This window comes from Paractinoplanes atraurantiacus, assembly GCF_900215205.1.
GTDB classification, from domain to species: Bacteria; Actinomycetota; Actinomycetes; order Mycobacteriales; family Micromonosporaceae; genus Actinoplanes; species Actinoplanes atraurantiacus.
On the sequence record NZ_OBDY01000022.1, the window covers coordinates 112,078 to 167,936 of the forward strand.

Here is a 55,859-nt window from a genome sequence, read left to right on the forward strand (position 1 = left end):
GTGCAGCGCGACATCGTCGACGCGGCGCTCGCCCGCCAGCGCCGCACGACCGAGACCCGCTCCCACGACAACCGCACGATCCGGGTCGACGCCGGCCGCCTCGACAAGCTCATCGACCTGGTCGGCGAGCTGGTGATCGCCCAGTCGAGCACGGGCATCTCCTCCTCGTCGGAGACCTCCGAGGCCCAGGCCGAAGTCATGCGCCTCGTCGACGAGGTCCGGCACAGCGCGCTGTCGCTGCGGATGGTGCCGATCGGCACGACCCTGCGCCGCTTCGAACGGGTGGTCCGCGACGTGTCGATGGAGCTGGGCAAGGAAGTCTCGCTGGTCATCACCGGCGCCGACACCGAGATGGACAAGGCGCTGGTCGAACGGATCAGCGACCCGCTGCTGCACCTGGTGCGCAACTCGCTCGACCACGGCGTGGAGCCGCCGGCCGAGCGCCGCAAATACGGCAAGAACCAGCAGGGGACGCTGCGGCTGAACGCCTACCACGACGCCGGGAACATCGTCATCGAGGTGGCCGACGACGGCCGGGGCCTCGACCGCGACCGCATCCTGGCCAAGGCGGTCGAACGGGGCCTGGTCGCGGCCGGCACCCCGCTGACCGATTCGGAGGTCTACAACCTCATCTTCGAGCCCGGCTTCTCGACGGCGGAGACCGTCTCCAACCTGTCCGGCCGGGGCGTCGGCATGGACGTGGTGAAGCGCAACGTGACATCGCTGCGCGGCACCATCGAGATGGACTCGACCAGGGGAATAGGCACGACCATCCGCATCCGTCTGCCGCTGACCCTGGCCATCATCGACGGCTTCCTGGTCGGCGTGGGCACGTCGTCGTTCATCGTCCCGCTCGACCGGGTCACCGAATGCGTGGAGCTGCCACCGGGCCCACCCGGCCGCGACGTCATGAACCTGCGCGGCGAGGTGCTGCCGTTCATCCGCCTCAAGGAGCTGTTCACCATCCCTGGCCCGCCGGCCCGCCGCCAGAACGTCGTCATCGTCGAACAGTCAGGGCAACGCACCGGCCTGGTCGTCGACAGCCTGCTGGGCGAGCTGCAAACGGTCATCAAGCCGCTGGGCATCCTGTTCAGCCGGGTGAGATGCATCAGCGGCTCCACCATCCTGGGCAACGGCGAGATAGCCCTGATCCTGGACGTGGGCCCGCTGATCGCCGACCACTCCGACCGCGAACAGACCCGCCAGGCGGCCTGACGCCGCCGGGCTCACCCAGCCGTTCTCGGCCTGATCACCGTGGCCGCAGCCGCAGCGTCGCCGGGTCGGGCCCGGTGACGCTGCCGACGATCGCCGGCCCGTACCGGTCGTACTTGTCGTGATAGGCCTGGTCGATGCCGTCCTGGGTCGCCGCTTCCTCGAAGACGACGTCGCGTTCCACCCCGCCGGCCCTGATCCGCCCGGCGCCCGCGGCCTTCGCCCGGCGAAACCAGCCGTTGTCCGAGCCGTAGGCGCTCCGGACGAAGATGTCGTCACCGGCCCGGACCACCCAGATCGTCACGTACGGACGCAGGCTCCCGTCGGCACGCACCGAGCTGACCTGCAGTTCCTCGGCCCCACCGATCCGGCGGAGCTCATCGTCGTTCCATGTCATGGCTACACCTTCACTGCCTCGTGTGCGGGAGCTGCCGTCTCCCTCTTTACTGCGATCATCAGGACGACGACCACCAGGGCGCCCGCGAGCAGGCGCTGCCGGTGGTGAGGGCGGGGCCGATCCTGCTGCCCGCCAAGGCGGTGAGGACGGCCAGCCCGAGCGCGCCGCCAAGCTGGTGGAACGTGTTCATGCCGGCCAGCGTGATCGCCACGCCGGCGATCAGCGCCGGGACCGGCTTGAAACGGTTGACCAGCGTCGCCACTCCGAAGTTGACGGCCGACATGGGCAGAAACGCCAGGCCTGCCTGCAAGGGGCTGAAACCGAGCACGCCCCGCAGATATTGCGACGTGTAGAAGAAAAACCCGATCATCGCGCCGAGGTAGAGCATCCGGACCAGATAGGCGCCGGTCCGCCGCCGGTCGGCGAACAACCGCAACGGCATGATCGGCTGCTCGGCGCGGGCCTCGTTCACCACCAGCACGGCCAGCAGGACGACACCCAGCGCCACCGCACCGAGCGACTTCTCGATGATGCCGAACACCAGCGCGGTCATCCCCAGCGTCGCCGACAGCGCCCCGACCAGGTCGAAACGCCCCCGGTGCCGCTCGGTCTCGCCGATGAACCGCCGGGCCGCGACGATCATGGCGATGCCGATCGGCACGTTGAGGAAGAACCCGGCCCGCCACGACACCAGATCGGCCAGCACCCCGCCGACGACCAGCCCGGCGCTGGCCCCGATGCCGGCGACGGCGCTGTACGCGGCCACGGCCTTGGCGCGCTCGCGGCCCTCGGCGAAGTTCGCGGTCAGCAGCGACAGCGACGACGCGGCCAGGATTGCCGCGCCAACCCCTTGGAGGGCCCGGGCCGCGATCAGCCACCAGTCGTGCGGCGCCAGCCCCACCAGCAGCGACGCGAACGAGAACAGCACCAGCCCGATCACGAACATCCGCCGACGCCCCACGATGTCCCCGGACCTGGCGCCGAGCAGGAGAAGGCCACCGAAGACCAGGGTGACGGCTCTTCCAGGTACCGCCAGAACCTCCCAGCGGCTCGCACGCCGACGTAGCGTCGGGGCATGGACCACCGGAGCGAGATCAAGGACTTCCTCACCACGCGCCGCGCCCGCATCACGCCCGAGCAGGCCGGGCTGCCCGCCTACGGGACCAGCCGGCGGGTGCCGGGGCTGCGGCGGGAGGAGGCGGCGATGCTCGCCGGGGTCAGCGTCGACTACTACACGCGGCTGGAGCGGGGAAACCTGTCCGGGGTGTCGGAGAGTGTGCTCGAGTCGCTCGCGCGGGCTTTCCGGCTGGACGACGCCGAACGGGATCATCTTTACGATCTCGCGCGGCAGGCCAACAAGAGCGCCCGGCCGGTCCGCCGCCGCACCACGCGGCAGCTTCGACCCGGGGTTCAGCAGCTTTTGGATGCCATGACCGGGTCTCCGGCGTACGTCCGTAACGGCCGCATGGACATCCTCGGCGCCAACCATCTGGCGCGGGCCGTGTTCGCGCCGGTCTTCGAGGGGCCGCCCAACCTGGCCCGTTTCATCTACCTCGACCCGGCCGCGCGGGAGTTCTACCGCGACTGGGAGCAGCTGGCCGAGGACGTGGTGGCCTTGCTGCGCGGCGAGGCCGGGCGAAACCCGTACGACAAAGGCCTGACGGATTTGATCGGCGAGTTGTCCACCCGCAGCGACCGGTTCCGCACGTGGTGGGCCGCCCACGACGTCCGCCAGCACCGCACCGGCGTCAAACGCCTGCACCACCCGCTGGTCGGCGACCTCGACCTGTCGTACGAGTCGATGCAGCTGACCGCCGACCAGGGTTTGCAGCTGAACGCCTACAGCGCCGAACCACACTCCGCCCATCAGGACGCCCTCAACCTGATCGCCAGCTGGGCCGCGACCGACGTGCGGACGTAGCCCGGACCATGCGGATCGACGGCACGCCGCTCTCACGCCGGGACGCGCCGTCGGCGGTGAAGCCGTGCTTGCGGTAGAAGGCCTGTGCCCGCGGATTGGGGTCGGCCACCCACAGGGCGGCGGGCGCGGCCGGGTCGATGACCGCGTCCAGCAGCGCGCGGCCGGCGCCGGTGCCGTGCTCGGCGACCAGCACGTAGAGCACGTACAACTGCTGGACCCAGGTCGCGTCCTCGTCGAGCGGCGGGCCCGCCATGGCGAGGCCGATCAGACGGTCGTCGCGTTCGGCGACGGCCACCCGGTTGGCGCGGAAGCGCTCCTCGGTCAGCGCGGCTGTCCAGAACCGTTCCCGGGTGGCCGGCAGGTCCGGGTCGTCGAGGACCGCGTCCGGCATGAGCCCGCGGTACGTCTCCTGCCAGGAGCGGACGTTGACGCGCGCCATCGGGGCCGCGTCACCGGGGCGGGCGGGGCGAACGGTCAGCATCGTGGGGTGGGCCTCCATGACAACGGCACCGACTATGTGCGTACCAACTATGGGTCCGGTCGGAGAGGGCTGGGTAGGTTCGGATTCATGACGACGGCTGGGGTGGTAGGGCTCGACCTTCGAGGGCGTACCGCGATGGTCACCGGTGGCGGCGGCGGGATCGGGCGGGCCTGCGCCCTGCGCCTGGCGGCCGCCGGGGCGTACGTCATAGTCGTCGATCTTGATGGTGTGGCCGCGGAAAAGGTGGCGGCCGAGATCGGCGGGGAGCCGGCGGCCGTCGATCTGAGTGTCGCGGACGCGGCCGACGGGCTCCGGGCGGACGTGGACGTGCTGGTCAACAACGCGGGCTTGCAGCATGTGGCGCCGCTGAGCGACTTCCCGCCGGAACGGTTCGCGTACCTGCAGACGGTCATGGTGGAGGCGCCGTTCCGCCTGGTGAGGCGGGTGCTGCCGCACATGTACGGCCGGGGGTGGGGCCGCGTCGTCAACATCTCGTCGGTGCACGGGTTGATCGCGTCGCCGTTCAAGGCCGGGTACGTGACGGCGAAGCACGCTTTGGAGGGCCTGTCGAAGACGGTGGCGCTGGAGGGCGCCGAGCATGGTGTCACGTCGAACTGTGTGAGCCCGGCCTTCGTCCGTACCCCCTTGGTCGACAAGCAGATCGCCGACCAGGCGAAACAGCACGGCATCTCGGAGGACGAGGTGATCGGCAAGGTGATGCTGGACCGCGCGGCGATCAAGCGCCTGGTCGAGCCGGACGAGGTGGCCGAGACGGTGGCCTTCCTCTGCACCCCCGCCGCCGACATGATCACGGGCGCGTCGATCCCGCTCGACGGCGGCTGGACCGCGCACTGAGCATGCTGGATTTCTTCGACCTGCTGGCCCGCGAGGCCACCGCCGCCGAGTTCGAGCAGCCCGTGCTGGCGGCGCGGGCGGCCGGCGCCTCCGCACCGGAGATCGCCGAGCTGGAGAAGGCCAAACTTCGGGCTCTTCACGTACGGGCGATGCTCGAGCGCCGCCGCCGTCGCGAGGAGGAGCTGTCGGCCCTGTACGACACGGCCAGCGACCTGGCCGGCTTGCGCGACGTGGACGCGGTGCTGCGAGCGATCGTGCACCGGGCCCGAACGTTGCTGAACGCCGACGTCTCGTACATGACACTGAACGACACCACCCGCGGCGACACGTACATGCGCATCACCGACGGCTCGGTGGCGGCCAGTTTCCAGAGCCTCCGCCTGGCGCCGGGCGCCGGCTTGGGCGGCCTGGTGGCGTTGAGGGGCACCCCGTACGTGACGGCGAACTACGCCACGGACGCCCGTTTCGAGCACACGACGGATATCGACAAGGGCGTGGGCGACGAGGGCCTGGTGGCCATCCTCGGTGTGCCCTTGAAGCTGGGCGCCGAGGTGATAGGCGTCCTCTTCGCCGCGAACAGAACCGAGCGCCCGTTCGCCCGCGAGGAGGTGGCCCTGCTGGTCTCGCTGGCCGCTCATGCCGCGGTCGCCATCGACGCGGCCCGCCTGCTGACGGAGACCCGCGCCGCCTTGGCCGACCTGTCCACCGCCAACGAGGCGGTGGAGCGGGCCGCGGCAGCGCACGACCGCCTGACAACGCTGGTCCTGAGAGGCGGCGGCGTAGAGGACGTGGCCCACGACTTGGTGGACGTCCTCGACGGCACCCTGCTGGTCTTCGACGCCACGGGCCGCCGCCTGGCCGCCGCGCCACCATCGTTGATCTCACCCGACCCGAAGATGGTGGCCGAGGCCGTGGCGGCTTCCCGCGCCGACGGCAGAAGCGTGCAGCGAGGTTCCCTGTACGTCGCGGCCGTGGTCGCGGGCACGGATGACCTGGGCGCCCTCGTCTTCGAGCCGGCGCGCCCGCTGTCCGAGGCCGACCAGCGCACCCTGGAACGGGCCGCCCAGATCACCGCTCTGCTCCTCCTGTTCCGCCGCACGGTCGCCGAGGCCGAGGCCCAGGTACGCGACGAACTGCTGGACGACCTCATCAGCCACCCTTCCCGGGACCCGGCAGCCCTGCGCTCCCGAGCCGCCCGCTTAGGCGTGGACCTGGACGCCCCCCACGTGGTCGTCGTAGCCGACGGCACTCAAATCACCTCCTGGTCCCGCACTTTCGCCGCTTCCCGCAGCGGCCTGGCCATGACCCGCGAGGGCCGAACAACCTTGCTCCTCCCCGGCACCGACCCAGGCCAAGCCGCCCGAACGGTCGCCAAGGAGGCCCACCGCGAACTAGGCCGCCCCGTCACCGCCGGCGCCGCCGGCCCAGTCACCACGCCCGCCGCCGACACCCCGCGCCCCACCGCTGGCACCGCGGGCCCCGCCACCACCGTCGGCGCCGCCGGACCGGACGCCGAGCCCCTCACCGTCGCGTCGGCTCACCGCGAGGCGGAGCGCTGCGCCCGCGCGCTTGTCGCGCTCGGCCGCACCGGCGTGGGCGCGAGCGCCGACGAGCTCGGCTACGTCGGCCTGCTGCTCGGCGGGGGCCCGCAGCCCGACGTTCCCGGCTTCGTGACGACCATGCTCGGCCCGGTGATCGCCTATGACGAGAGGCGCGGCACCGCCCTGGTGCAGACCCTCGACGCCTACTTCGCCGCCGGTGGCGGCCTCGCCCGCGCCGCCGAAGAGCTGCACGTCCACGTGAACACCGTCAGTCAACGGCTCGACCGCGTCACGCAGCTGCTCGGCGCCGGCTGGCAGGAGCCGGACCGCTCACTCGACCTGCGCCTGGCCCTGCGTCTGCACCGGCTGAGCATGTAGGGCAGCAACACAACAGGTCCAAAGTCTATGGTCCCGGCAGCCATGGGATCCCGACTGGTCCGCGGCATATCGTCACCTGACGATGTGGCCCCGATCACAGTCAGGAGTGGCCCTCATGCCGACGCTCACCGCCCCTCGAACACCCTTGGTGAAGGTGGTCTTCGCCAGTCTGGTCGGCACCGCCGTCGAGTGGTACGACTTCTTCCTGTACGGCTCCGCCGCCGCTCTCGTCTTCGGCACGCTGTTCTTCCCCACCTCGGATCCGGCCACCGCAACGCTGCTCGCGTTCGGCACATACGCGCTCGGCTTCGTCGCCCGCCCGCTCGGCGGCATCGTCTTCGGCCATTTCGGCGACCGGGTCGGCCGCAAGAAGATGCTCGTCGTCTCGCTGATGACGATGGGCCTGGCGACGATCGCGATCGGCTTGCTGCCGACGTACGCGACGATCGGCGTGGCCGCCCCGATCCTGCTGCTCGTATGTCGTCTCGCGCAGGGTTTCGCGGTCGGCGGTGAGTGGGGCGGCGCGGTGCTGATGGCCGCCGAGCACGGCGACGACAAGCGCCGCGGACTGTGGACGTCGTGGCCGCAGGCCGGTGTGGCCCTCGGCAATCTGCTGGCCACGGGCGTGCTCTGGATCCTCGCCGCGGTGCAGTCGGACGAGGCGTTCAACGCTTGGGGCTGGCGCATTCCGTTCCTCCTCAGTGCCGTGCTGGTGCTGGTCGGTCTCTGGGTGCGGTTGTCCGTCGAGGAGTCGCCGCTGTTCCAGTCGGCCCGCGAGCGCCTCACCGAACGGCACCAGCCGCTGCTCGAGGTGGTGCGCCGCTACCCACGCGAGGTCCTGGTCGCGATGGGCATGCGCCTGGCCGAGAACATCTCCTACTACCTGTTCACGGTCATCTCCATCACCTTCCTGACCACGTACGCCGGCGAGAAGTCCGACCGGGACATGATCCTGAGTGCTCTCCTCATCGGTTCGGTCGTGCAGTTCGTGGTGATCCCCCTGATCGGCGCGTTCTCCGACCGGATAGGCCGGCGCCCGCTCTATCTCGTGGGCGCGGTCGGCGTCGCGGTGTGGTCGTTCTTCTTCTTCGACCTGGTCGGCAGCCGCAACGAGGGCCTGATCACGCTCGCGGTGGTCGTCGGGCTGATCCTGCACGCCCTCATGTACGCCCCGCAGGCCGCCTTCTTCTCGGAGCTCTTCGGCACGTCGGTCCGCTACACGGGCGCCTCGGTCGGCTACCAGCTCGCCTCGATCTTCGCCGGCGCGCTGGCCCCGATCATCGCCGTACGCCTGCTCGGCAGCACGGACAACCCGAACACCACCGCCGTCGCCATCTACATGACGATCGCCTCCGTCCTCACTGTCATCTCCGTCCTGGTCACTCGCGAGACCGCCCGCTCCTCACTGAGCCACGACCGCGTCGCCGCCGCTCCGGCCGACTCCCCCAGCAGCGCCCCCGTCGCCAAGTAGGGATCGTCTTCAGGGCCGCGACCACCTCGCCGACACGGGTGGTCGCGGCCCGCGTCATTTGTCCACCACACCAGCCGCCGACCTCCCCTCTCGGTGATGAGAAGCGACCACCAGCCCCGACTCGTAGGCAGCGATGACCAACTGCGCGCGGTCACGCGCGTGCAGCTTGGCCAGCAGCCGGGTGATGTGCGTTTTCACCGTGGCCAGCCCCAGCCGAAGACGGTCCGCGATCTCGGCGTTCGACATGCCGCCCGCGATCAGCACCAGCACCTCACGCTCGCGATCGGTGACATGGTTCAGCCCGGCGACCGGATGGTCGGGCTCCGGACCGGAACCGCCGGCCGCGAACCGCGCGATCAGGCTGCGCGTGACGGCCGAGGTCGGCAGGGCATCCCCCGCCGCCACCGCGCGGATGGCGGCGATCAGGTCGTTCGGCGCCACATCCTTGAGCAGAAACCCGCTGGCCCCCGCCCGCAGCGCCGTGAACACGTACACATCGAAGTCGAACGTCGTCAGGATCAGCACCCGCGTCCGCGGTGTCCGCGGATCACCGCAGATCATCCGGGTGGCCTGAATGCCGTCGACCTCAGGCATCCGAATGTCCATCAGCACGACGTCGGGCTGCTCCTGCCGAGCCAGCTCCACCGCCTCGGCCCCGTTACCGGCCTCCCCCACCACCTCGAGCCCGGGCGTCAGCTCGACCAGGAGCCGAAAACTGGCCCGCAGAAGTTCCTGATCGTCCGCGATCAACACCCGGACGGGCGCTTCGGCCTCGGCCTTCACCGCGCACCCCCATAAGGAAGAGTCGCGACTACCTCGAAGCCACCGGCCTTACGCGGTCCTGCGGTGAAGCTGCCGCCATAGGCGGCGACCCGCTCACGCATGCCGGCGAGCCCCATGCCATCGCCGGCCGGTGCGAGCCGCCGGGTGCCGTCGTCGGCCACCTCTATCCGGAGCTCGCCATCGGACGCGGCAACATCCACATGACATTTCGCCGGAGCAGCATGCTTCACCACGTTGGTCAGGGACTCCTGCACGATCCGGTAGGCGGCGAGAACCACGCCCTCCGGCGCGTCCTCTCCCCCGCGCACGGCCAAGCTGACCACTACCCCGGCCCAAGCGGCGCGATCGGCCAGATGAGAGAGGTCGGCGAGCACCGGCGGCGCGGTGAACACCGGTTCGGTCCGCAGCTCGCCCACCGACCGGCGCAGCTCCTCGAGGGCCTGCTTGCTCGTCGCCTCGATCACCGCCAGCGCCGCCGGCAATTCCTCCGGGCGCTGCTGAGCCACGTGATTGGCGATCGCCGCCTTGACCGCGATGAGGCTCAAGCTGTGGCCGATGATGTCGTGCATCTCCCGCGCGATGCGCAGCCGCTCGTCGGAGACCGCCTGCTCGGTCGCGCGTGCGGCGGTCAGCGCCGCCTGACGGCGGCGCTCGCGCAGCGTCCAGCCGAGCGCCCAGCTCGCCGCGCAGATCAGCGCCGCGAACACGGTGCCGGCCAGGCCGGGCCCGTCGGCGGAGATGTCGGCCACCACAGTTCCGATCAGCACGACGGCACTCGCCGCCGACGCGGCCGCGAAGCTCCGGCGGCCCCCGACATACAGACCCAGGGCGAACAGCACGACGGCCATGGAGAACAGAGGACCGGTGGAGGCGAAGTCGGGCACGATGCCGAACGCCAGCGCGGCGCCCGCGGTCACGCCCACGACGAGCGTGCCGGCGACCGGCCATTGCCAGCTGATCAGCAGCGGCACGCTGAGCAGCGTCGCGGTCAGGAAGGTGAGCCAGGGCGGCTCGTGGTAACTGCCGTCCTCCGCGGCCGCATACAAGCAGATCAGCCAGGCGGCTGCCGCGAGAGCGACATCCATCAATCGGCGAAGAATCACGCGACCGACATTATCGACCGCGGACGCCGCGCGCGTCAGACCACGGGTTGACAGACTCCGGTCTGACGACACCGAAGCCCCGGTGCCCGATCGTCGTCCCATGACAGTCTTCCTGCGCGAGTTACGCAAGACTTATGAGGCCACGGCGGGGACCGTGACGGCCCTCGACGGCGTGACCGTCGGGTTCGAGCAGTCCACCTTCACCGCGATCATGGGCCCGTCCGGGTCGGGCAAGTCCACTCTGCTGCATTGCGCCGCCGGCCTGGAGCAGCCCACATCGGGCACGGTCACCGTCGACGGCACGGTGCTGGGCGAGCTCGGCGGCAACGAGCTCACCCGCTTCCGCCGCGACCGCATCGGCTTCGTCTTCCAAGACTTCAACCTCGTCTCCTCGCTGACCGCCGCGCAGAACGTCGCACTGCCGGCGCGGCTCGCGGGCCGCCGGGCCGACGCCGCCGCGGTGACGGCGGTGCTCGACGGGGTCGGCCTGGCCGACCGGGCGGCACACCGGCCCAGCGAGCTCTCCGGCGGGCAGCAGCAGCGGGTGGCCATCGCCCGGGCCCTGTTCGCCCAGCCCGCCGTCGTGTTCGCCGATGAGCCGACCGGCGCCCTCGACAAGGCGACCTCTCATCAGATCCTCACCTTGATGAGGCGCATGGTCGACGAGCACGGGCGGACGATCGTGCTGGTCACCCACGATCCGGTGGCCGCGGCGGTCGCCGATCGTGTCCTTCTTCTGGTCGACGGGCGGGTCACCGACGAGATGGCCGGCGCCGACGCGGCGGCCGTGGCCGACCGCATGACCGCCATGGAGCGGTCGTGGTGACCCGCCCCCCGGCCCGGCGAGACCAGTCACGCGGCTCCGCCGCCGGCCTGGGTGGTGATCGGAAGGGCACGTTCCTCGCCGTCCTGCTCGGCACGACGATCGTGACCACCTTCCTGCTTCTGCTCACGTCGGGGCAGCCGCGGGTCCCCGATCGCCTGGCCGATTTCGGCGTCGTGGTCACCAGCCCGGCGGCCGACAACCGGCCCGATGAGTTCGCGGAGCCGGTCCCCTGGTCCGCCGCGGCGGCGCAGTCCCTGGTGGAGCGGCTCCGCTCGGTGCCGGGCGTCGACGCTGTGGCCGTCGACCGCCGCTTCTATGCGCAGCCGATGCTCGACGGGCGGCCGGTCGCCGGCAGCACGGCCGGGCATGCATGGCTCGGCGAGAGCCCGCCGCCACCGGGTGAAGTGATCGTCGACCGCTCACTCGGCGTCTCGATCGGGGCTCCGCTCACGCTATTGACCGCCACCGGGCCGCAGACCTGGCGGGTGGGCGGGCACACCGACTGGCGCGGTGTCTACTTCTCCCCCGAGGAGGCGGCTCGGCTGAGTCCCGGCGTTCGGGCCATCGGGGTGTCCGGCGCGGCCTCGGTCGAAGCCGTGCGCGCTGCGGTCGGCTCCGCGGGCATCGTGTCGAGCGGCGACGCGCGGGGCATCGCCGAGCCGCGCTCCGACGCCCGCACCCGGTGGATCGGCATGCAGGTCCTCACCGCGACCACGGCGCTGGCCGGGTTCGCCTGCGTCTTTCTCATCGCGTCGACCTCGGCGTACGCGGTCGACCAGCGCCGCCGGGAGATCGGCCTGTTGCGCGCGGTGGGCGCGACCCCGCGCCAGATCCGTTCGATGCTGCACCGGTCGGCGCTGCTGCTGGGCGTCCGTGCCGCCCCCGCCGGCGTGCTGCTCGGTGGACTCGCCTCGATCGTTCTGGCCAGGTTCCTGGTCGGCGCCGGACTGGAGCCGCACGGGTACGGCGTGCGCTGGCAGCCCTGGGTGCTGGCGGTGGCTTTCGGCGCCGGCCCGCTGATCTCTCTGATGGGCGCGGTCATGCCCGCGCGGCGGGCGGCCCGGATCAGTCCGATCGAGGCCCTGCGGGTCGCCGCGGTGGAGCCACGGGCCATGAGCCACGGCCGTTGGATCACCGGCCTCACCACTGCCGCCGCGGCGGTGGGTGCGGGCGTCGCCGCCGCAAGCGCCGGCGACATGCAGGACGTGGGCACCTATGCCCTGTTCGGCGCCATGGCGCTGGTCGCGGCGGCGGCGCTGCTGGCGCCGGCGGTCGTTCCCGCGCTGATCCGCCTGCTGCTCGGGCCATGGACCGGCATCACGGCCGTACTAGCCCGGGAGAGTGCGCGCGTGGCGGTGCGACGGACCGCTTCCACGGCCGCTCCCGTTCTGTTCACTGTGGCGTTCGCCGTCTTCGTCACGGGCACCGCACAGACCTCGGCCGCCGCCTGGGAGACCCGCCGCGCGAACACCATTGCCACCGAATCCGTGCTCGTGCCGGACGGAACCCCCGGCCTGCCCGACAGTGCCGCGGCCGGCGCCCCGTTGGACACGACCGTCTACATCCGGCAGAGGGCAGTGCAGGTGAGCGGGGCCGATTCGGTCGCCGATGGCACCGCGCTGGTCTCCGCGGGGGCCGCCGAGCGCTACGGGCCTTCGGTGACGGTCACCTTCGCCGACGGCGAGCGTGAGACGCTGCGTGTGGCCGGAACAGCGCCGCCGGTCCCGCTCGCCGCCGACCTCGTCCTGGGCCGGGACATCGTGCGGAAGCATGACTCCTCGGCGCTGGCCCCCGGCGCCTATCCCGTGCCGCCGGGGCCTGTGCCGGCCGGCGCCAAGGCGGCGAGCCCGGGTGAGCTCGCCCGTCAGGCCGATGCCGAGGACGACCGGCTCGTCCGGGTGTTCACGATGCTGCTGCTCGCCGTCTCGGCCGGCGCCGGCGCGCTCGCGGTGGCCAACACCCTGCTCATGACGGCCCGTCGCCGCGGACCGGACCACCGGGTACTGCGGCTCGCCGGCGCCTCACGAGGCCAGGTGCTCGGTGCCGTGACGCTGGAAACGACCCTGGTCGTCGCCATCGGCTCCCTGCTCGGCGGGGCCGCCGGCCTGATCGCGATCGCCGGGTCCGCCCGTTCCCTCGGCGCTCAGATCGGCGACCACGTACCCATCTCGATCTCGTGGCCGGCGGTTGCCGCCTCCATAGTCTGCTGCCTGGCCCTTGCCCTCGCCGCGGCCCTGTGGAGACCCGCGTTCACCCCCACCCGAGACGGCTGAGGCCCTGCGGTGCCTCAGGGGTTGAGCCACAGCGAAACGGCCAGGCCCAGAGCGGCGAGTGCGATGGTCACGCGCAGCGGGCGCTCGGGCAGGCGGCGGACCAGGACCGGGCCGAGGCGGCTGCCGACCAGGCAGCCGGCGGCCAGCAGGGCGGCTGCGGTCCAGTGCACCGGCGCGATCAGCGCGTACAGGATGGCGGCGACGAGATTGGAGGCGCCCAGGACGATGCTTTTGACGGCGTTCGTCACGGGAAGCGGTTCGGCCACGGCCAGCGACATCGCGGCCAGCAGGAGAACGCCGGCGGCCGCGCCGAAATATCCGCCGTAGATGGCGATGAAGAAGATGCTGAAGCCCAGCGGCGGCCGGAAGCCGGGCTTCGCGTACCAAACCCGCAGCGGGTCGCGCAGCAGCAGCGTGACGCCGCCGAGGGCGACGAGGAAGGGGACGATGCGCTCGAAAGCCGAGGCGGGGGTGCTGAGGAGCAGCACAGCGCCGACCGCGCCGCCGACTGCGGCTACCGCGCACTGCCGGAGAAGTCGGCCGCCCTGGCCGCGCAACTCGTGCCGGGAGCCGGCAGCGGAGCCCGCCGCGCTCGACAGCAGGGCCACGGTGTTGGTCACGTTCGCCGCCACGGGCGGAATGCCGACGCCGAGCAGCACCGGATAGCTGACGAGCGACGCCAAGCCCGCCATCGACCCGGTCAACCCCGACCCGACACCCCCGGCCACCAACAACGCCGCATGATCAACATTCACGTGGAGCAACGCTAGCGCGCTGAGCGGTCACCAAGGAGGCCGCTTACCCGAGGGAGTTCGCGATGGTGAGAGCTAGGAGGACAGGTATGCAGAGCAGGGAGGACAAGAACACGGCGTCGCGGGCCAGCGTAGTGGCGGCGGTGAAGGACTGGGCGTACAGGAAGACGTTCTGGGCTGTGGGTAAGGCGGCCAGCACCGTGACGGCGTAGGTCTCTGATGGGGACAGGCGCAGCACCAAGGCCAGCACGTAGGCGAATAAGGGCATCAATGCGGTCTTGAGGGCTACGGCGGCGAGGGTGGGCGTGCGGTCCGGGCCGGGGGCCAGGACTCGGGCGCCTGACAGGGACAGGCCGAAGGCGATCAGGACTACCGGGACTGCGGCCTGGCCTATGGCGGCCATCGGGTCGGTGAGCACGGACGGTAGGGGCAGGTTGGTTACTGCTACTACGACGCCTAGGACTACCGCCACGCTGAGTGGGCTTCGTAGGGGTGCGGTCAGTGAGGTGCGCCAGGAGGTGTCGCCTGTGGTTGCCAGTTGGAGGAGGGTGAGGGCTATCGGGGTGATGATCAGTAGCTGGAGCATGATGATCGGGACCACCAGGGCGGCGTCGTGCAGGACGTAGGCCGCGATCGGGATGCCTATGTAGCCGGCGTTGGTGTAGCCGGCGGCTAGGGCGCCGACTATGCGGGTTCCCGGGTCGCGGTGGCGGGTGATCAGGGCGTGCGCGGCGAAGCAGAGGAAGGCCGCCAGCGCGGAGACCACCAAGGGTTCAGAGAACAAGGCGCGCGGGTTCGACGCTGAAGCGCTGGTGAAGAGCAGGCACGGGGACAAGACCGTGTAGGCCAGGCGGCCCGCTACGGGGACGGTCTCCGCGGGGAGCCTGCCCCACCGGCCGGCCAGCCAGCCGATGAGGACGATCACGGCGATGACCGCGAACCCCGAGAGCGCCGAGATCATCAGCCGACGGTAGCGGGCAGACGGCCAGCACGCAGACGGCCGCCGCGGAGACGGCAGGCGGGGAGACGGTCGGTGGGAAATTGCAAACACTGCAAACGCTTGCCGTTGGGATTGATGGGTTTCTATTCTCGGGGGCAGCAGTTAGGTAAGCGCTTTCCTGCATACGAATCCTGGTCGGCGTGGGAGACGGCATTGGTTCGTAGCAGCGCCCGAAAAGGTATGCGAGGAGGAGCGACATGCGAGTACGAACAGCTACGGCCCTGGTCACGGGGGTCGCCGGCGCCGCTTTTGTGGTGGCGCTGGCGGCACCGAACGCCGAAGCGGCCGCGGTCGGCACGGCGACGGGCTACGCCAGTGCCAACGGGGGCACCACCGGCGGTAACGGTGGGGCCACCGTCCGGGCCACCACCGGCACCCAGATCCACCAGGCCCTGTGTGGCCGGGCCAGCAGCAGCACGCCGATCACGATCGAGGTGTCGGGGACGATCAACCACGGGAACACCACCAAGGTCTCCGGCGACAGCTGCAACACCGCGGCCGACAAGATCGAGCTGAAGGAGATCAGCAACGTCACGATCATCGGGGTGGGTGGCGGGGCCACCTTTGACCAGCTCGGCATCCACATCCGGGACTCGAGCAACATCATCATTCAGAACGTGACGGTCAAGAACGTCAAGAAGTCGGGCTCGCCCACCTCGAACGGCGGTGACGCCATCGGCATGGAGAGCACCGTCCGCAACGTCTGGGTCGACCACGTGACGCTCGAGGCCAGCGGCGGCGAGTCCGAAGGCTTCGACGGGCTCTTCGACATGAAGGACGACACCGAGTACGTGACCTTGTCGTACGCGATCCTGCGCAACTCGGGCCGGGGCGGGCTCATCGGATCGAGCGAGAGCGACACCGGCAACAGCTTCATCACGTTCCACCACAACCGCTACGAGAACATCGATTCCCGTACGCCGTTGCTGCGTGGCGGCATCGCCCACATCTACAACAACTACTACTACAGCCTGAACGAGTCCGGCATCAACAGCCGGGCCGGCGCCAAGGCCAAGGTGGAGAACAACTACTTCGAGGACTCGAAGGACGTGCTCGGCACCTTCTACACCGACGCGGCCGGATATTGGCAAGTCGCCGGCAACATCCTCGACAACGTGACCTGGTCGTCCCCGGGCGAGGACACCAACCCGGCCGGCCCGAACCTGACCTCCACGACCAGCGTCTCCGTCCCGTACAGCTACCGCCTGGACAACGCCTCCTGCGTGCCCGACGTCGTCCGGCAGACCGCCGGCGCCAACACCGGCATCCGCACGTCGACCGGTAGCTGCTCGACCACGAACCCGACGACACCTCCGGCCACGACACCACCCGCGACGACACCGCCGGCCACCACGCCGCCCGCCACCACGCCCCCGCCCAGCGGCACCAACCTCAGCATCGGCGCCGGCTCCGACGGCTCCAGCAAGGCGAGCGGCACCAGCTACGGCGACGTCCGCGACGGCAGCCTGAGCACCTACTGGTCGCCCAGCGGCACCACCGGCTCCATCTCGATCAAGTGGGGCTCGGCCACCACCGTCTCGCGCATCGCCATCCGCGAGCACTCCGGCGCCACCGGCGCCATCGGCGCCTGGCGGGTCCTCAACGGCGACACCGGTGCCGTCCTCAAGACCGGCTCCGGCGCCGGCACGATCACCTTCACCGCGACCTCTCTGAAGAAGGTCACCTTCGAGATCACCGGCGCCAGCACGGCGCCGCGGGTCGCCGAGTTCGAGACATACGCCGCCTAGAACTGAGAGGGGCCGAGAGGCCCCTCCCAGCAAAGCTGGACATTGCCACAAGATTTCGTCCGCGATACGTTGTGACGACTATCGATATTTGCGCGAGCCGAGCCCACCGCGAGGGAGTCCCCCACCATGGCCCTCAGTCGTCGCACTGTCCTAGCCGCCGGCGCGGGTACCGCAGCCGGCCTCGCACTTCCCGCCGCCACCGCCCAAGCCGGATCGAAAACAGTCAAGTTCACCCTCAACGCCGTCACCCTCGACGGTGGCGAGCAGGTCGTCAGCCTCACGCTGGACACCCGCCGGTTCGGCCCGATCTCCCGGAGCAGCCTCACCCCGGGCACGTTCAGCGTGCACGTCAAGGCCACCAGCCCCATCCCGGTCACCCCCGACCCGGGCTACGACCTCGACCGCGTGGTGACCGCGGCCCGCCTCGACCGGAACGGCAACATCGTCCTGGAACTGAGCTACGCCGAGGGCCAGCCCGGCGGCGGCACGCTCGGCTACCTCGTCAGCCGGAGCCGCAACGTCCAGCTGAACCTGACATACACCATCACGCAGAACGCCCCGTTCGTCGCCCGCCGGCGTCTGGTCACCATCGACGAGTTCACCCAGGGACGGCTGTCCAACCCCGAGGTCGACGCGTACAGCTATCACACCTCGGCCGACGGTATGAAGTACCGGCTGTTCAGCCCCAGGAACCACGGGAAACGCCCCCTGGTCGTCTGGCTGCACGGCGGCGGTGAGGGCGCCTCCCTGCCCGACAACTACTACGACAACGAGACCACCCTGCGCGCCAACCGCGGCGCCCTCGGCTTCTCCACCCCCGAGGCCCAGAAGATCTTCAACGGCGCGTACGTCGTGGCCCCGCAGAGCTTCTCCGCCTGGATGCTCGACGGCCCGCGTTTCGCCCCGCTCATCCGCGCGATCGTCGAGGAGGTGGCCCGGCGCCACAACGTCGACCGCGACCGCGTCCACGTCGTCGGGTGCAGCAACGGCGGCTACATGAGCTTGAAGATGACCACCGTCTACCCCGATGTCTTCGCCTCGTCGGTGCCCATCTGCGGCATCGTCGCCGGCAACCCGCCGCTGATCCCCGATGCCGAGCTGGCGGCCATCACCACCCCGACCTGGCTGGTGACCTCGCTCGACGACAACACCGTCGACCCGGTCGCCAACACCGTGCACGCGCACGACCTCATCCCCCGGTCGCGGGTCACCCTGTACGACAACGTGATCTGGAACGGGCACCAGTTCCCGGGTCACTGGTCATGGATCTACGTGGCCCGCAACGATCCGAGCATCAACGGCCTGCACATCTGGCAGTGGATGGCCCGGCAGTACCGCCGCGACTAGGGCCGCGCACTCCTCGTCGGTGGCCGGACGGCCGTACATCTGCTCCCACATCACGATGCCGGAGTAGGCGAGATGCGCCGCCATCTCGCCCGCTCCGGCCCGGGCGGCCGCCGCCCGGAACGGCGCGAAACTGCGCGCCACGATGTCGCCGAGCTCGGCCACCCGCAACCGGACCGCCTCGGCCAGCACCCGGCCCTCGGGTCCGACGGAGGTGTCGCGCACCCTCCGTACAAGCGCAAGAAGGTCTTCGTCGGCGAAAGCCGCGAGCAACGGCTCGACGACCGCGGCCAGCAGATCGGCCTTGGTCGGCCACCGCCGGTAGATCGTCGTGCGGTTGACCTGGGCGGCCCGGGCGACCCCGTCGATCGTCATGCCGTCGAAGCCGTGCGCCGCCATCTCGGAGACGACGGCCGCCCGGACCCGCTCGACGACTTGCGTGCCGCGGGCCCCACCTCGTACGCCGGCGGTCCGTCGATCCACCCCGCCCCCTTATGGCATCACCGTGTTGCCTTAAGTTAGCATCGTCGCCCATGAGCCTCGACGGGGTCTATTACGTCATCTCCTGGATCCTGCTGCGCTGGCAAGATCTCTGGAGCGCCGCCGGCGTGCCCGACGGCCTGGTGCTCGGCACCAACTGGACCTGGATCCTGGCCATCGTCTTCCTCGTGGTCACCCTGCGGGCCGTGCTGTTCCCGGTCTTCGTCAAGCAGATCAAGTCGCAGCGGGCGATCCAGGCGCTGGCGCCGAAGATCAAGGAGTTGCAGGAGCAGCACAAGGACGAGCCGCAGAAGCTTCAGGCGGCGATGATGGAGCTCTACCGCGCCGAGAAGGCCAACCCGCTGATGGGCTGCCTGCCGATGCTCGTGCAGATCCCCGTCTTCCTCGGCCTCTTCCATGTGCTGCGCCGCCTGACCCCGGACAATCTCGGGACGACGCGGTACGGCTGGACGGCCGACCAGTTCTACGACGCCAGCCACGCCACGCTCTTCACGGTCCCGCTCCCGGCCCACTTCAGCGGCGGCGACACCACGGTCAAGCTGGTCGCCGGCATCCTCGTCGTGACCATGATGCTGACGACGTATCTGACCAGCCGCCAGATGATCCTCAAGACCGGCTGGGCCGAGGATCCACAGCAGAAGATGATTCAACGGCTTATGTTGTACGGGATCCCGGTGTCCCTGCTCGTCTCCGGTGTCCTGTTCCCGATCGGCGTGGTCATCTACTGGGTCACCAACAACCTGTTCACCCTGGCCCAGCAGCAGTGGGTGCTCCGCAAGTTCCCGCCGCTGGTGAACGCCAAGCCGGCCACTCCGGCCCAGGCCGACCAGTGACGAGCCACCTCGACCTGGAGTTCACGCCGGGCCTCCGCCTCGACCTGCACCTCCCCGAGGGCGCCGAGCCTCCGCCGGTCGTCGTCTACCTGCACGGCGGCGCCTGGCGCGTCGGATCCCGCCAGGACAATCCGGCCCGCCAGCGTTCCCTCACCCGGCACGGTTTCGCCGTGGCCTCGGTCGACTATCGACTCAGCGGCGACGCGAAATATCCCGCGCAGCTGCACGATGTCACGGCCGCAATAGCCTGGATCAAGGACAACGGCCGCCAGTACGGGGTCGACGGCAGCCGCATCGCGGTGTGGGGCGCCTCGGCCGGCGCGCACCTGGCCGCCGCCGTCGCCCTGACCTCCGCCGTCCCGCGCGCCGCCGTCCTCTGGTTCCCGACCACCGACCTGGTGCGGGCCGCCCCGCGCGGCCCCGTCGAGCCGCGGTACATGCCCAGCCCCGAGGGTGACCTACTGGGCCTGAAGAGCCCCCTGGACGACGTCGAGGCCGCCCGGGCCGCCAGCCCCCGCTGGCTCGTCCACCCGGACGCCCCGCCGTTCCTGATCATGCACGGCGACCGTGACCGCCTGGTCCCGCCGACACAGTCCACGGTGCTGCACGACGCCCTGGTGGATGCCGGCGCCGCCTCGACCCTGGTCGTGCTCGGCGGCGCCGCCCACGAGGACCCCGCCTTCGACACCCCGGCCACCGTCGGCATGGTCGCCGGCTTCCTCACCGCCGTACTCAAACCAGGTTGATCCGATGCGCCGGGTGGTCGAAGAGGGAATCCTGCGGAAACAGCACCGCCTCGGCCTTCGTGCCGCCCGGCACCGTCCAGATCTTGATCAGCCGGGCTGTCATACCGGGGTTGTACGGTCCGGACGGGAAGTCCTCGGCCCGCTGCAGGTTGGCGGCGATGGTCTCGTCGAGCTCCGAGAAGGCGTACTCGCCGCGGTCGGTCACCAGATGCCCGAACTCCTCGGTGCCGGAGGCGGGCGTACGCCCCACGTTCTCCATGGTCGCGTCCATGCGGCAGAACTCCCAGCCGCTGGGCGGCCGCGCGTCGATGTGCTCGGGCGGCACGTCGTCGCTGGACCAGTCGCCGCTCGTGTAGGCCGGATTGTCCGCCGCATCGGGGAAGACAGCGATGCCACACTTCATCCCGGTCACCGTGACGGCCCAGTCCACCGCCGGCGTGTCATCACTGAACTCTTCCCGATAGCGAAACGCCACCCCCACCCGCTGCGGCGCCTGCCCCGCCTCGTCACCAGCCTCATCCGCGGCCGCCATCCCCGCCGTCGCCTCCGCCGACGCCCCCGGCGCGACCTCGTCGTCGGCCCTACCGCAGCCGCCCACGAACAGCACCAAAGCCCCCAGCCCCACCATGGCCGGCACCCGCAGCCTCCGCCCGCCCTTCACCGCCCGCACCCGCAGCCCCCGCCCGCCCTTCACCGCCGGCACCCCCACCGCCGCTACCGTCAGGCCCTCTTCCTCCGCCGCCAAGCCTCGCCCCGCCGCCAGTCCCTTCCTCACCGGCGCCGTCTGACCTTGCCCCGCCGGCGGGGTTTGCGTCGGCCTCAAAACCGGAAATTTCAGCATTTACCGACGCTAAGCCCGCCCGATCAAGCGCCCGGGCCGAACCCGGCGACGTCCCCTTTCCGATACTTTCCCGAGATGCAAACCCTTCAGGGCGCACTGGTCCGCCTGCGCCCCGCCACTCAGGACGACGTCCCGGCGCTGTCGAAGATCCGCGCGACTCCCGAGGTGTACGAGCGCTGGGGGCCCGGCGACGTCCTCGACCCCGGCACGCCGACCCTGGTCATCCTCCACGAGGACCGCGTCGTCGGCGCCATCCAGTGGAGCGAGGAGGAAGATCCCGACTACCGCCACGCCGGGATCGACATCTACCTCTCCCCCACGGTGCACGGTCAGGGGCTGGGGACCGACGCCGTACGGACCCTCGCCCGTCACCTCATCGACGACCTGGGCCACCACCGCCTGGTTATCGACCCCGCCGCCGACAACCAGGCCGCGATCCGCTGCTACACCAAGGTGGGCTTCCGCCCGGTGGGCGTCATGCGCCGCTACGAGCGCGCCCCCGACGGCACCTGGCACGACGGCCTGCTCATGGACCTGCTCGCCGACGAGCTCACGTGACCTCGAAGCGCGACGAGCTCACGTGAGCTCGAAGGACCGCAGGTCCTGGTCGCGGCCGTCGAGCCAGCAACCTATGGCATGCGCGACCTCCCGCGGGTGGCTGTAGTTCATCGCATGGGCCGCCCCCTCGATCACCGCGACCGTCAGATGCTCCGACGCCAGGTGGATCAGCTCGCGCACGCGCCGGGCCGGCGGCATCAGCGGGTCGCGGTCGCCGAGCAGCGCCAGCGTCGGCACCGGCGTGCGCAGCAGCCTTTCCAGCGACGGAAACCGCGTCAGCTCCCCGAACAGGTGCACCGCGTTGACCGGCCCGAAGCGCAGGTAGTCCGGCAACGCCACCCGCACCATCCGGGCCGACTCTCGTGGCACGTCGCGGCCGAGCTGCACCAGCGCCCGCAGCAGCGGTTGGTTGTGGACACCGCCGGCCGGTGACGCCAGCACCACCCCGGCCACGCGTTCGGGCGCGCTGTGCGCCACCTCCAGCGACACCGGCCCGCCCATCGAGTTGCCGACCAGCACCACCTTGTCCAGTTCGAGCGCGTCCAGGATCTCCAGCAGCGCCCAGGCCAGCGACGAAATCCCCAGCGTCTGTCCCCACGGCTTGCTCCGCCCGTATCCCGGCAGGTCCGGCACCAGCGCCGTCGCCCGGTGGGCCAGCGCCCGCGCCGTCGGCACCATGTAGCTGCCCGAGATCCCGAAGCCGTGCACGTGCACGATCGGCGTCGACCCCGGCACCTCGGGTCCTCGCCGCACGAAGACCCGGCGGCCCCGGACGACGACCCAGCTCATGACACGGGTTCCGAGGCGAAGAGCGTCAGCCCCAGGCGTACGGACAAGAAGCGCGCCGCCAGCTGACCCCGAACACTGTTGCCGTACGTGTCCAGCGGCGGCGCGAACGTGGCCAGCGCTCCCTTGCCGGGCGAGACCACCACGATCCCACCGCCGATCCCGCTCTTGCCGGGCACTCCTACGTCGTACAACCAATCGCCTGAAGTCTCGTAGAGACCCGCCGTGGCCATGACCGCCAAAGTGAAGTGGCAGACCGTCGCGTCCACCACGCGCGTGCGGGTGAGCGGGTTGACCCCGCCGTCGGCCAGCGTCGCGCCCATCGCGGCCAGCCCGGTGGTGGTCACCCGCAGGCAGCTCTGCCGGGTGTAGAGGTCGACCGCCTCCATCGGCTCGCAGCCGAGCAGGCCGTACGTCTGCAGCAGGTCGGCCAGGGCGCGGTTGCGGTGATTCGTGGCCGACGCCGAGGCGTACACCTCCTCGTCAATTTCCAGCGGATGGCCCGCGAAGCGCGACAGACCGTCCTGGAGGAACCGCCATTTCTGCTCGAAGGTCTCCCCCGGCACCAGGCTGGCGGTGGCGATGGCACCCGGATTGACCATGGGATTGGTGCGGCCGTCCGGCCCGCGCTCGACCGCCGTGAGCGAGTTGAACGGCAGCCCCGTCGCGTTCACGCCCAGCCGTCTCCGCATCGTCTCGGGCCCGAGGGTGGCGCAGACCAGGGCGAACACGAACGGCTTGGCCACGCTCATGATCGTGAAGCCGTGCTCGGCGTCCCCGGCCGCGTACTGTCCGCCGCGCGCGCCGACCGCGCAGATGCCGAACAGATCGACCGGCACGCGGGCCAGCGCCGGATAGACGTGCGAGGGCTCGCCCTCGGTGACGGTGCGGAATTTCTCGTACGCCTCGTCGATCCCCGCCCGCACGTCATCGGGCGCGGGAAGGTGGCCGGTGGACACATAGGCCGATGTCTCGCTCACGAACCGCACGTTAACGGCGGCTCACCCGTCACCGCCTCGCCCGCCGCGGATGGTCAACGACGAGAACCACCGCGGATGGTCATCCCACGATGCCGGCCGTCGCCAGACTCACCCGCCGCCGGGCCGCCGCCTCGTCGTCGCCGAAGCGGTCGACCGCCCACGACAGGGCGAGCAGCAGCTCGTACACCTCATCGGCCGTGACGTCTTTTGTCTCGGCGGCCCGGAGGAAGACGTCGGTGCGGCTCACCAGGAGATCGGTCGCCGGCTGCACCGGCGAGGCATCCGCCGCGCGCGCACTCGCCAGGCAGTACGGCAGGTCGTGCCAGATCCGCAACTGCCACGTCAGCCGGACCAGCCACTCGGCCAGCGCCTCCCGGGGGGCCAGCCTGCTCGCCAGCTCGTCGGCCTCGGCCAGCGCCGCCTCCATGGCCGTCTCCATGACCGCGGCCAGCAGGTCGTCGCGGGTCGGAAAGTTCCGGTAGAGCGTCGCGTTGCCCACCCCGGCCCGCAGCGCGATCCCGTCGAGCGACGCCATCACCCCTTCGGCGTCGAAGACCTCCCGCGCCGCGGCCAGGATCGCGTCCCGGTTGCGCTGCGCGTCGGCGCGCAGCGGGCGCCGAACTGTAGCCATGACCACTCCTTCTTGACTAACTGGGGACCGCCCCCACATAGTCGTTTCCGGGGGCACTCCCCACTTCTCGAAGGAGTCTAGATGACCACCTCACTCGACGGCCGCACGGTGCTCGTGACCGGCGCCAACGGCGGCCTCGGCGAGCAGTTCGTGCGGCAGGCTTTGCAGCGCGGCGCGGCCAAGGTCTACGCCGCCGCCCGCTCGGCCCGGCAGTGGGACGACGCCCGCGTCCAGCCGCTGACCCTCGACCTCACCGACCCCGGCCACGCCTTCACGGCCGCACGGACCGCCACCGACGTCGACCTGCTCGTCAACAACGCCGCCGTCGCGCCCTTCGAAGACTCGATCTCCGGCCCGGAGGACGCCCTTCGCCAGATCTTCGAGACCAATTTCTTCGGTACGCTCCGGGTCGCGCGCGCCTTCACCCCGGTGCTCGCGGCCAACGGCGGCGGCACCCTGCTGAACATCCTGTCCTCGGCCGCCTGGGTCACCATGCCCACCGGTTACGCCGCCTCCAAGGCCGCCATGTGGTCCGCCACCAACGCCCTGCGCACCGAGCTCCGCCCCCAGCGCACCCAGGTCATCGGTCTGCTGGTCGGCATGATCGACACCCCGATGTCGGCCCGCTGGGACGTCCCCAAGGTCACCCCGGCCAGCGTCGTGGCCCAGGCCTACGACGCCGTCACCACCGGCACCCTCGAGGTGCTGGCCGACGACCAGACCCGCTATCTGAAGTCGCGCCTCAACACCCCGGCCGAGCAGCTCTACCCCTGGATCGACGAGCAGATCGCCGCCATGGCCGGCTGACGCCTTCTCAGGCGACGTTTTCGAGGACGACCGCGAGGGCCTGGCCGACGCCGATGCAGATGGCGGCCACGCCCCAGCGGTCGCCCGACTCGCGCAGGCGGGCCGCGAGGGTGCCGAGGATGCGGCCGCCGGAGGCGCCGAGGGGGTGGCCGATGGCGATGGCGCCACCCTTGGCGTTGACGATGGCCGGGTCGATGTCCCACGCGTCGACGCAGGCCAGCGACTGCACCGCGAAGGCCTCGTTCAGCTCGACGGCCGACACGTCATTCCACGTGATGCCGGCGCGGGCCAGCGCGCGGTCGGCCGCCGCGACCGGCGCGTAGCCGAACATCGGCGGCTCGACGGCCGACACGCCCCGACCGGCGACGCGGGCCAGCGGCGCGCGGCCGATCCGGTCGGCCGCCTCCTCCGAGGCCAGGATCACGGCCGAGGCGCCGTCGTTCAGCGGGGACGCGTTGCCCGCGGTGATCGTGCCGTCCGGGCGGAACGACGGCTTCAAGGCCGCCAGTTTCGCCGCCGTCGAGCCGGGGCGGATGCCCTCGTCGCGGGTCAGGCCGTCGACCGGCACGACCAGGTCGTCGTAGAACCCCGCCGTCCACGCCGCGTCGGCCAGGTTGTGGGAGTTGGCCGCGAACGCGTCCTGCCGCTCCCGGGAGATGCCGAACTTCTCACCCAGCATCTCGTTCGCCTCGCCCAGCGAGACCGTCCACTCCTTCGGCATGTTCGCGTTGACCAGCCGCCAGCCCAGCGTGGTCGACACCGCCGTCACGTTGCCGGCCGGGAACGCCCTCGACGGCTTCGGCAGCACCCACGGCGCCCGGGTCATCGACTCGACGCCGCCGGCCACCACGATGTCGGCGTCGCCGGTCTCGACGGCCCGCGAGCCGATCATCGCCGCGTCCAGCGACGAGCCGCACAGCCGGTTCACCGTCGTGGCCGGCACTTCCACCGGCAGCCCGGCCAGCAGCACGGCCATCCGCCCGACGTTGCGGTTGTCCTCGCCCGCCTGGTTGGCGCATCCCCACACGACGTCGCCGATGGACCCAGGGTCAAGGTCAGGAGCTTTCCCCAGTACGCCGGTGAGCGCGGCCGCCGCGAGGTCGTCCGGCCGCGACTCGGCGAGGGCGCCACCGAAGCGGCCGAACGGCGTGCGGACGGCGGCGTACAGATAAGCCGAGCTCATGTCTCCAACCTAGGCCCGCCCCCGAGAGGGCACCAATACTGAATCCGACTGGATTGAGAGCTTCACGATATGAAAGCCAGCGCCTGCCGGCTTCGCCGGATCAGCCCGCGCTCTCCAGGGCGCATTGACAGGAATCCTGATCGGCGTCAACGATCAGGACTCCTGCTGCGGGAGGCGAGTATGGACGGCATCGACGTCGGCGCCCTGGACGCCATCGACGTCCACACCCACGCCGAAGTGGGCAAGGACGGCCATCAGTCGCTGAGCGGCGAGTTGCTCGCCGCCTCCGAGGCCTACTTCAAGGCGCACGGCCATCGCCGGCCGACGATCGACGAGATGGCGTCCTACTACCGCGAGCGCCGGATGGCCGCCGTCGTCTTCACCGTCGACGCCGAACACCTGACCGGGCACCCGCGCATTCGCAACGAAGAGGTCGCCACGTCGTGCGCGGCCCATCCCGATGTGCTGATCCCGTTCGCCTCGATCGACCCGCACCGCGGCCGGGCCGGCGTCCTCGAGGCACGCCGCCTGGTCACCGATCACGGCGTCCGCGGCTTCAAGTTCCACCCGAGCCTGCAAGGCTTCGGCCCGTCGGACCGGCTCGCCTATCCGCTCTACGAGGCGATCCAGGACCTGGGCGTCCCCGCCCTCTTCCACACCGGCCAGACCGGCATCGGCGCCGGAGTGCGCGGCGGGGGCGGCATCCGGCTGCGCTTCTCCAACCCGATGCTCGTCGACGACGTCGCAGTCGATTTCCCCGACCTGCGCATCATCCTGGCCCATCCGTCCTTCCCGTGGCAGGACGAGGCCCTGGCCGTCGCCACCCACAAGGAGCACGTCTACATCGACCTGTCCGGCTGGTCGCCGAAATACTTTCCGCCGCAGCTCATCCGCTACGCCAACTCGCTGCTCCAGGACAAGGTGCTCTTCGGCTCCGACTACCCGGTCCTCACCCCCGACCGGTGGATGGCCGACTTCACCGCCCTGGACATCAAACCCTCCGTACGGCCGAAAATCCTCAAGCACAACGCGGCCCGCCTGCTCGGCCTGTCCGAACAGGACGGTCGGAAATGACGCTGGCCCTGCAACCCGCCTTCACCCTCACCGTCGACCTGGCCGAGCCCCGGGAGGTGGGCCGCACCCTCGCCGGCCACCGCCGGGTCATCCCCATCCTCGGCGGCACGGTCACCGGCCCCGCCCTGACCGGCGAGGTCCTCCCCGGCGGCGCCGACTGGAACCTGGTCCGCCCCGACGGCGCCATCCACGTGTGGGCGCGCTACGAACTCCGTACCACCGAAGGCTTTGTGGTCTCGGTGACGAACGAGGGCCTGGGCGAGCCGGGCAAGCCGATACCGACCCGCCCGGTCTTCGAGGTCCCCACCGCCGGCCCCGCCTGGCTGTCCGTGGGCTTCTTCCTCGGCGAGCTCCGCCTCGGCGACCACCCGGGCCAGGTCCGCATCGCGGTCAGCCAGGTGATCCCCGGCTGACCCCGGGGCGGCTCGGACGGGCATCGACCGCGCGTAGGGCAAAATGGCCGGGTGAGCTCGATTATCAAGTTCTTCGCGGCCGTCGATGACGAGGTCGCGGCCGGTGTCGCCAAAGAGGGGCCCGGTGCGACGTTCGAGCCGATCACCTACGGCAACTTCGACGTGTGGTCGACGCTCGAAGAGCTCGAGAGCATCCTGACCGGCCGCGACCTCGAGGAGGTCCTCGACGAGGGCGGCCCCGAGATCATCAGCGGCGACGGCGAGCCCATGCTGCTGCGCGTCCCGGCCGTGCTCGTCGAGGCCCTGGCCCGGGCCGGCAGCGAGACCCTGTCCGGCGCCGCCGAGCAGTGGATCTCGCTGCGGGCCGAGGACGGCGAGGCCCTCGACGAGGAGCTCGGCCACGAGATCGTCGGCGAGCTGGCCGCCACCGCGTCGAAAGCCCAGCGCGCCGGCCAGTCCCTCTACTGCTGGGTCTGCTGAACCCCGGCCAGCGCCTGGGCGAGCTCGTCCGGCCCCGGCCGGAAGAAGCCCGCGTCCATGACCAGCACCGGCCGGCCATCCCGATGGCGGACACGCGGGAGATCACGGTTCGGCTCGGCGACGCGCAGGGCGTAAAGGTCGCGCGGCTCGACCTCCAGCACGGCGAACAGCCCCGAACGGCGCACCCGGGCCGGCCGGCCAGCGCGGCGACGACCAGCCGCAGCACCGCGACCCCGATCGCGGCGCCGATCGGTGGCAGCAGGAGCATCCGTACCGCGCTCACCCGAAACATCGGAACGCTCCTGTCAGATAGTCATCGACACGGCCGCGGTCGTCCACGAGAAGGCCTCGAACCCGAAGGTCCCGCCATTGTGCCCCCACACCGTCGTGCCGTCGACCAGTTGCCGGCGCGCGATGCCGAGACCGTGGTCGAACCCCTGCCCGGTCGTCCGTAAGGCACACAGTGCGGCGCCTGTCCGGGCGCGACCAAGTCGATGGGCGGGGTGGTGTGCGCGGCTCTCGTCCGGCCCGTCATCGCCTGGATCGAGCGGGCACCGCGCAACGGCGCGTCAACTTTGGAGCGCGGCGGCCAGCTCGCGGCGTGAGGTGATGCCGAGCTTGGTGAAGATCTTGCGGAGGTGCCATTCGACGGTGCGGGGGCTCAGGAACAGGGAGGCTCCGATCTCCGGGTTGGTGCGGCCGGTCACGGCCAGGCGGGCGATCTGGGACTCCTGGGCGGTGAGCTGTTCGGCCGTGCCGGGAGTCTTGGCCCGGACCGTTTCGCCCGTCGCGGCCAGTTCGCGGGCGGCGCGGGCGGCGAAGGCCTCGGCGCCGATCGTGGTGAAGGCCTCGTGGGCCCGGTGCAGCTCGGCCCGGGCCTCGGAGCGGCGGTTCTCGCGGCGCAGCCACTCGCCGAACAGCAGGCGGGCTCGGGCGGCCTGCATGCCCATGCCGGCCGCGGCGAACGAGGCGATGCCGGCCCGGTAGCGGTCCTCGTCGGCCCGCACGAGGGCGTCGGCCAGCGCCTGCACGCCCCGCGCCCAGTCCGTGCCGGCCACCGACGTCCGTTCCTGGAGCAGGGTGCGCGCCGACTCGGCCTCGTCCGGGGCGTTCACGCGGGTGGCCGCCTCGACCAGCTCGCCCAGGTTCCAGTGGTAGATGGCCAGATCGGGGTACGCGGCCGCCTCGCGGGCCGCGTCGAACGCCGCCTGATAGTCGCCCAGACCGTTGCACAGCGCGGCCTTGAAGTAGCCGGCGATGCCGAGCGACCATCCCTCGCCCCGAGCGGCGGCCTCGCGGAACATGGCGTCGACGAGCTGCGAGGCGTACGGCTCCCGGCCCCGGTAAGCCGCCAGCGGGACCGCCCCGGAGAGCTGGAGGGCGCTGCCGGTCGCGCGCATGAGGCCCTCGGCCTCGTCGACGAGGCTGGACGAGTCGTCGAGGCGGCCCAGGTAGTGCATGACGCCGGCGCGCAGGGCGAGCGCGTTCGGCAGCAGCGAGAGCGCCCCGGTGTCCCGGGCCACCTGCACGGCCCGCGACGTCACCTGGTCGAGCACGTCGAAGCGGAACATCTCGTACGCCATCGGCGCCGCCAGCCAGATCAGCCGCAGCTCGGCGTCGCTCATCCGCGTCATCGCGTCGACGGCCCGGTTCATGGCCGGCGCCGCCTCGGCGTACCCCTCGAGAATCCAGGCCGTCAATCCGGTCAGCATCAGGCCGGCCAGGTCGTCGCCGGGTGGCGCCGAACGGGCGGCCTCGGCCGTGGAGCGCAGGAAATCCGGGTCGGCGCGTCCGGTGTGGACGGCAGCACCGATGGCCGTCAGATAAGTCTCGCGGGCCGCGGCCGGATCGAGGTCGCGCAGCTGCTCGGCCGCCGCGAGAAGCGGAGGACCGGCGGCCCGGCCCGGATTGAGCACGAACGTGACGTGGGCGCGGATCTGCTCCACCCCGGCCCGCTGCAACGGCGTCAGCACGCCCATCTCGGCCGCGCCGAGCAGCTCCGGCACCTGCCCGAACGAGCCGGCGTCGGAGTGTGCCCGGGCCGCGGCCAGCAGCAGGGACACGCGGCGATCGGGGTGCAGGGTGAGCTCGGCCGCGCGTTCCAGGAAGGCGGCCGCGGCCGGCCAGCCGCCCCGGGCGCGGGCCCGGTCGGCCGAGCGCTCCAGCTCGTCGGCCACCTCCTCGTCGGGCCCGGCGACGGCGTGAGCGCGATGCCAGGCCCGGCGGTCGGGGTCGGTCACCGGATCGGTGACCTCGGCCAGGACCCGGTGCACCTCACGCAGCTCGGCCGCGCTGCCGGAACGCCACGCGGCGGACCGCACGAGCGGATGGGGGAACCGGGCCCGGCGGCTCAGGTCGATGAGCTGGGCGGTCTCGGCCGGAACCGCCGCCTCGGGCCCGATCTTCAGCAGATCCAAAGCCCGCCACAGCAGGTGTACGTCGCCGACGGGCTCGACCGCCGCCGCCAGCAGCACCTTGCGGGTGTCGGCGGGCAGGGCCGCGATGCGGCGCTGGAAGCTGTCCTCGACCCGGCCGGCCAGCGGGGCCGCGCTCAGCCCGCCGAAGCCGAACGCCATCTCGGCCGTCGACAGCCCGCGCGGAAGCTCCAGCAGGGCCAGCGGGTTGCCCCTGGTCTCGGCCACGATCCGGTCGCGGACCCGGGCGTCGACCGGCCCGGCCAATGCCGAATCGAGCAGCTTGCGGGCGTCGGCGTCGGAGAGCCCGTCGATGGTCAGCTCGGGCAGGCCGGGCAGGGACTCGGCCGGTGTCCGCACGCCGAAGACCAGGGCCACCGACTCGGCGTCCAGGCGGCGGGCCACGAAGGTGAGGATCAGCTCGGACATCCGGTCGAGCCACTGCACGTCGTCGACGATGCAGACCAGCGGCCGCTGCGACGCCGCCTCGGCGAACAGGCCCAGCACGGCCAGCCCGACCAGCAGCGCCTCCGGCGGTTTGCCGGCGGCGAGCCCGACCGCGGTGGCCAGGGCCGCCCGCTGCGGTGCGGGCAGCCGGTCCAGGTGTTCGAGCAGGGGCGCGCACAGCTGCTGCAACGCCGAATAGGTGATCTCGGACTCGAGCTCGACTCCGGCCGCCCGCAGCACCCGCAGCGCCGACGCCTGCTCGGCGAGGTGGTCGAGCAGCGCGGTCTTGCCGACGCCGGCCTCACCCCGCAGCACGAGGGCATGGCTGCGCCCACCCCGTACGTCGCGCAGGAGGCGGTCCAGCGCCTCACGTTCGCGCCGCCGCCCCCGCAGCCTCTCACCAGCCACGAGATCACTCCCCCCTGCCGCAGCGTAGCCCTATTCGCGCAGGTCGCCCCAGGCGTGCCAGGTGTCGATCTCGACCTGCACGGTCACCCGGGGCCGCTCACGGTTCGCGTAGGGCGCGCCGGTGTAGTGGACCGCGAGCCGGTCGATGTCCTTGAGGCCCTCGTCGTCGGCGATCGAGACGACCCGCCCCTGGACGCTCACGTGGCTGTACCAGTCGTCGCCGGCCAGCACGGTCAGCGAGACCCGCGGGTCGCGGTGCAGGTGCTTGAGCCGGGCCCGCTTGGCGTCGAGGCCGAGCAGCACCCGCCCGTCCTCCTCCAGCAGGTACCAGGTGGCGACGGTGACCGGCCGCCCGTCCGCGGCGACCGTGGCCATGACCGCGGGGTGGGGCTGCCGGAGGAAGTCGATGAGCTTCTGCGGAAGCGGGATCTTGGACATTCGGGGAGCCTAACCGCCGGCCGTGGGGAAACGGCCGGCGGTGGCGCGTGGGTCAGGACACGGCGACGTCGAAGACGTGCATGATGCCCTTGTCGGTGGACTGCGGAAGGATCACCGCGTCGACCGTCTTCGTGCTGTCGAGGGCGGCCGGAGCCGTGGCGAAGACGCGGAACGTGCCGTCGCCGGCGGTGCCGTTGGCGTTGTTGCGACCGGTCAGGGTGATCAGGGCGGTCGGGTCGGCCGCGGCCCAGTCGGCGAGCGTGACGGTGACCGGCTGGGTGGTCTTGTCGGTGTAGACGACAGTGGCCGTGCCCGTGGACGGGCCGTTGGTGGCCAGGCCCAAGAACGAGACGCTGGTGGCCTTCCTGTTCTTCAGGTCGACGCGCTGGCCGTGCGGGATCCAGTTGTCGGGCGTTCCCGGCTCGGCGGTGGGCCAGGTGAAGGTGATGCCGGTCTGGCCCAGCGGCAGCGACGCGCCGGGGGTGGCGCCGGCCGCGGCCAGGCTCTCGCGGGAGAACGACCAGTCGCTCAGGTCCATCGAGCCCAGGTTGCCCTGGCCGTTCGGGGTGGTGCCGGCGTTGTTGCGGGCGTCCGCGCCGTCCGTGTACGACGGCGGCACGTCCGCGGCCCCGGTTCCCCACGTGCCGGGCGTGGCCGCCATCGTGAAGTCGAGGCGGCCGGCCGTCCGAGCGTCCACCCAGTTCGCGCTCGTCTTACGACCGTTGACCTTCAGGGACGACACATACTTCTTGCCATTCTGTACGCCCGGAGCGGTGATCCGGAGGTCACGGTGCCCGTCGACCGGGTCGATCGTGATGCTCTTGAACATCGGAGCGCTGATCAGCAGGTCGCCGGTGCCGTAGACGGCCGGGTAGACGCCCAGGTTGGCGAAGACGTACCACGCGCTCAGCGAACCCTGGTCGTCGTTGCCGGGCAGGCCCGACGGCGTCGTGTCGTACATCTCGGAGACGGCCCGGTAGAGCACGTCGGTGGCCTTGGCCGGCGCCTGGAGCCAGTTGTAGACCCACGGGGTGCCGAAGGCGGGCTGGTTCGACAGGTAGTTGCCGGTCTGGGTGTACGCGCCGGCGTCGAGCTGGGCCATCAGCGTGTCCAGCTGCGCGGTGGCCGCGGCGGCGCCGCCCCGCTTGGCGATCAGCGTGGACATGTTCTGCGGGACCAGCCAGCCGTACTGGTAGCCGGTGGACTGGTTGAACTGGCCGCGGCCGGCACCGTCCTCCCGGACCCGCAGGTCGAAGCTCCGGTCGAAGCCGGTGCGCTCGCGCGGGCGGACGTGCTGGGTGACCGGGTCGAAGACGTTCATCCAGTTCTGGGCGCGGCCCATGAAGAACTTGTAGTTCGCGAGATCGCCTTCTTTGAAAGCCAGCCGTGCGATCGCGAAGTCGTCGATCGCGTATTCGAGGACGCGCGACGTGGCGAAGTCGCCCTTGCGGTTCTCGATCAGGCCGGTCGCGAAGTACTGGTACGCGTCGGAGCGGCTGCTGGCGACCGCGGGCAGCTTCTGGGTGGCGACCATCGAGGCCAGGGCGGCCTTGCGGTCGTAGCCGGTGATGCCCATGTCGTCGAGCGTGGCCAGGATGACCTGGTAGTTGTCGCCCTGCATGCGGGCCGCGCCGGGCGCCCACGAGCCCTTCTGCTTCACCATGTCGACGATCGACTGCGCCATGTCGCCGGCGACCTTGGGGAAGGTCAGCGCGATCAGCTGGGCCTGGCTGCGGTACATGTCCCAGCCGGAGCCGGCGAAGTTCAGGTTCTCGTAGAAGTGCCGGCCCTTGGCGACCACGTGCACCTGGTTGTCGTAGCCGAGATACTGGCCGTTGACGTCGTCCCGCACGTTCGGGTGCAGCAGGGAGTGGTAGAGCGCGGTGTAGAACGAGGTCCGCTGCGCGTCGGTGCCGCCACCGATGTCGATCGTGCCGAGCGCCCGCTTCCATTGGGACGCGGCGTCCCGGCGTACGGCATCGAATCGCTCTTTACCGACCTCCTTCTCCCGGTTCGCGGCCGCATTCGCGACGCTCACGTAGCTGAAGCCGGTCTTGGCGGTGACCTTGGCGCCGTCGGCGAAGGTGATCCACGCGCCGGTGTCGTGGCGGTAGTCGACGCCGGTGTCGGTGGTGCTCTTGATCGCGTGGGCCGAGCCGGCGGTCATCTCGCCGTCGTTCCAGGTGCCGTACGAGGCGAACGGCTTGTCGTACGTGGTGGAGAAGTACGCCTTGTAGAGGTTGCCGACGTCGCAGACATCGGTGCCGTACATCCAGCCGCTGACCGTCCGGGTGGCCGGGTCGATGGTGACCTCAGAGCCGAACGACCGGTTGTTCTGCCCGGACACGTCGAGGATCAGGGTCGCATTCTCCGAGAAAGAGAAACGGCTTACGGCCGTACGGGCGCCGGCCGTCAATTCCGTGGTGATGCCATTGTCCAGGGCCACCTTGTAATAGCCCGGCTGCGACACCTCGTTGGCGTGACTGAAACTCAGGTAGTACGGCTTCACGTCGGCCGACGGGTTGGTGGGCAGGACGCCGTCGGTGAGCTCACCGGCGTACGGAATGGTGGGGAACTCGTAGCCGCCGTAACGGCCGGTGCACCCCGTGCCCGAATAGCGTGTCAGGCCGAACCCGCGGATGAGACCGGCGGTGTATTCGTAGCCGCCCTTCTCCCCCACCAGCGCGTTGCCGGCCTTGTAGGTGGTCGGGCTGGGCTGCACCATGCCGAACGGCACGGCGGCGCCCGGGAAGGTGTTGCCGTACGCGTCGTTGCTCTTGTTCTGCGTCGTGTCCATCTCGGTGCCGATGAACTGGTTGACCGCGTCAAACGGCGCCAGCTCCCGGTGAGCGTCCGCGGGCGTGGCCAGCACCGCGGTCGAGAGGATCGGCGCCAGCGCGAGCGCCAGATACCGGATGCGCATTCGTGTTCCTTCGAAAGGGGTGTCGATCAACAGCGAAGCATCCTGTCCCCAGAGGACCCCCACGTGACCAGAAGTCGAACAACAGACCTTTTCGCGCGTACGGATTAGCCCGCTCGGGCTTCCACAGACGGGCGACTGACCTGGGGCTCGATGGTCGGCAGGATCGGCCGCATGGATGCGACGGCCACGGCCTGGGTGATGACGACCGCCGTCCTGGCGGCCGTCGGCTGGGGAACGTCGGACTTCCTGGCCGGCGCGCTGACCCGCCGCGTACCCCTCCTGACGATCCTCATCGGCTCCCAGATCGCGGCGATGATCCTCGTCCTGCCGGTGGCGGTGGTGCGCGGCCTCCCACCGGCATGGGACGCCCGGCTGTGGCTGGGCGCGGCCGCCGGCCTGATCGGACTGCCGGCGATGGGCCTGCTCTACCGGGCGATGCGCGACGGCTCCCCCGCGGTGGTGGCACCGGTCGCCGCGATAGCCGCCCTGATACCCGTCGGCTGGGGCCTGCTGCACGGCCAGCGGGTCGGCGCTTTCGTGGTCGTCGGCGTGGCCGCGGGCCTGGCCGGCGCCACGATGGCCAGCTGGCCGGTGCCGGGCCTGCCCCGCAGCCGCCCCCGATGGCCGGCCGCGGTGTGCGCCCTGGGCGCCGCAGTCGGCTTCGGAGCGTTCTTCGTGCTCCTGCACGAGGCGGGCGAGGCGGACGAGTTCTGGGCGGTGGCCATCGCCCGGATCAGCGCCGGCGTAGCCGCCACAGCTTTGGCGGTCCTGCTCGGCCAGTGCCGGCCCACCCTGTTCCAGCCGAAGATCTTCTTGGTCGGCGCCTCCGACGTCGGAGCCGACGCGGCGTTCATCGTGGCGGCCGCGTCGGCCCTGGCCCCGACGGCGGTGGTGGCGTCGCTCTACCCCGCGGTCACGCTGCTGCTCAACCGCCTGGTCCTGAGAGAACGACTGCACACCATTCATCTGTACGGGGTGGTCTCGGCCGTTTTCGCCGTGGCTTGCCTGGCTCGATGACCACATGCGATAATGGACAGGCAATCGGGAATTAATTATCGCGCCTTACACCATTAGCATAGCCGAGCCTTCTGAGCCGCTGCTAGTTTTCGCGTCCCGTTTGCACAATGCCTACACCTTTCCCGGCAATGCTGGATCGCGCCCTCCCCGGCCCCCACATTGGTCCTCGTCCAGCAATAGCCGAAGGCACCGGGGGACGCTCTCATGGACTTGCACGCGGTATTTCGCATGCTCACCATCACCAGGTTCAAAACAGCCGGCACGTCGTCGTCGCGGGAGATCGCGCTGAAGGCCAGGCGGAGGGAGGACCAGCGCCTGCTCCGCTTCGCTGACCGTCGCCGCTGAATGAGGCACACAACGACGACACCGCCCACAAAGATGACGGCAACGCTGATCGCCAAGCCGGCGAGCGGAGCGGGAAGACCGAACAGCAGCCCCAACACCTTGAAGGCGGCCCGCTCACAATCACAGCTGATCCCGGCGCGGCCGAGACACGATGGCCACGGCCGCGTCCACCTCAGCCGGTGTTCAACCACTCCCCAGCGTTACCGACTTCCGCCGGCCACGACACATACTGGCCTTACCTGGTACGCGATCACGGGGGGAGTGTGTTCCGTTGACCATTCCGCAGGATGTCGGCCCTATTCCGCCGCGCGGGCGCCACACGGGAGAGCGGGCGAGCGGCGATGTCGTTCTTCAACTGCACGAAAGGTGGATAAGTCACAGGCAGGCGATCCAGGGTCTGCTTCGGGAGAAATATCTGTACGCCGCCCGAGCCGAGTCCTACGGCACCGTCAAAGATCCGCGCAAACTCCTGTCGTCGAGGATCGAGGCCATCGCCGCCGAGGAGACCATGCGCCTGGGCGAACGTCTCCGGGAGCCTCAAAGTGGCACGTGAAGCACCTCCTGGGCCGCTCGCCGGTAGATGACGGTGCGGCCGGCGTCGCGGAAGCCGATTCGGTGGTAGAGCTCGCGTGGCACCGGGCAGGCGGCGTCACCGCGGGGGCACACCACGGCGAGGGTGGCGCCGGCGCCGGAAGGTCGGCGTCCAGATCACGGACGCAGTGCCGGAAGAAGGGCTCGTCCACTTCCCGGTATCCGGCATCTTGGAGGCCACCGACCAGCGCCGCGTCGGAGTCCATCGCCGTGACCGTCTGCTCGACCGGGCCGGCCGCCTCGTCGAACCAGCGCAGCATCTCGGGCACCAGATGCGGCGGCGCATGCGGTTCGAGCCGCCCCGGCGGGCCGAGACAAGCCCAGCCCACGACCTCACCGTCCGCGCCCCGCCACATCCGCACCGTGCGGTCCAGCAGGCCCGGCCGTTGCCAGGCCAGGTCCCCGACATGCCAATGACTGTCCACCGTCCAGCCGCGCTGAACGGCCCGCTGCATCGCGGCCACCAGCGAGTCCTGCTGGGCCGAGTAGAACAGGGCGGTGGTGGCCCAGTCGTGAGGTGACTGCTCGTATTCGCCGTCGGGCGGCGCCGGAACACTCGTCCGAGGTGGCTGCGCCCTTTCGAGCACGCCCCAGCAGAAGCCGGACTCGTCGAAGGGCGGCGGCACCGGATCTCCCCGGCGCAGGGCGGCGACCGCCGGGGCGAGTTCGGACAGCCCGACCAGAGGCGAACTCGTACGAGTCGAACCACAGAACCCGTCACCTCTCCGCGCCCCGCGGCGTCCGAGGCATCATCCCGCACTGGCCGGGCAGGAGGTTGTCTCCCGCCCGGCCGTGCGGTGGGCGGGGCCTGTCAGCGCTGGTGGAGCAGTGCGTGCGTACGGCTGATCTGGGCCCACGACTTCGGGGCCTTCTTGGCGGCCAGAGTCGCCGCGACCGCGACTACCGGCTTGGACGGGGTGTAGAGCCACGCCTGGAAGAGGGCGTCCAGGTCCTTGCCCGAGATCTTCTCGGCCAGGGCGGTGAACTCCTCCGTGGTGGCGTTGCCGTAGCGGTGGTCGGCGGCCCACGTGCGCAGGATCTCGAAGAAGTCGTCGTCGCCGACGGCCAGGCGCAGCTGGTGCAGGGTCATCGCGCCCCGGTCGTAGACCGCGTCGCCGAACAGCTGGGCCACGCCCGGGTCGGCCGGAGCCGTGGTCCAGACGCGGGCGTCGGCGGGATACGTGGCGTACAGGTAATCGAAGATCTCCTGCGCCGTGCCCTCGCCGTTCTCCTCCGACCAGAGCCACTCCGCGTAGCTGGCGAAGCCCTCGTTGAGCCAGATGTGGCGCCAGTCGGCGACCGACACCGAGTCGCCGAACCACTGGTGGGCGTTCTCGTGCACGACCACCGACGTGTTGGAGCCGCGGGTGAAGAAGGCCGTCGCGTAGTTGGGGCGGGTCTGGTTCTCGAGCGCGCAGCAGAGCGTGTTGGGCGGAGCCACCACGCCGCCGCGGGCCTCGAACGGCCACGGGCCGAAGATCGTGGTCTCCCAGTCGGTGATCTCGGCCGTGCGCTCGACGCTGGACTGCGCCGCCTCACGGAGTTCCTGGGTCATGAGCTGCGAGTACGCGTTGTAGACGGGCTGGCCGTTGGCGGTCGTGTCGGTCGTGACGTCGTACTGGCCGATGGTTATGAAGGTCAGGTAGGTGGCCTGCGGTTTGAGGGAACGCCAGCTCCAGCGGGTGTAGCCGAGAGTCTCGCGGACCGGCGGGCGCGGCATGGTGCCGTTGCTGATCGCCTCGACGCCGTCGGGCACCGACACCGACACGTCGAAGGTGGCCTTGTCGGTCGGATGGTCGTTGCTCGGGTACCACCACCAGGCGATCTCCGGCTCGCCGATCGCCATGGCGCCGTCCGGCGTGCGAATCCAGGCGGTGAAACCGGCCGCGACCTTGGTCGACGGCACGCCCGAGTAGCGCACCACGACCGTCATGGCGCCGCCGTCGCGGACCGGGCGGGCCGGCGTGACGACCAGCTCGTGATCGCCCTGCCGGGCGAACGTGGCCGGGCGGTTGTTCACCAGCACCGAGGACACGTCGAGCACGAAGTCGAGGTTGAAGCGGCTGAGATCCTGGGTGGCGGTGGCCAGGATCGTGGTGGTGCCGGTGAGCGTGTCGGTCGCGGGGGTGTACCGCAGGCGGATGTCGTAGTGGGACACGTCGTACCCGCTGTTGCCGTAGTCCGGGAAGTAGCTGTCGCCCACCCCGGGGCCGCCGGGAGCGGGCGCGGCCTGCGCCGGCACCCCCGTTCCGGCCAGGGTCACCACGATGGCGGTCAGTGCCACGAGCAGTCGTCGCACGGGACTTTCCTTCCGTCGATGGAACGGTCACGCCGAACATATCGAAGACCTTCGAAAGATCGCCGCCCCGTTTCCACTGGACCTTCACCCAGGGGCAGGCCCCACGATCGGCGCCGTGGAGCTCTTCATCGACCGGCGGCCCCTGCGGATACCCGCCTTCCGCCGCCTCTGGACGGCCTCGGCGGTCACGGCCGTGGGCGGTTCGTTCAGCCTGATCGCGGTGCCGACCCAACTGTTCACCCTGACCGGGTCGTCGGCCCTGGTCGGGATGTCGGCCGCGGTCTCGCTGGCCACGCTCGTCGTGTCGGCGCTGTGGTCCGGCGCCCTGGCCGACGCGATCGACCGCCGCCGGCTGTTGCTGGCCGGCAACGGCGGACTCGGGCTGGCCTATCTGGGCTTGTGGCTGAACGCGGCACTCGGCCTCGACTCGATTCCGCTGATACTGATCATGGTCGGGGTGCAGAGTGTCAGTCTCGGCGCCGGCCTGACGGCCATGGGTGCCGCGGTGCCCCGCGTGGTGCCGGCCGAGCAGTTGGTCGCGGCCAACAGCCTGAGTTCCCTGACCAGGTACGGCGGCGCCGTCGCGGGCCCACTGCTGGCGGGGGTGCTGATCCCGGTGACCGGGCTGGGAACGCTGTACCTGCTCGACTGTCTCGCGCTCGGCCTCGTGCTGTGGGCGGTGGCCCGGCTGCCGCCCATGCCGGCGCCGGCGGCCGGCGCGACGGGCACGTTACGCCGGCTCGGTGACGGCTTCCGCTATCTCGCGGGGCGCCGGGTGCTGATCGCGATCCTCGCCGTGGATCTGGCCGCGATGGTCTTCGCCCTTCCGCACGCGCTGCTGCCGGAGGTGGCCGAGCGCACCTACGGCGGGCCGGCCGGCGGCGGCACCGGGCTCGGGCTCCTGTTCGCGGCGTACCCGGCCGGGGTGCTCCTGGCCGCCCTGCTGTCGGGGACGTTCAGCCGGGCGCGGCGGCACGGCGCGCTCATGGCCTCGGCCGCGATGGCCTGGGGCGGCTGCGTGGTGATGCTCGGGCTGGCTGCGAACCTCACGGTCGCGGTGGTGGCGCTGGCGCTCGGCGGCGCCGTCAACTTCGTGCTGAGCGCCTTTCGCAACGCGATCTCCCAGGCGCACACCGATGACGCTCTCCGCGGGCGCATTCAGGGCTCGCTCACGGTCGTCCTGATGGGCGGTCCTCAGCTCGCCAACATGCTGCACGGTTTCGGCGGTGCGGTTCTCGGCGCGCGCCCGGCGATCGTCGCGGGTGGAGCACTCACCGTACTGACGGTCGCGCTTCTGCTCCGGGGGTTGCCCGAGCTGTGGCGGTACGGCCGGTGAGGCAGGCGACCGCGAGACCGGCCGGCGCGAGCGGGAGCAGGTACGCGGCCCAGTGCGCCACCGTCATCAGCGCGGCCGCGGCCGCGGCGCCCGCCACCAGGGACGCCAGCTGGAGCAGCACCGGCCCGGCTTTGCGCAGATCCCCGGTCAGGGCGGTGGCCAAGGCGCCGGTCATGTAGGTGGTGGAGGCGCGCAACCGCAGCCCGACCACGCTCTGCCCGCCCATCGCCATCGCCGCCACCGCCAGCAGGATCCGCCTGCCCCACACGCCCGGGTCGGTGAGCAGCCCACCCGCCACCACGGCGAGCAGCGCGAGCTCCACCAGCAGCGGAACGGTCACAGTCCGGGGCAGAAAACGCCAGATCAAGACCCCGATTGCGTACGCCGTGACGGCGATCGCCACCGGGACGACCCGGCCCGCGTCGGCCGCGCCGATCCCGAACCCGAGCGTCACCAGGTTCCCGGTGATGATGCTGGCGAAGGCCCCGCCCAGCACGGTCAGCGCCAGCAGGTCGACCGACCCCGCGGTGGCCGCCAGCAACATCGCACCGGCCCGTTCTCTCATGGGCCGAGTAGATACCCCGGCGCCCGGCGCCACAGGCGAAAACGTGAGCCACGAGTCAGGGCCACCCGGACGGCGGACACGGCTGACCGAGTGACCGCTTCCGTACGGCGCGTAGTCGATCTATGTTGCTGGATATTTGCCGTCATCGAAGGGAGTTCACCGTGCGAAGACGCCTCATCGGCGCGGCCGCCGTCGCCGTACTGCTGGGAAGTTTCGCCCTCTCCGCCCCCGCCCAGGCTGGGGGCAGCAGCATAAAGGACCTGCCCCGGGCGGTCACCCTGGCCGGGGTGCTGCGGCACCTCGTGGCGTTCCAGGCGATCGCCGACCGCAACAACGACACGCGCGCCTCGGGCACCCCCGGGTTCGACCGCAGCGCCGACTACGTCGCCGCGCTGCTCAAGCACGCCGGATACAAGGTCACCCGGCAGCCGTTCGACTTCAACTACTGCACCGACGAGGCGTCCACCTTCACCCAGAACGCGCCCACCCCCACCACCTATGTGGACCAGGAGGACTACGACGTCCTGGACTGCTCGGGCGGCGGCACGGCGACCGGCGCGGTCGTTCCGGTCGACCTCGCGCTGACCACCCCGAACACCAGCACGTCGGGCTGCGAGGCGGCCGACTTCGTGGGCGTGGCCGGCAACATCGCGCTCCTGCAGCGCGGCACCTGCTCGTTCGGCGTTAAGGCGGCGAACGCGGAAGCGGCCGGCGCCACCGGCGTCATCATCATGAACCAGGGCAACACGACCGCGCCGGACCGCCAGGACCTGTTCGCCGGCACGCTCGGCGCCCCGGTCGGCATCCCCGCGGTCTCGATCTCGTACCCGCAGGGTGTCGCCTTCGCCGGCACGGCGGGCCTGAACGTCACCATCACGGTCGAGGCCGAGGCCGAGGTGCGGCCCACCAGCAACGTCATCGCCGAGTCCCGCTGGGGCGACCCGAACGAGGTCGTCATGTCCGGCGCCCACCTCGACTCCGTACCCGAGGGCCCGGGCATCAACGACAACGGCACGGGCAGCGCCGGCATCCTCGAGACCGCGTTGCAGGCCTCGAAGTACAAGACGAAGAACAAGCTGCGGTTCGCGTTCTGGGGCGCCGAGGAGGCCAACCTGGTCGGCTCCACCTACTACGTGACCAACCTGCCGGCCGCCGAGCAGGCGAAGATCGCGCTCTACCTGAACTTCTACATGATCGGCTCCCCGAACTACACGTTCGGCGTCTACGACGGCGACGACTCGGCCGCGTCGGGCTCCGGCCCGGGCCCGGAGGGCTCGGCCCAGATCGAGGCGGTCTTCCAGAAGTTCTTCGCGAAGCGGGGCGAGGCCACGTCGGCCGCCGACTTCACCGGCCGCTCCGACTACGGCCCGTTCATCGCCACCGGCATCCCCGCCGGCGGCCTGTTCACCGGCGCCGAGGTCGAGAAGACCGAAGCGGACGTTGCCCTGTGGGGCGGCGTGGCCGGCGCGGCGTACGACCCGTGCTACCACCAGGCCTGCGACAGCTTCACCCCGGAGAAGGACGGCGCCGACAAGGCCCTCTACAAGCAGCTCCGCAAGAAGTACCACCTGATCGGCAACATCAACGCCTACGCCCTGGACGTCAACGCCGACGCGGTCGCCACCGCGGTGGCCACGTTCGCCCAGGACACGTCCACGATCCCGCCCCGCCCGGCCACCGCACTGGCCGCCAAGGCGGCCCCCTCGGCTCACGGCACCGCACTGAGCTGACCGGCTGACCACAGCAGAACAACAATGGCCGAGGTCGATGTCAGATCTCGGCCATTGTGCTGCGACCGTGGGCGCGCCGCTCGTTAGGCTGCGGCCGTGGTGGGTCTGGATCGGGACACCCTTCGATGGGTCCGTCGCGGGCGACTGCTGGTCCGCACCACGGTCGCGTTGCTCGCCGTGGTCGGCTTGTTCGCTGTGCTCGCCGTCCTCACCGATGAGCAGCGCCGGGACGGACTCGGTCAGTTCCGCGCCGCCGGTCTGGCGCTTCTCCAGGTCGCGGGCATCCTGCTGCTGCTGTTGCTGGTGGTGGGGCTGATCATCTGGCTGTCGCAGCCGATGGGTATGGCTTTCGAGAACGTCACGGGCGACCAGCAGTTCGACAGCGTCACGCTGGCCCAGTCGATCGCGGGCGAGCTCCAGCGGATCGAGGCCGTGCATGCCGCCGAGGCGCGGCCGCAGAAACATCGGTCGGCGTTGCCATCGGTGAGCTTGCAACCGGCCGTGCTGAGCCGGCGGGAGATCATGGCGCCTGGGGTGCGGGCGCCTCTGGCGCCGAGCGGGCGGGCCGACGCGGTGGCCGCCATCGGCACCATCGACGTCGCCGGCGCGAGCCTGCCTGTGGGATCGATGCTGGTCGCGGTGAAGCAACTTTGGCCTCTGCCGAGGTCCGGCGCGGCGGTCACCGGGCGGCTCTACCGGCGGGACGAGACGCTGACGCTGACCGTTCACGTGCGCAGGACACGCAAATCCGCGCCATATGAGTTCACCGTGACCGCGCCTCCAGGCGAGGCTTGGCAGAGCTTCCACCAACTGGTGGTGGAGGCGGCCAGCCGACTGGCGTACGAGCTGTCACCGGCGGACATGGGGATCAGCAGCAGCGGATTCCACCACCTCACGCGTGCTCTGGGGTTCTACCACGACTTTCAGCGGATCGACGATCGCGCGGCACTCCAGGCCGCGGTCAGCGAAGCCGGTGAGATCCCGGAGGGCGACAACCGGCAGCCGGACGTCCGGGGCCTGGTCTACAACCTCGGCGTCCGCTGCCTGCAGATAGGCCGGCTCGATCAGGCGGAGCGGTTGCTGCTGCGCGCCCGCCGCTCGGATCCGTCCGACGCGATCATCTGCAACGCCGTGGGCATGCTGTATTTCGAACAGCGCCGGTTCGCCGACGCGAGAGAAACGCTCCAGATCGCCACCAGGCTGAAACCATCCGAGCTGTGGGACCGGCTGTCCCGCGACGAGTACGCCTACGCGCCGTGGAACCAGTTGGGCAATACGTATGTGGAGCTGGCCGACTACGCCAAGGCGATCGAGGCGTACAGCAGGGCCGTCGAACGCCCGAAGGCCTGGGCGGCGCCACACAGCGGACTGGGTAACGCGTATCTGCAACAGCACCGGTGGGACGACGCCGAGCGGGAATACGGTGCGGCTCTCGCCATCGACCGAGCGTCCGCGCATGCCCGGTGCGGTCTGGGAAATCTCGAGGCGCGCCGCGGCCGCTACCAGACGGCCTTCGATCATTACAACGAGGCGTTGCGTCATGACGGTCAATTCGCGCAAGCCTGGAACGGCCTGGGTGAGGTGCATGCCGCGCTCGGGCGCTACACGGAGGCGGTCGCGGCGCATGAGCGTGCGATCGAATTGCACCCTGACGACCCGTACACGCTGAGCAGTCTCGGTGACACCTATCGGCAGCAGGGCGAGCTCGATCGGGCGCGCGAAACCCTGGAAAGCGCACTCCGCATCGACGACTCCGCCGCATACGTCTGGCGGAATCTGGGTGAGCTGCATCTGCGCCGAGGCGCTCCAGCCGAGGCCGTCCAGGCTTTCGAAGAGGCTGTCCGGCGCGATCCGCGCGACGCGGTGGCCTGGGACGGGCGAGCGAGGGCGGCGCGAGCGCTGGACGACGGCGGCGAGATGGAGCGGGAGAGCCTGTGGCAGGCCGCCGAGGAGAACCCGATGGAGCCCTGGGGATGGAACCAGCTCGGCGACGCCTACCGCCGGGCCCACATGCACCAGGAGTCGCTTCACGCTCACGAGCGGGCGCTGAGCAGGGATCCCGAGAATTCGTACGCCCTCGACGGCATCGGCAAGGCGCTGCTGGCTCTCGGCGAGCTCGGCCTGGCGCGGAAGATGCACGAAGTAGCGCGCGGAATCAATCCGGCCGATGCGTACGCCTCGCACGGTATCGCCAATGTCCTGATGGCCCGCGGCGACTATGCGGCATCGATCGCCGCCAACGAGGAGGCGCTCCGGACGAGCGAGCACGCCGCGTACGCCCGCAACGGCATCGGCGACGCCTACGAGCGGATGCGCTCCTACGTCGACGCGACCCGATATTTCAGCGAAACGGTGGAGAGGGATGGCGACGATATCGCTGCCGTGGCCTATGCGTACGACGGATTGGCCCGTGTCGCGCTCGCACAGGGCCGCTACCCCGCAGCTCTGGACGCCCTTCAGAAGGCCCGCGATCGGCAACCACGGCTGGCTTTTCCGCTGATCACGCTTGGGCACATATACCTGGCGCAGGGCACCTACGACGAGGCAGTGGAGGCTTATCGGCAGGCACTGGTGCTGGAGGAGGCGAGGCTCGACGCGTGGGACGGGCTCGGCCGCGCCTACGTCTGGCAGGGCGATTTCGCCACGGCGAGCGAGACCTACCGCAAGGCGATGACTGACCATCGCGACGATGGCCGGTTGTCCCTCGGCGCGGCCGACGTGACGCTACGCAGGGTCGTGGCCGGCAGCGAGGGCGGCAGCTTGGACGAGGCCGTGAAGGGCTATGACGTCGCGATGGGGCTGGCGCCAGCATCGGCCCTGGTGGCGCAGGTCCGCCTCGCGGTCATCGCCGCCCATCGCGAGGAGCCGGAGGTCGCGCGCCAGCATGCCGAGGCGGCACTCCGCGACTTCGGCACCTGCTGGCGACTGCGCCCGATGCCCGACTTCGACCTGCTGGAACTGCGCGCGCTCGCGCTTCTGATAGCCGGCGACCCGGGCGAAGCGGAGGCGGCCCGGGCCAAGGCGCAGGCGAACATGCCCGTCGGCGGCCGGTTCGACTCGGTGCGGGTGGGCGTCTACGACCTCCTGTCCGATGAGCGGGTGGAGGGCTTCGCCGCGTTCGCCGACTTGATCCCCCGCGGCCCCGAACTGACCGAGCGCGCCCCGGCATGAGCCGCCCGCTCGAGCAACGGTGCCCTGAATAACTATCGCGGCACGGGCTTAACTGATCAGACGGGACGAAGCTGATGCTCGTGAGCGCCGGGGTGGCCGAGAGGCCAAGCGCAAAAAACGTCATCGCTTCCGAGTGACTCCAGGGGACATAGCTCGACGTACTCAATTCGCCGTTCCGTCTCACTACCCCAGAACAACCAGGCGCTTATCTCAGTGTCGTAGGCACCTTTCCCGTCGAAGGGAGTCGCAACTATTGCCGCGTGAGCCCCACCATGTTCGGCTTCATATTCGCATTGCTCCGGATACCAGCAATGCGAGTCCTGGTCCTCCCGTTCCTCGATCCATGCGGTTTCGGCAGTGGTCAACTCCACCGTTTCGGCGCACGTCGGAGGCACTTCAGGAGCGTCAGTCATGGCGACGATGACGCACTGCCGAGCACTGGTCCCGCAACAATTTGTCCGTCGCGGACAAACATTCTCGATGCGGCCCTATGTTCAGCTGACTGGGACTGATGGATGGTCGCCTCCGGCTACTACGCTACTCTCGGCACATCGCTAAGCTGACCGTTTGATGACGCCGCCAGAACGGCCTTTTACCACAGTGACCGAAGGCAGCCGCGCCGAAGTCTCCGGTGGGCTGTCGAACAGTTCCGCTCTTCCGGCGGGCAACGGTCCACGTGTGTCGAGCGGCGACTCGCCGATATGTAGCAGCCGGTCGCCATTTACCAGGCCCGCCAGGCTCGTACGGTCAGGATGGCGTCGGCGAAAGCCTTGGGGGCCTCCTGCGGCAGGTTGTGGCCGGCGTCTATCAGGCGGTGCTCGTGAGCGGCGGTGAACATGGGGGCGTGGTCGGCCGTGCCGCCCGGTTTCAGCGTGTCGGTGGCTCCGTCCAGGGTCACCGCGGGCACCGTGATTTTGGGGCGGGTGGTGAGGCGGGCCTCCAGGTCGTCGTATGCCGGGTCGCCTGTGGTCTGGCCCAGCGCGTGGCGGTAAGCGTGGATGACGACGTCGACGAAGTCGGGGTTGTCGAAGGACGGGGCGGTTGCGGCGTACGTCTCCTCGTCGAACGCCCACTGTGGGGACCACTGGCGCCACAACATGCGGCACAGGTCGCGGCGGTGTGCGGCCAGGGTCGCGCGGCCCCGTTCGGTCTGGAACAGATGCTGATACCACACGGCGTGCTCGACCGACGGGTCGAAGGCGTGCCGTTGGCGTTCGATGTCGATGATGTCGTAGCCGGCCAGCGACACCAGGCCGGACACGCGTTGCGGCCACAACGCGGCCGCCACGCAGGAGGCCAGGCCGCCCCAGTCGTATCCGGCCACGATCGGCCGGTCGAGGCGCAGTGCATCGGCCAGGGCGACCAGGTCGGAGCCGAGGGCGGCCTGCTGTCCGCTGCGAACTGTGCCGGCGGAACGGAAACGGGTGGGGCCGAAGCCGCGCAGATATGGGCGTATCACCAGAGCGCCGTGCGCCGTCAGCGCCGGAACGACCCGGTCGTAGGCGTGGACGTCGTAGGGGAAGCCGTGGGACAGGATGACCGGCCAGCCGTCCGGTGGCCCGTCGCGCAGATAGGCGACGGACAGCACGCCGGCATCGACCTGGTCCATGACGTCGTCACTCCCCCGGGCGCCGGAAGTCGGTGACTTCCGGGAGCTTGCGGAAACCGGCGGAGACGTACGTCGCCACGCCGCCCGCATTGGCGCTTGGTGTGCACACCGTCGCGGCGGACGCGCCCATCTCCCGCAACGCCGCGGCCGCGGCCACCGTGATGGCGCGGCCGTGCCCGCGTCCACGATGGTCACGGTGGACGCCCATCGGCTCCAGCAGACCCGGCCGGCCCTCGCCGGCCGACCAGACCGTCACGGCGGCGACCGCGTTGTCGTCGTGGTCGTAGCCGACCAGGCACCGGGCCCGGCGATAGGGCGGTGCGGCGGCCATCGTGTGCCAGCGCTCCTCGGTGAACGTCGAGTTGGGGAACGCCGCCCACTGCACCGCGACCCGGTCCGCGACGTCCGTCGCGATTCGCAGTCCGCAGTCTTCCACCGGCTCGGTCAGGTCGCGCGACAGCGGGGTCCACGGCTCGTCGGCCGCCCAGCCGCTGCGGGCCAGGAGGTCGCGCAGGGCGGGACCGAAGCGCGCCTCGACGGCCGTGGCCGGTTTGCCCTGGGCCGGGTCGGACAGGTCGGCCAGGATCTGGGCGGCGAGGCCGGGATCGTCGGCGACGGCCGGGGCGATGCCCATACGGATCAGGCCGTCGGCGTCGTCGGTCATGCCGGCGGCCACGATCCGGCCGTCGCGGGTCCACGCCCGGACGGCGGGCGGGCCGAAACGCCAGTTCCATCCGAGGTCGCCCGGATGGAGCTGGACCGGGCCACCGGTGTGCTGCCAGTCCGCTACCGCCTCGGCGATCTCGTCGATGTTCATCGTTCGAACTAACCACACGGCGACGGAGGCGCAACCGGATTTCAGCTGAGCACGAGGGCGTCGTACACCTTGGCGAATTGCTCCCGGCGGGACGAGTAATGCTCGATGTGGGCCGGTTGAGGCTCGTAGGTCGCGCCGACGGCCCGCGGCGCGCGAGGGACGTCCGGGGCCAGGACGTCCAGGGCCAGCAGGGCGGTGCCACGCTGGGTGGCCCGGCGGCGGGTCACGTGCTTGACCGGGCGGCCCAGCACGTCGGCCAGCACCTGCAACCACTCGGGCTGGTCGTTGCTGACCCGGCCGGCCGCCGCCACCTCGAGGATGCCCGGGGCGGCTGGGCTCAGTTCGCCGGCGACACGGGCGTACGTCATCGCCATGCCCTCGATGATGCCGCGGAACAGGGAATCGGGGTCGGTGGCGGCCGAGACGCCGGTGAAGACGGCCCGCGCGCTGCCGACCCAGCCGGGGGCGCGCTCACCGGTCAGGTAGGGCAGGACCAGGGGTGTGGCGTCGCTCGGGGGCGCGGTCAGCACGGGCCCCAGGGTGGGGCTCAGCCGCAGGGTGGCCTCGGCCCAGCTGATCGCGCGGCCGACGTCGTTGATCGCCCCGCCGAGGAGGGTGCGCCGCGCGTCGACCCGGTAGTTCCACAGGCCGAACGGCAGCGGATCGGCCGGCCCGTCGAGCAGAACCCGCAGGGCGCCGCTGGTGGCCGTCGCGGCGGTGAGGACCGTGGCGTCGGCGGCGCCGGACCCGATGTTGCTGGCGAAGCCGTCGGTGATGACCGGGAACCAGACGGCCCGGGCCAAAGCGGGCCAGCGCGACGACGCCGCCAGCGGTTCGTCGCGCGGCGGCGAGAACTGCGCGGCGCCGGCTCCGGAGGCCGTCAACAGCTCGGCGTCGTACGCGCCGGTGTGGCGGTCGAGCAGCCCGGTCCAGGCCACCGTGGACGTTCCGGCCAGCGGCTGACCGATGAGCCGGGCCCAGACGTATTCGCCGAGGGACCACCACGACGTGGCCGCGGCGACCACCCGCGGCTGGGTCTTCGCGAGCCAGCGCAGCCGCGGGGCGTGGTAGCTGGTGTGCAGCCGGGTGCCGGTGCGCTGCTGGACCGCGTGCTCGTCGAGCTCCTCCCGCAGGGCGGCGACCTCGGCCGCGCTGCGCGAGTCGGCGTACGTCAGGCACGGGGTCAGCGCCCGCCCAGCGGCGTCGACCGCGATCAGCGAAGCGGCAAAAGTGTCCATCGCGACGCCGGCGATGCGGGTGCCCAGCCGCGGGTCACCGGTGACAGCGTCGAGAACCTGCTCGACCTCCGCGGTCACCTGATCGGGGTCGATGACCGAGGTGCCGTCGGGCGCCACCGTGAAGGCGTGCGGCACCTTGTGCTGAAGCCCGTGCACCCGCCGCCCCGACGCGTCGTGCACACCACCACGGGTGGCCGTCGACCCGATGTCCAGCGCGACCACCAGCGGTTCCAGCGCCGCCTCAAGCGCGACATCGTCGTCGTTGCGGGTCATCGCAGTCCTCGTCCTCGTCGGCACGGGCCTCCGGTGCCCCCTTGACCAGACATTAACCCGGAACGCCCGTTTTAATCGGGCGGGCGATGACTGACATCATGATCGCGTCTACTCGTTCGCCGTCGAAGAGGAGGGCGTCGCGTTTTGTGCCCTCCACGGTGAAGCCGGCCTTCTCGTAGACGTGCCGGGCTCGCGGGTTGAAGGCGTACACCTCCAGGCCGACCCGATGCAGGCGCAGCGCGGTGAACGCGTGGTCGAGGATCAGGGTGGTCGCCTCGGTGCCCAGGCCCCGGCCGCGGCCGGCGGGGCCGATCAGGATGCGGAAGTTGCAGCTCTCGTTGGCCGGCTCCCAGTCGTTCAGCACGGCCTCGCCCACGCAGGCGCCGGAGTCGTTGTCGACGATGGCCAGATCGAGGCGGTCGCGGGCAGGTCGTCGTCGCCGAACGGCCGCAGCGTGACCTTTTTGCCGTTCAGGACGGGCTTGAACGAGAAAGCGCTCACGCCGGCACCCTGACGGCCGCGTCGAAGAGGGCGCGGGCGGTGGCCAGCACGGTGTCGGCGGCCTGGGCGTGGTCGTAGCCGGCGATGTCGGTGAGCCAGATCAAGGTCTCGATGCCGGTGGCGGAGCGGATCGCGACCGCCAGCCGGTGGATTTCGACGTGCGGATGGGTGTCGCGCAGCGGTTCCAGCGCCTCGGCGATCCAGCCGATCGCACGGCCCTGCCGGAGAGGCGGCTGCTCGGCCGCCGGTTCCAGGGAAAGGCGCAGCGAGGTGCGTAATTGAGATTCCCGATTGAAGTTGTACGCCGTGAAGGCGCTCACGACCGCGTCGAGGCGCTCCCGCGGGTCGGCGGGCGGGTCGGGCGGCAGGAGCGTCTCGGGCCACAGGTGGGCGGCCTGGAGAAGGCTGCGCTGGCTGGGGAAGTACCGGTAGGCGGTGGTCCGGGAGATGCCGGCGTGGGCGGCCGCGTCCTCCACCTTCGGGGTGAGCCCGGCCGCGAGCAGGGCCTGGGTGGCGGTGACGAGGCTCTGTCGGGTGCGCGACTTCTGGCCGGTTCGGCCGGTCGACTCGTAGGGCATCCGCACGTGGTCAGCGTACGGTGGAACCTATATGGGACTCCAGTCCCATATAGAGTCGGGAGGCAGCGATGAGCCACGACGATCCGACCGTGACCGACCCGGGCCTGTACAAAGTGGTCTTCGAGAACGAGCGGGTGCGGGTGTTGGAGTACAGGGACGAGCCCGGTGACCGCACCCACCCCCATCGGCATCCGGACAGCGTGATGGTGACCCTGAGCGCCTTTCAGCGGCGGGTCAGTGCCGGCGATCGCACGGTCGACGTCGACCTTCCCGCCGGACAGGCGCGGTGGCTCGGCGCGCAGGAGCACGTCGGCGAGAACACGGGAACGACCGCGACGCACTCGATCTTCGTCGAGTTGAAGGAGCCGGCGCCGCCGGGCCCGGCCGCCCTCGGCCCCCAGACGGGTTGAAGCCCGGCAATCCGCGCCCAGAGACGATCTTGGCTCGTTCAATCAGGGTATGAAGCGTTTCGCAGTTCCCATTGTTGTGATGGCGTCCCTGCTGCTGGGCGGCCCCGCGGTCGCCGCCGAGCGGGAGGGCGTGACGGTCTCCGGCGCCGGCGAGGCGTACGGCCAACCCGATCTGCTCACCGCCGACTTCGGAGTGGAGAGCAACGCCGCCACGGTCGACGCCGCCCTGACCACCGCCGGCTCGGCGGCCGCCCGGATGCGGGACGCCCTCGTGCGCGCCGGTCTCGGCAAGGCCGACCTTCAGACGTCCAACGCCACCATCGGCTCCCGGACGAACGACAAGCAGGAGATCACCGGCTACACCGTGAGCCAGGGCCTCACCGCAAAGATCCGCGACCTGCCGAAGGCCGGTGACCTCATGTCCGCCGCCATCGCCGCCGGCGGCGACGCGGCCCGGCTGAACGGCGTGTCCTTCTCGATCGAGGACGATGCCGCCCTGATCGCCGAGGCACGGAGGAAGGCGTTCGCCGACGCCCGCGCAAAGGCCGAGTTGTACGCCGGCGCGGCCGACCGCAAGCTCGGCCGGGTCGTCCGGATCAGCGAGTCGGCTCCGAGCTGGGGCGGCGGGCCGATGGCGCAGGACAGCATGGCCGCGTCGGGCGCACGGCTCGTCATCGAGCCGGGGCGGCAGCGCCTGTCCGCGACCGTCACCGTGGAGTGGGCGTTCCAGAAGTGACCGCCGACAGCATCACCGTGTGCGACCTGTCGAGCGAAACGGTGGTCAGGCCCGCCCGCTCGTAGCCGAAGCGCTGAGATATCGGCCCGGCGCCGTCCGTGCTACCCCTAGCTCTCCGTGCGGCGGCGCCAGCCACTCACCCGCACCTCGACATGGGGCGCCACCCGGCCCACCTCGTCGGCGAAGGCGACCAGGCCCTCACCGTCGAGCACGCTCCAGACCCGCCCGTCGCGCCGGACCACCCGGTTGGTGTTGGCGTGCTCGGGGCCGCCGATCTCGGCCAGCTCGGCCAGCGGGATCCGGTAGCGGGCCAGCGCGGCCCGCAGGATCAGCGTGTCATCCGTGAGGTCCATGCGATGCACGAGCCGCACCGCCACGTACCACCAACCGACCGGAATCGCGATCAGCAGGAAGAGCGCCTCAGCCCACCAGGCGCCGGCGTCGATGAAGAGCGCGGCCACCGGAATCGCCACGGTGGCCAGCAGCATCAGCGGAAAGACCAGCAGGAAGCGCCGGGAGCGATAGGTCCTCATGCATGGCTGTTACCCAGCACGGCCACATCGGACGCGGTCAGGCTGCCGAGCACCACGAGCCCGTTCCGCTCGGCGACCGAGGTGACGAAGCCGTACGACCCGTCGGTGGTCCGCAGGTCGTGCACGCGTTCGCCGTCGAGCGTGAAGGCCATCGCCCAGGCGATAGGGACGGCTTTCGGCCGTACGGCGTCAGGAAGGTTCCACAGGAGCAGCCGCAGGAACCCGGGCCGCGGCAACAGCCGGTCGAGCAGCGCGTTGCGCGGCGCGGCGATCGCCACCCACAAGAGCCCGTCACTGCCCAGCCACATGTTGTCCGGAAACCCGGGCAGGTTGTCGACGAGAACCTCGGTCCGCCCGTCCACCCAGTGCCGCCGGATCCGGTAGCCGGCCGTCTCGGCGACGAGCAGATACGACTCGTCCGGCGCCAGCACGAGCCCGTTGGCGAACTTCAGCCCGTCCAGCACGGTCGTGACGGTGCCGTCGGTGTCGCGGCGCAGCAGCCGCCCCGTACAGGAATGCTCGAAGACGTCCCCGAGATGCTCCTCGAGGGTCCACTGCGTCGTCGAGCTGGTGAACCAGATCGTGCCGTCGCTCGCTTCCACGACGTTGCTGGCGAAGGCCACCTCGACCAGCCGCGTCACGGCCCCGTCAGCGCCGATCTCCAGCAGCCCTTTGTCGTGGTCACAGACCAGAACACCACCGTCGTCCCGCGGGTGAAGCCCCAGCGGCCGCCCACCAGTGTCGGCGAGAACCGTGCGTTCCCCCGTTTCCGGGTCGATCCGAACCACACGCCCATCGGCCAGACCCGCGATGATCCGGCCCTCACGGTCGAAGACGACATCCTCCGGCCCGCGCCCACCGGTGGGCAGCAGCCGGGCGACGTCAAGGCGCGCGGTCGCCCCGGCATCGTCGAGGCGCGGCGGATCCCAGCGACGGGGGCGAATCAGCCGGCGGGTCATCAGCGGTAGGTGAGCAGTCGAGGGTCGGCTTCCAGATGCGTGTGCTCGTTGTAGGTGGACAGCCAGAGCCCGCTGCGCCCGCTGACCAGCTTTGTGACCCCGGTGTTGACCACCACCCGGTTCAGCGCCGTCCACATGGTCGCCATCGTGACCGGGCCGGCCTCGGCCCCGGCGGTGAGCAGCGAGGCGACCAGCGCGATGGGCCCACCGGAGCTGACCACGACCACCTCCCGGCGCTCCTTGAGCAGTTCCCCCGTTCTTTCGAGCGCTCCACCGACCCGGCTCCGAAAGGCGGGAAACGACTCGGCGTACTCCCCGTCGTACTCCCCCGAACACCACCGCCCGGTGGCCGCCTCGAAGAGCTCCTGGAAGGCCCGGGCCGACCCCATCCGCTCCCGGTAGTCCGGCTCGTGCAGCTCGACGACCCGCTGAAAGTCGAACTCGTCCCAGCCGTCGTCGACGCTGACGGGCACGTCGTCGCCCAGCCCTTCGAGCAGCCCGGCAACGGTCTGCTCATGACGCCGCAGCGACCCGCGCAGCACCAGACTCGGACGAATCCCGCGGTCGGCCAGGCTCTTCCCGAGCACCCGGGCCTGCTCACCACCGAGCCCGGACAGAGCATCGTAGTCATCGGCCCCGAACGATGCCTGACCGTGCCGCACCAGCAGGAGTCGCGCCATGCCGGGGATCGTAACCCGGATTCATCGATGTGACGTCGTAGGTCATGCCGTCGTGCTGACCGCCACCCCTCCCGGTCGACAACCGCGTCCGCCGGCGGTAGAAATTCCGGCATGACGAGCGCGGAGCACCAGGCGGCACACCAAGCGGCGCCGAATGCTGGGGAGCTGCTCCGCCGGCTCGTCGGCAGGGAGATTCGGACCGTGGCGGGCGCCGTCAACACGATCATCGAGGTGCGGCCGCCGGACGTCATCGTCGCCACCGGCAAGTCGCCGGCCGGTCAGCCTGTGCCGATCGCCTCGGTCGAGCAGGCGCTGCACCGGCTCGCGGCCGACGGCACGATCCCGATCGAGCCGTCCGAGATCGGCTATCGCAGCGCCTTCATCGGAGCCGTCCTCAAAACGCTTCCCGGCAGTCGTGTCGAGGGCCGTAAGCCTCCCGTCATCCACTGGAGCCCGGCGCCGCGTGACGCCGCGTCCCTCGATGACGACGACCCTCGCTGGGCGCAGCACACCGGCGGCTCCGGACATGACCACGACCCGGAGTGGGTCCTTCCCGATGACCTGAGCAAGGCCGAAGCCTTCTACGGGCACCTCACCGAACGAGCCCGGATCATCATCGACCTGCTGATCGATCACCCGGGCCGGCAGCTCGACGTCGCCGAGATCAGCGCGCTCAGCGGCAACGCCTTGGGCGGCGCGCACGCCATCGCCGGATCGCTGCAACCGCTCGAGCGGCTGCGTGTCGCCGCCGGGCGGCGTTATCCCTTCTACTGGTGGGGCGGCCAGAAGGGCCAGACCCGCTATGCGATGAAGCCGTCGGTCGCCGAGCTGTTCCGGCGGGCCCGAGCCGCTCTGGTCGAGGGCCGGCAACCCGTCGCCGGCGGCAAGCCAGGCGTGTCGTACCGGCCCCAGGACGAAAGCGTCGTCGTCGCACCGCCCGCCCCGAGCGTCTCCGCCGATCCCGACAGCTTCGGCCACGGCCTCCGGGCGCACCATCGGCTCCAGAACCAACTTGCCCAGTTCGTCACCGCTCACGGCTTGAGGCCGCTCTCACCCCGCGAGAGCCCGAACTACGACCTGGCCTGGATGACCGGTGACAAAGCCATGACTGTCGTCGAGGTCAAGAGCGCCACCGAGGGCAACGAGGTTCGGCAGCTTCGCATGGGGCTCGGCCAGATCCTGGACTATGCCAGCTCCCTTAGGATCAGCGGCTTCACGGTTCAGTCCGTCCTCTACATCGAGCGGGAGCCCGCCGGCGCTCGGCGGTGGCTCGATATCACCGCCGGCGCCGGCGTCCTGCTGGTCTGGCCCGGAACGGAAGACCGTCTCGGCCTGTAGTTTCTAGCGATCCTCGCGGAAGTCGACGTGGCGGCGGGCCACCGGGTCGTATTTGCGTAGGACCAAGCGGTCGGGGTTGTTTCGGCGGTTTTTGCGCGTCACGTACGTGTAGCCCGTGCCCGCCGTGCTTCGGAGCTTGATGACCGGGCGTACGTCGTTGCTCTTGGCCATCAGAGCTTCATCCCCCGCGCTCGCAGGCGGGCCACCACGGAGTCGATGCCGTCGCGGTCGATGACCTTCAGGCCTTTGGTGCTCACGTTCAGGCGGATGGTCCGGCCGTCGGACAGGCGGAAGTGGCGGCGCTGAACGTTCGGGTTCCAGCGGCGGCGGGTTCGGCGGTGGGAGTGGGACACAGCGTTGCCGAAGCTGGGCTTGGCGCCGGTCACGTCGCAGATGAAGGACATGGCCAGCACCATACAATGAAAATCGTTTTCAATAACAGCGTGGGCCATGTTACGGTCCCCTCTCGAAAACGAGAGTCGTTTTCATTATGATGAAGGAGACGATGCGTGAAGAGATGGGTCGTGGGCGCGGTCGCGGCCGCCGTGGTCCTCAGCGGCACGCCCGCGCTGGCCGCCGAGGGAG

The 55,859-nt window shown here is 70.5% G+C and carries 54 protein-coding genes and 1 pseudogene (2 of these 55 only partly in view); 24 read left to right on the forward strand and 31 right to left on the reverse strand.

The annotated features are described in order from the left end of the window. Positions 1-1,215 carry the 3' portion of a chemotaxis protein CheA gene (locus tag CRP55_RS35995; protein ID WP_097326298.1) on the forward strand. It extends 927 nt beyond the left edge of the window, so only the last 1,215 of its 2,142 coding nucleotides appear in the window; its start codon lies off the left edge, out of view; the stop codon is at positions 1,213-1,215. A 34-nt stretch (positions 1,216-1,249) separates the two neighbouring features. Here the strand turns inward: CRP55_RS35995 and CRP55_RS36000 are convergent, their stop codons facing one another. Next, positions 1,250-1,609, reverse strand: a complete 360-nt coding sequence (locus CRP55_RS36000) for a DUF2255 family protein (protein WP_097326299.1) — start codon at positions 1,607-1,609, stop codon at positions 1,250-1,252. A 58-nt stretch (positions 1,610-1,667) separates the two neighbouring features. After that, positions 1,668-2,693: an MFS transporter gene (locus CRP55_RS36005; RefSeq protein ID WP_218854790.1), complete on the reverse strand. Its 1,026-nt coding sequence runs from the start codon at positions 2,691-2,693 to the stop codon at positions 1,668-1,670. Between CRP55_RS36005 and CRP55_RS36010 the strand changes: the two genes are divergently transcribed. Then, on the forward strand, positions 2,685-3,530 hold the full coding sequence (locus CRP55_RS36010; RefSeq protein WP_097326447.1) for a helix-turn-helix transcriptional regulator: 846 nt from the start codon (positions 2,685-2,687) through the stop codon (positions 3,528-3,530). The genes CRP55_RS36005 and CRP55_RS36010 overlap by 9 nt on opposite strands. Here CRP55_RS36010 and CRP55_RS36015 read toward each other — a convergent pair. Further along, a complete protein-coding gene (locus CRP55_RS36015) occupies positions 3,487-4,029 on the reverse strand; it encodes a GNAT family N-acetyltransferase (protein WP_245923587.1) in 543 nt (180 codons plus the stop codon). The genes CRP55_RS36010 and CRP55_RS36015 overlap by 44 nt on opposite strands. Before the next feature lie 69 nt (positions 4,030-4,098). Here CRP55_RS36015 and CRP55_RS36020 point away from each other — a divergent pair, with 69 nt between their 5' ends. The 3 genes from CRP55_RS36020 to CRP55_RS36030 all read left to right on the forward strand — a co-directional run bounded on the left by CRP55_RS36020 (position 4,099) and on the right by CRP55_RS36030 (position 8,256). Further along, positions 4,099-4,866: a 3-hydroxybutyrate dehydrogenase gene (locus tag CRP55_RS36020; protein WP_097326301.1), complete on the forward strand. Its 768-nt coding sequence runs from the start codon at positions 4,099-4,101 to the stop codon at positions 4,864-4,866. 2 nt (positions 4,867-4,868) lie between these two features. Further along, a complete protein-coding gene (locus tag CRP55_RS36025) occupies positions 4,869-6,785 on the forward strand; it encodes a helix-turn-helix domain-containing protein (protein ID WP_097326303.1) in 1,917 nt (638 codons plus the stop codon). A 115-nt stretch (positions 6,786-6,900) separates the two neighbouring features. Beyond that, positions 6,901-8,256, forward strand: coding sequence for an MFS transporter (locus CRP55_RS36030; protein WP_097326451.1), 1,356 nt, complete (start codon positions 6,901-6,903; stop codon positions 8,254-8,256). Positions 8,257-8,310: 54 nt separating this feature from the next. On the opposite strand, the gene CRP55_RS36035 is transcribed toward CRP55_RS36030, so the two are convergent. Beyond that, a complete protein-coding gene (locus CRP55_RS36035; RefSeq protein ID WP_097326306.1) occupies positions 8,311-9,039 on the reverse strand; it encodes a response regulator transcription factor in 729 nt (242 codons plus the stop codon). Continuing rightward, entirely contained in the window at positions 9,036-10,244 is a 1,209-nt protein-coding gene (locus CRP55_RS36040; protein WP_097326308.1) for a sensor histidine kinase, read from the reverse strand. The genes CRP55_RS36035 and CRP55_RS36040 overlap by 4 nt, the downstream gene beginning before the upstream one ends. Here CRP55_RS36040 and CRP55_RS36045 point away from each other — a divergent pair. Together CRP55_RS36045 and CRP55_RS36050 are read left to right on the forward strand one after the other, a co-directional pair. Beyond that, positions 10,243-10,968: an ABC transporter ATP-binding protein gene (locus CRP55_RS36045; protein ID WP_097326310.1), complete on the forward strand. Its 726-nt coding sequence runs from the start codon at positions 10,243-10,245 to the stop codon at positions 10,966-10,968. The genes CRP55_RS36040 and CRP55_RS36045 overlap by 2 nt on opposite strands. Further along, positions 10,962-13,241 carry an ABC transporter permease gene (locus CRP55_RS36050; protein ID WP_097326312.1) on the forward strand — a complete coding sequence of 760 codons (2,280 nt, stop codon included), beginning with the start codon at positions 10,962-10,964 and terminating at the stop codon, positions 13,239-13,241. The genes CRP55_RS36045 and CRP55_RS36050 overlap by 7 nt, the downstream gene beginning before the upstream one ends. A 14-nt stretch (positions 13,242-13,255) precedes the next feature. Here the strand turns inward: CRP55_RS36050 and CRP55_RS36055 are convergent, their stop codons facing one another. Further along, entirely contained in the window at positions 13,256-13,996 is a 741-nt protein-coding gene (locus CRP55_RS36055; RefSeq protein ID WP_097326314.1) for a sulfite exporter TauE/SafE family protein, read from the reverse strand. A gap of 43 nt (positions 13,997-14,039) precedes the next feature. Further along, complete coding sequence (locus CRP55_RS36060) at positions 14,040-14,954, reverse strand: AEC family transporter (protein WP_097326316.1); 915 nt, start codon at positions 14,952-14,954, stop codon at positions 14,040-14,042. Positions 14,955-15,190: 236 nt separating this feature from the next. On the opposite strand from CRP55_RS36060, the gene CRP55_RS36065 reads away from it, so the two are divergent. Together CRP55_RS36065 and CRP55_RS36070 are read left to right on the forward strand one after the other, a co-directional pair. Then, complete coding sequence (locus CRP55_RS36065) at positions 15,191-16,741, forward strand: pectate lyase family protein (RefSeq protein ID WP_097326318.1); 1,551 nt, start codon at positions 15,191-15,193, stop codon at positions 16,739-16,741. Positions 16,742-16,867: 126 nt separating this feature from the next. Then, on the forward strand, positions 16,868-18,088 hold the full coding sequence (locus CRP55_RS36070) for a prolyl oligopeptidase family serine peptidase (protein WP_097326321.1): 1,221 nt from the start codon (positions 16,868-16,870) through the stop codon (positions 18,086-18,088). Here the strand turns inward: CRP55_RS36070 and CRP55_RS36075 are convergent. Then, positions 18,002-18,568, reverse strand: a complete 567-nt coding sequence (locus CRP55_RS36075) for a TetR/AcrR family transcriptional regulator (protein ID WP_245923588.1) — start codon at positions 18,566-18,568, stop codon at positions 18,002-18,004. The genes CRP55_RS36070 and CRP55_RS36075 overlap by 87 nt on opposite strands. Positions 18,569-18,618: 50 nt before the next feature. Here CRP55_RS36075 and yidC point away from each other — a divergent pair. After that, positions 18,619-19,416, forward strand: a pseudogene (yidC, locus tag CRP55_RS36080) (membrane protein insertase YidC); the annotation flags it as partial. Then, the gene (locus CRP55_RS36085; RefSeq protein WP_097326325.1) at positions 19,416-20,165 is read left to right on the forward strand and encodes an alpha/beta hydrolase; all 750 of its coding nucleotides are present in this window, start codon (positions 19,416-19,418) and stop codon (positions 20,163-20,165) included. The pseudogene yidC and the gene CRP55_RS36085, both read left to right, overlap by 1 nt. Here CRP55_RS36085 and CRP55_RS36090 read toward each other — a convergent pair. After that, positions 20,152-21,006: a hypothetical protein gene (locus CRP55_RS36090; protein ID WP_179855469.1), complete on the reverse strand. Its 855-nt coding sequence runs from the start codon at positions 21,004-21,006 to the stop codon at positions 20,152-20,154. The two genes, CRP55_RS36085 and CRP55_RS36090, sit on opposite strands and share 14 nt — an antisense overlap. 75 nt (positions 21,007-21,081) lie before the next feature. Here CRP55_RS36090 and CRP55_RS36095 point away from each other — a divergent pair, with 75 nt between their 5' ends. Continuing rightward, the gene (locus tag CRP55_RS36095) at positions 21,082-21,564 is read left to right on the forward strand and encodes a GNAT family N-acetyltransferase (RefSeq protein WP_097326329.1); all 483 of its coding nucleotides are present in this window, start codon (positions 21,082-21,084) and stop codon (positions 21,562-21,564) included. An 18-nt stretch (positions 21,565-21,582) separates the two neighbouring features. On the opposite strand, the gene CRP55_RS36100 is transcribed toward CRP55_RS36095, so the two are convergent. The 3 genes from CRP55_RS36100 to CRP55_RS36110 all read right to left on the reverse strand — a co-directional run bounded on the left by CRP55_RS36100 (position 21,583) and on the right by CRP55_RS36110 (position 23,961). Next, a complete protein-coding gene (locus CRP55_RS36100) occupies positions 21,583-22,353 on the reverse strand; it encodes an alpha/beta fold hydrolase (protein ID WP_097326331.1) in 771 nt (256 codons plus the stop codon). Then, entirely contained in the window at positions 22,350-23,330 is a 981-nt protein-coding gene (gene glsA, locus CRP55_RS36105; RefSeq protein ID WP_097326334.1) for a glutaminase A, read from the reverse strand. Before glsA ends, CRP55_RS36100 begins: the two co-directional genes overlap by 4 nt. A gap of 79 nt (positions 23,331-23,409) precedes the next feature. After that, complete coding sequence (locus CRP55_RS36110) at positions 23,410-23,961, reverse strand: TetR/AcrR family transcriptional regulator (protein WP_097326455.1); 552 nt, start codon at positions 23,959-23,961, stop codon at positions 23,410-23,412. Positions 23,962-24,042: 81 nt separating this feature from the next. On the opposite strand from CRP55_RS36110, the gene CRP55_RS36115 reads away from it, so the two are divergent. Then, the gene (locus tag CRP55_RS36115) at positions 24,043-24,768 is read left to right on the forward strand and encodes an SDR family oxidoreductase (RefSeq protein WP_097326336.1); all 726 of its coding nucleotides are present in this window, start codon (positions 24,043-24,045) and stop codon (positions 24,766-24,768) included. A 7-nt stretch (positions 24,769-24,775) separates the two neighbouring features. Here CRP55_RS36115 and CRP55_RS36120 read toward each other — a convergent pair whose 3' ends face one another. Further along, a complete protein-coding gene (locus CRP55_RS36120) occupies positions 24,776-25,951 on the reverse strand; it encodes a thiolase family protein (RefSeq protein WP_097326338.1) in 1,176 nt (391 codons plus the stop codon). Positions 25,952-26,131: 180 nt separating this feature from the next. Here CRP55_RS36120 and CRP55_RS36125 point away from each other — a divergent pair, with 180 nt between their 5' ends. From CRP55_RS36125 to CRP55_RS36135, 3 genes are read left to right on the forward strand one after another with little or no spacing between them, the layout of a single operon-like run. Beyond that, positions 26,132-27,025 carry an amidohydrolase family protein gene (locus CRP55_RS36125; protein ID WP_097326340.1) on the forward strand — a complete coding sequence of 298 codons (894 nt, stop codon included), beginning with the start codon at positions 26,132-26,134 and terminating at the stop codon, positions 27,023-27,025. After that, positions 27,022-27,438 carry a DUF3237 family protein gene (locus tag CRP55_RS36130; RefSeq protein ID WP_097326342.1) on the forward strand — a complete coding sequence of 139 codons (417 nt, stop codon included), beginning with the start codon at positions 27,022-27,024 and terminating at the stop codon, positions 27,436-27,438. Before CRP55_RS36125 ends, CRP55_RS36130 begins: the two co-directional genes overlap by 4 nt. Before the next feature lie 51 nt (positions 27,439-27,489). After that, positions 27,490-27,918 carry a hypothetical protein gene (locus tag CRP55_RS36135; protein ID WP_097326344.1) on the forward strand — a complete coding sequence of 143 codons (429 nt, stop codon included), beginning with the start codon at positions 27,490-27,492 and terminating at the stop codon, positions 27,916-27,918. Here CRP55_RS36135 and CRP55_RS36140 read toward each other — a convergent pair. From CRP55_RS36140 to CRP55_RS36155, 4 genes are all read right to left on the reverse strand, one after another. After that, positions 27,900-28,079, reverse strand: coding sequence for a hypothetical protein (locus CRP55_RS36140; RefSeq protein WP_143235155.1), 180 nt, complete (start codon positions 28,077-28,079; stop codon positions 27,900-27,902). The genes CRP55_RS36135 and CRP55_RS36140 overlap by 19 nt on opposite strands. 408 nt (positions 28,080-28,487) lie before the next feature. Further along, complete coding sequence (locus CRP55_RS36145) at positions 28,488-31,187, reverse strand: helix-turn-helix transcriptional regulator (RefSeq protein WP_097326348.1); 2,700 nt, start codon at positions 31,185-31,187, stop codon at positions 28,488-28,490. A gap of 30 nt (positions 31,188-31,217) precedes the next feature. After that, positions 31,218-31,625, reverse strand: a complete 408-nt coding sequence (locus CRP55_RS36150) for a PPOX class F420-dependent oxidoreductase (protein WP_097326349.1) — start codon at positions 31,623-31,625, stop codon at positions 31,218-31,220. 52 nt (positions 31,626-31,677) lie between these two features. Continuing rightward, positions 31,678-34,548, reverse strand: a complete 2,871-nt coding sequence (locus CRP55_RS36155) for a GH92 family glycosyl hydrolase (RefSeq protein WP_097326351.1) — start codon at positions 34,546-34,548, stop codon at positions 31,678-31,680. Positions 34,549-34,719: 171 nt separating this feature from the next. On the opposite strand from CRP55_RS36155, the gene CRP55_RS36160 reads away from it, so the two are divergent. Next, positions 34,720-35,565 (forward strand): EamA family transporter, encoded by an 846-nt coding sequence (locus tag CRP55_RS36160; RefSeq protein ID WP_245923589.1) that lies wholly within the window; start codon positions 34,720-34,722, stop codon positions 35,563-35,565. A gap of 794 nt (positions 35,566-36,359) precedes the next feature. On the opposite strand, the gene CRP55_RS52410 is transcribed toward CRP55_RS36160, so the two are convergent. Together CRP55_RS52410 and CRP55_RS36165 are read right to left on the reverse strand one after the other, a co-directional pair. Next, positions 36,360-37,127: a hypothetical protein gene (locus CRP55_RS52410; protein WP_143235157.1), complete on the reverse strand. Its 768-nt coding sequence runs from the start codon at positions 37,125-37,127 to the stop codon at positions 36,360-36,362. A gap of 185 nt (positions 37,128-37,312) precedes the next feature. Then, positions 37,313-38,800, reverse strand: a complete 1,488-nt coding sequence (locus tag CRP55_RS36165) for a M1 family metallopeptidase (protein ID WP_097326354.1) — start codon at positions 38,798-38,800, stop codon at positions 37,313-37,315. Positions 38,801-38,915: 115 nt separating this feature from the next. On the opposite strand from CRP55_RS36165, the gene CRP55_RS36170 reads away from it, so the two are divergent. After that, positions 38,916-40,136, forward strand: coding sequence for an MFS transporter (locus CRP55_RS36170; RefSeq protein ID WP_218854791.1), 1,221 nt, complete (start codon positions 38,916-38,918; stop codon positions 40,134-40,136). Here CRP55_RS36170 and CRP55_RS36175 read toward each other — a convergent pair. Then, positions 40,072-40,701: a DUF1275 family protein gene (locus CRP55_RS36175; protein ID WP_097326356.1), complete on the reverse strand. Its 630-nt coding sequence runs from the start codon at positions 40,699-40,701 to the stop codon at positions 40,072-40,074. The two genes, CRP55_RS36170 and CRP55_RS36175, sit on opposite strands and share 65 nt — an antisense overlap. A 161-nt stretch (positions 40,702-40,862) precedes the next feature. Between CRP55_RS36175 and CRP55_RS55145 the strand changes: the two genes are divergently transcribed. Next, complete coding sequence (locus CRP55_RS55145; protein ID WP_245923590.1) at positions 40,863-42,431, forward strand: M28 family peptidase; 1,569 nt, start codon at positions 40,863-40,865, stop codon at positions 42,429-42,431. Positions 42,432-42,527: 96 nt separating this feature from the next. Continuing rightward, the gene (locus CRP55_RS36185; RefSeq protein ID WP_097326360.1) at positions 42,528-45,602 is read left to right on the forward strand and encodes a tetratricopeptide repeat protein; all 3,075 of its coding nucleotides are present in this window, start codon (positions 42,528-42,530) and stop codon (positions 45,600-45,602) included. A gap of 721 nt (positions 45,603-46,323) precedes the next feature. On the opposite strand, the gene CRP55_RS36190 is transcribed toward CRP55_RS36185, so the two are convergent. From CRP55_RS36190 to CRP55_RS36210, 6 genes are read right to left on the reverse strand one after another with little or no spacing between them, the layout of a single operon-like run. Beyond that, the gene (locus tag CRP55_RS36190) at positions 46,324-47,211 is read right to left on the reverse strand and encodes an alpha/beta fold hydrolase (RefSeq protein ID WP_097326362.1); all 888 of its coding nucleotides are present in this window, start codon (positions 47,209-47,211) and stop codon (positions 46,324-46,326) included. A gap of 7 nt (positions 47,212-47,218) precedes the next feature. Then, positions 47,219-48,028, reverse strand: a complete 810-nt coding sequence (locus CRP55_RS36195; RefSeq protein WP_097326364.1) for a GNAT family N-acetyltransferase — start codon at positions 48,026-48,028, stop codon at positions 47,219-47,221. A 41-nt stretch (positions 48,029-48,069) separates the two neighbouring features. Beyond that, positions 48,070-49,539 carry a gluconokinase gene (locus tag CRP55_RS36200; protein ID WP_097326366.1) on the reverse strand — a complete coding sequence of 490 codons (1,470 nt, stop codon included), beginning with the start codon at positions 49,537-49,539 and terminating at the stop codon, positions 48,070-48,072. A gap of 52 nt (positions 49,540-49,591) precedes the next feature. Continuing rightward, a complete protein-coding gene (locus CRP55_RS36205; protein WP_097326368.1) occupies positions 49,592-49,948 on the reverse strand; it encodes a GNAT family N-acetyltransferase in 357 nt (118 codons plus the stop codon). Continuing rightward, entirely contained in the window at positions 49,897-50,040 is a 144-nt protein-coding gene (locus tag CRP55_RS55150; RefSeq protein WP_179855470.1) for a hypothetical protein, read from the reverse strand. The genes CRP55_RS36205 and CRP55_RS55150 overlap by 52 nt, the downstream gene beginning before the upstream one ends. Further along, positions 50,037-50,618: a TetR/AcrR family transcriptional regulator gene (locus CRP55_RS36210; RefSeq protein WP_097326370.1), complete on the reverse strand. Its 582-nt coding sequence runs from the start codon at positions 50,616-50,618 to the stop codon at positions 50,037-50,039. The genes CRP55_RS55150 and CRP55_RS36210 overlap by 4 nt, the downstream gene beginning before the upstream one ends. Positions 50,619-50,686: 68 nt before the next feature. Here CRP55_RS36210 and CRP55_RS36215 point away from each other — a divergent pair, with 68 nt between their 5' ends. Next, on the forward strand, positions 50,687-51,028 hold the full coding sequence (locus CRP55_RS36215; RefSeq protein WP_097326371.1) for a cupin domain-containing protein: 342 nt from the start codon (positions 50,687-50,689) through the stop codon (positions 51,026-51,028). Positions 51,029-51,077: 49 nt separating this feature from the next. Continuing rightward, a complete protein-coding gene (locus CRP55_RS36220) occupies positions 51,078-51,764 on the forward strand; it encodes an SIMPL domain-containing protein (RefSeq protein WP_097326373.1) in 687 nt (228 codons plus the stop codon). Positions 51,765-51,871: 107 nt separating this feature from the next. Here the strand turns inward: CRP55_RS36220 and CRP55_RS36225 are convergent, their stop codons facing one another. Genes CRP55_RS36225 through CRP55_RS36235 form a run of 3 tightly spaced genes read right to left on the reverse strand, consistent with a single transcriptional unit; the run spans position 51,872 to position 53,936 of the window. Further along, positions 51,872-52,297, reverse strand: a complete 426-nt coding sequence (locus CRP55_RS36225; protein WP_097326375.1) for a hypothetical protein — start codon at positions 52,295-52,297, stop codon at positions 51,872-51,874. Continuing rightward, positions 52,294-53,256 carry an SMP-30/gluconolactonase/LRE family protein gene (locus CRP55_RS36230; protein ID WP_097326377.1) on the reverse strand — a complete coding sequence of 321 codons (963 nt, stop codon included), beginning with the start codon at positions 53,254-53,256 and terminating at the stop codon, positions 52,294-52,296. The genes CRP55_RS36225 and CRP55_RS36230 overlap by 4 nt, the downstream gene beginning before the upstream one ends. Beyond that, positions 53,256-53,936, reverse strand: coding sequence for a histidine phosphatase family protein (locus CRP55_RS36235; RefSeq protein ID WP_097326378.1), 681 nt, complete (start codon positions 53,934-53,936; stop codon positions 53,256-53,258). Before CRP55_RS36235 ends, CRP55_RS36230 begins: the two co-directional genes overlap by 1 nt. 111 nt (positions 53,937-54,047) lie before the next feature. Between CRP55_RS36235 and CRP55_RS53460 the strand changes: the two genes are divergently transcribed. Beyond that, entirely contained in the window at positions 54,048-55,274 is a 1,227-nt protein-coding gene (locus tag CRP55_RS53460) for a DUF6416 domain-containing protein (protein ID WP_179855471.1), read from the forward strand. Between the two features lie 3 nt (positions 55,275-55,277). Here CRP55_RS53460 and rpmG read toward each other — a convergent pair whose 3' ends face one another. Both rpmG and rpmB read right to left on the reverse strand, forming a co-directional pair. Beyond that, positions 55,278-55,445, reverse strand: a complete 168-nt coding sequence (gene rpmG / locus CRP55_RS36245; protein ID WP_097326380.1) for a 50S ribosomal protein L33 — start codon at positions 55,443-55,445, stop codon at positions 55,278-55,280. Continuing rightward, positions 55,445-55,678 carry a 50S ribosomal protein L28 gene (gene rpmB / locus CRP55_RS36250; RefSeq protein WP_097326461.1) on the reverse strand — a complete coding sequence of 78 codons (234 nt, stop codon included), beginning with the start codon at positions 55,676-55,678 and terminating at the stop codon, positions 55,445-55,447. The genes rpmG and rpmB overlap by 1 nt, the downstream gene beginning before the upstream one ends. Before the next feature lie 105 nt (positions 55,679-55,783). On the opposite strand from rpmB, the gene CRP55_RS36255 reads away from it, so the two are divergent. Continuing rightward, a protein-coding gene (locus tag CRP55_RS36255) for a choice-of-anchor M domain-containing protein (RefSeq protein WP_097326382.1) crosses the window boundary here: on the forward strand, positions 55,784-55,859 show its beginning. 1,346 nt of this gene lie beyond the right edge of the window; the window shows 76 of its 1,422 coding nt (coding positions 1-76); the start codon lies at positions 55,784-55,786; its stop codon lies off the right edge, out of view.

What these genes read in the sequence shown, in the direction of transcription:
- CRP55_RS36000 (WP_097326299.1), bottom strand. Translation starts at nt 1,609, where the DNA reads ATGACATGGAACGACGATGAGCTCCGCCGGATCGGTGGGGCCGAGGAA.
- CRP55_RS36010 (WP_097326447.1), top strand. Translation starts at nt 2,685, where the DNA reads ATGGACCACCGGAGCGAGATCAAGGACTTCCTCACCACGCGCCGCGCC.
- CRP55_RS36015 (WP_245923587.1), bottom strand. Translation starts at nt 4,029, where the DNA reads ATGGAGGCCCACCCCACGATGCTGACCGTTCGCCCCGCCCGCCCCGGT.
- CRP55_RS36020 (WP_097326301.1), top strand. Translation starts at nt 4,099, where the DNA reads ATGACGACGGCTGGGGTGGTAGGGCTCGACCTTCGAGGGCGTACCGCG.
- CRP55_RS36025 (WP_097326303.1), top strand. Translation starts at nt 4,869, where the DNA reads ATGCTGGATTTCTTCGACCTGCTGGCCCGCGAGGCCACCGCCGCCGAG.
- CRP55_RS36030 (WP_097326451.1), top strand. Translation starts at nt 6,901, where the DNA reads ATGCCGACGCTCACCGCCCCTCGAACACCCTTGGTGAAGGTGGTCTTC.
- CRP55_RS36045 (WP_097326310.1), top strand. Translation starts at nt 10,243, where the DNA reads ATGACAGTCTTCCTGCGCGAGTTACGCAAGACTTATGAGGCCACGGCG.
- CRP55_RS36040 (WP_097326308.1), bottom strand. Translation starts at nt 10,244, where the DNA reads ATGGGACGACGATCGGGCACCGGGGCTTCGGTGTCGTCAGACCGGAGT.
- CRP55_RS36060 (WP_097326316.1), bottom strand. Translation starts at nt 14,954, where the DNA reads ATGATCTCGGCGCTCTCGGGGTTCGCGGTCATCGCCGTGATCGTCCTC.
- CRP55_RS36065 (WP_097326318.1), top strand. Translation starts at nt 15,191, where the DNA reads ATGCGAGTACGAACAGCTACGGCCCTGGTCACGGGGGTCGCCGGCGCC.
- CRP55_RS36070 (WP_097326321.1), top strand. Translation starts at nt 16,868, where the DNA reads ATGGCCCTCAGTCGTCGCACTGTCCTAGCCGCCGGCGCGGGTACCGCA.
- CRP55_RS36090 (WP_179855469.1), bottom strand. Translation starts at nt 21,006, where the DNA reads ATGCTGAAATTTCCGGTTTTGAGGCCGACGCAAACCCCGCCGGCGGGG.
- CRP55_RS36095 (WP_097326329.1), top strand. Translation starts at nt 21,082, where the DNA reads ATGCAAACCCTTCAGGGCGCACTGGTCCGCCTGCGCCCCGCCACTCAG.
- CRP55_RS36100 (WP_097326331.1), bottom strand. Translation starts at nt 22,353, where the DNA reads ATGAGCTGGGTCGTCGTCCGGGGCCGCCGGGTCTTCGTGCGGCGAGGA.
- CRP55_RS36110 (WP_097326455.1), bottom strand. Translation starts at nt 23,961, where the DNA reads ATGGCTACAGTTCGGCGCCCGCTGCGCGCCGACGCGCAGCGCAACCGG.
- CRP55_RS36115 (WP_097326336.1), top strand. Translation starts at nt 24,043, where the DNA reads ATGACCACCTCACTCGACGGCCGCACGGTGCTCGTGACCGGCGCCAAC.
- CRP55_RS36120 (WP_097326338.1), bottom strand. Translation starts at nt 25,951, where the DNA reads ATGAGCTCGGCTTATCTGTACGCCGCCGTCCGCACGCCGTTCGGCCGC.
- CRP55_RS36125 (WP_097326340.1), top strand. Translation starts at nt 26,132, where the DNA reads ATGGACGGCATCGACGTCGGCGCCCTGGACGCCATCGACGTCCACACC.
- CRP55_RS36130 (WP_097326342.1), top strand. Translation starts at nt 27,022, where the DNA reads ATGACGCTGGCCCTGCAACCCGCCTTCACCCTCACCGTCGACCTGGCC.
- CRP55_RS36150 (WP_097326349.1), bottom strand. Translation starts at nt 31,625, where the DNA reads ATGTCCAAGATCCCGCTTCCGCAGAAGCTCATCGACTTCCTCCGGCAG.
- CRP55_RS36155 (WP_097326351.1), bottom strand. Translation starts at nt 34,548, where the DNA reads ATGCGCATCCGGTATCTGGCGCTCGCGCTGGCGCCGATCCTCTCGACC.
- CRP55_RS36160 (WP_245923589.1), top strand. Translation starts at nt 34,720, where the DNA reads ATGGATGCGACGGCCACGGCCTGGGTGATGACGACCGCCGTCCTGGCG.
- CRP55_RS36175 (WP_097326356.1), bottom strand. Translation starts at nt 40,701, where the DNA reads ATGAGAGAACGGGCCGGTGCGATGTTGCTGGCGGCCACCGCGGGGTCG.
- CRP55_RS36190 (WP_097326362.1), bottom strand. Translation starts at nt 47,211, where the DNA reads ATGGACCAGGTCGATGCCGGCGTGCTGTCCGTCGCCTATCTGCGCGAC.
- CRP55_RS36195 (WP_097326364.1), bottom strand. Translation starts at nt 48,028, where the DNA reads ATGAACATCGACGAGATCGCCGAGGCGGTAGCGGACTGGCAGCACACC.
- CRP55_RS36200 (WP_097326366.1), bottom strand. Translation starts at nt 49,539, where the DNA reads ATGACCCGCAACGACGACGATGTCGCGCTTGAGGCGGCGCTGGAACCG.
- CRP55_RS36210 (WP_097326370.1), bottom strand. Translation starts at nt 50,618, where the DNA reads ATGCCCTACGAGTCGACCGGCCGAACCGGCCAGAAGTCGCGCACCCGA.
- CRP55_RS36215 (WP_097326371.1), top strand. Translation starts at nt 50,687, where the DNA reads ATGAGCCACGACGATCCGACCGTGACCGACCCGGGCCTGTACAAAGTG.
- CRP55_RS36220 (WP_097326373.1), top strand. Translation starts at nt 51,078, where the DNA reads ATGAAGCGTTTCGCAGTTCCCATTGTTGTGATGGCGTCCCTGCTGCTG.
- CRP55_RS36225 (WP_097326375.1), bottom strand. Translation starts at nt 52,297, where the DNA reads ATGAGGACCTATCGCTCCCGGCGCTTCCTGCTGGTCTTTCCGCTGATG.
- CRP55_RS36230 (WP_097326377.1), bottom strand. Translation starts at nt 53,256, where the DNA reads ATGACCCGCCGGCTGATTCGCCCCCGTCGCTGGGATCCGCCGCGCCTC.
- CRP55_RS36235 (WP_097326378.1), bottom strand. Translation starts at nt 53,936, where the DNA reads ATGGCGCGACTCCTGCTGGTGCGGCACGGTCAGGCATCGTTCGGGGCC.
- CRP55_RS53460 (WP_179855471.1), top strand. Translation starts at nt 54,048, where the DNA reads ATGACGAGCGCGGAGCACCAGGCGGCACACCAAGCGGCGCCGAATGCT.
- rpmG (WP_097326380.1), bottom strand. Translation starts at nt 55,445, where the DNA reads ATGGCCAAGAGCAACGACGTACGCCCGGTCATCAAGCTCCGAAGCACG.
- rpmB (WP_097326461.1), bottom strand. Translation starts at nt 55,678, where the DNA reads ATGTCCTTCATCTGCGACGTGACCGGCGCCAAGCCCAGCTTCGGCAAC.